Genomic DNA, 43,888 nt, shown 5'->3' on the forward strand with positions numbered 1-43,888 from the left:
GCGGGTGCCCTTGCGGGTGCCTTGGCGGGGTGCCTACACGGAAGATGCAATCGCCTTGGACATCGAAAGCCGATGCGATGAAGGCATCCTCCTTAGATCCGCTCAGCCCTTGGTATTGCTGGCAGGCACCACAATACGGATGATTCACCTGCTCGAAAGCGCCCGTTCCGCGCCAATGCCCTTTCACGCGCTGATGCCTCATCTCGCAAGCATGCTGAACGACCCTAGCATCCGTCCTTATTTACGGCTGTGGCTAGAACTGGCCGCCCTATCAGCGAACGAAGAACCTTATCGTTTGATTGCCCAACATATTAGTTGCTCCACGACCACGCAATGCCGGTGCGCCAGGCAGCCTGGTACACCAAAGCGCGGTCGACCTTCAGCGATACGATCAATTCCCATGCGTACAGCCGCATGCTATACTAACATCCAGTACAGCAAAAAGCCCGCCCTCGCTGGCAAGCATTGAGTGGGTTCTGTTCTAAAAAATCTCGTTTGCGCTGATCTGTTATTGTAGCATCCCTGCGAACCCCTCGCCAGGTGCTGCAGTGTCCAGCGCAGCGCTGCATACTCGCCCGACAGTGCTAGCGCTATTGCAGTCAGAGGCACCGATGTCTACACCTCCTGAGCGACCGCTGCCACCATCATCCTTTTCCGGCATCCGCGACAACCACCAGCGCGGCAGCGTCGCGAGTTTCCTCCAAGCGCACCTCGCCCCCGCTGCCGACGTCGCTATCGTCTCGGCCTACTTCACCATTTATGCCTACGAGGCGTTGCAGGCGCAGCTCGATCAGATCGGCCGTCTACGCTTCCTCTTCGGTGAGCCGCGTTTTATCGCCTCGCTTGACCCCGACCGCACCGCCAAGAAGGCCTTTGCGCTTGAAGACGATGGCCTCGCGCTGCGCAATCGGCTCACCCAGCGCGCCACCGCCCGCGCATGCCACCGCTGGATCGCTGAGAAAGTTGAGATCCGCTCGATTAAGCGAGCGAACCTGCTCCACGGCAAGCTCTATCACCTCACCACGGCCCACGAGCCCCAGGCTATCCTTGGGAGTTCAAACTTCACCGTGCGCGGCCTCGGTCTGGCTGCCAACGGACAGAACAATATCGAGCTGAATATGGTCGTCAACGACCGCCGCGACCTCGCCGATCTCCACGACTGGTTCAATGAACTGTGGGACGACCAGAACCTGGTGGAGGATGTGCGCGACCAGGTGCTGCACTACCTCGATCAGCTCTACGCCAACCACGCCCCGCAGTTCATCTACTTCAAGACCCTCTTCCACCTCTTCGAGCAGTTCCTCGCTGACCAGCAACGTACGAGTTTGCTCACCGAGCAGCACCAACTCGTGGATACGGCGATCTGGCAGGCACTCTTCTCCTTCCAGCAGGATGGGGTCAAGGGCGTGATTGCCAAAATCCTCGAGCATAATGGCTGCATCCTCGCTGATAGCGTCGGCCTCGGCAAGACCTACGAGGCTCTAGCGGTGATCAAGTACTTCGAGCTGCGCAACGAGCGGGTGCTGGTGCTCTGCCCCAAGAAGCTGCGTGAGAACTGGACGCTCTATCGCCAGAATGCGACGATTAACCCGCTGATCGCCGATCGCTTTCGCTACGATGTGCTCGCGCATACCGACCTGAGCCGCGAGCGCGGCATGAGCGGCGACCTCGACCTGGAGACGTTGAACTGGGGCAACTACGATCTGGTCGTGATTGATGAGTCGCACAACTTCCGTAACAATACCCGCGGCCGCCGCGATGAGAGCGGCGAGCGGGTCAGTCGCTCGCGCTACGAGCGTCTCATGGAAGACATCATCCGCAGCGGGGTGAAGACCAAGGTGCTGCTGCTCTCAGCGACGCCGGTCAACAACGACCTGCGCGACCTGCGCAATCAGTTGCTCTTCCTCACGGCCGGCGATGATGCGGGCTTTCAGGCGAAGCTTGGCATCACCAGTCTGGAGGGCACGCTCGGCACGGCCCAGCGCAGCTTCAACGCCTGGGCCCAGAACCAGCAGCACAACCCCCAGGCACTGATGGAACAACTCGACGGCGAACTCTTCCGGTTACTCGACGCCCTGACCATCGCCCGTTCACGCAAGCACATCCAGACCTACTACGCCGCGTCGCTCGCCGCCCTGGGCGGCTTTCCGACGCGTGCCAAGCCGCTGGCACTCGCCCCATCGCTTGATCTGCGCGGGCGCTTCATGTCCTACGACCGCGTGAACGAGGAGATCCTGCGCTACAAGCTGGCGCTCTACAACCCCTCGAAGTATGTGCTGCCCGCGTTTGCCACCAAGTATACCCAGAGCCGCATCGCCAACTTTAGCCAGGCCAATCGCGAGCATTACCTGATCGGCATGATGAAGGTCAACTTCCTCAAGCGCCTGGAGAGCTCGGTAGCCTCGTTTGCGGCGACCATGCAGCGCACAATTGAGAAGATCGAGTCCCTGGAGGAGCGCATCGCGCACTTCAAGCAGGTGCGCGCCGACAATTCGACACTTGACCTGGCGGAGTATGTGGCCGCAGAGCTAGAGGATGAAGACCTGCGCGCCGCGCTGTCGATCGGCAGCGGGATGACCTTCCACTTCGCCCACCTGGACGTAGATGCCTGGCTGGCCGACCTGCGTGCCGATAAGCAGCAGATCGACATTCTGCTCAGCTCAGCCTCGCAGGTGACAACCGAGCGCGACGCAAAACTGGCCGCGCTGCGCGAGTTGATTGCAGCCCGCGTCGCCACCCCCACGCTGCTGAAGGACGGGCGGACGAGCCGGAAAGTGCTGGTCTTCACCGCCTTCGCCGATACCGCGGCCTACCTCTACCAGGCCCTGAAGCCCTGGGCTCACGGCAAACTGGGCTTGCACATGGCCCTGGTCACCGGCGGCGCGGTCGAGAACCTGACGACACTGGGGCGCAACGAGTTCGGCCACATCCTGACCAACTTCTCCCCACGCGCCAAGCGCCGCAGCCAGCTCCCAAGCATGCCCCAGGATGCAGAGATCGACCTGCTCATCGCCACGGATTGCATCTCTGAGGGCCAGAACCTGCAGGACTGCGATTACCTGGTCAACTACGACATCCACTGGAATCCGGTGCGCATCATTCAGCGTTTCGGGCGCATTGACCGTATCGGCAGCCAGAGCCCGGTCGTGCAAATGGTCAACTTCTGGCCGACCGACGACCTGAACAAGTACCTGAGCCTGCGCGAGCGCGTCGAGGCGCGCATGGCGCTGGTCGATCTAACCGCAGCCGGCGACGACAACCTGCTCGCGCAGGGCAAGCTCGATGAACTGCTCGCGACCGACCTGAGCTACCGCGATAAGCAGTTGCTGGCGCTGAAAGACCAGGTGCTCGACCTGGAGGATTTCAGCGAGAGCATCGCCCTGACCGAGTTCACGCTCGATGACTTCCGCCTGGAGCTGCTGCGCTACATCGAGGCAAACCGCCAGTTGCTGCGCGAGGCACCGCAGGGGCTCTACGCGGTGGTACCGCCCGACCCAACCTATGCGGTCATTCAGCCGGGGGTGATCTTCTGCCTACGCCAGCAGGCCGACGCGACGGGCACCGAGCGCATCAACCCGCTGCAGCCCTACTTCCTGGTCTACATCCGCGACGACGGCGTGGTGCGCTTCGGCTTCAGCCAGCCCAAGCAGATCCTCGAGATCTTCCGCACGCTCTGCGCCGAGCGTACGACGCCCTACCAGGCGCTCTGCGACCTCTTCGACGCGCAGACCCAGGACGGCAGCGACATGCGCATCTACAGCAAGCTGCTTGACCAGGCCGTGGCCGCGATCACCGGCAGCTTCCGGCGGCGCATGGGCGCGCAACTCACACTGGGCCGGGGCGGGGTGCTGCCGGAGCAGCAGAAGCAGGTAACCCAGGCGGAGGATTTTGAATTGGTGACGTGGTTGGTGATTCAGGGTTAACTTCCCGGATCAATGACTAGACACATGCAAAGCATGTATCGCACGAATCCAGTAATAGCAGTTACGATTAGAAGCAATGCATTACTCGGTATCATCTCCAAACCTCCACAGCGCAGTCGTGGAAAGATGTGGAAGTGTGGAGCACAATTAACGATAATTGGTATTGCACGCCTAACTTCGTAATTTAATATCATCTTACCATTCTTAGGAGAATAGTATGGACATCACGACAAGTGGGTTTCAAGCTAATATCGAACTATTTCGCGTACATGCGTTGCCAATCCTTATGCGAAGCAACGAGTACAAGATATCACCCGAAAGGCTTCCTGAATTTCTTCTGCTCGCTGATAGAATTTTAACTGCTTTTAATGGTGACTTGGAGTTCGGTCGAGTTGACCGAGTTTACATGCACCTAAGAAAACTCAACCAGAACACGGTAAATACATCTTCAGAAGAAGTAGAAGCTTTAGTTCTAGCGACAGAGCAATGGATGAAGACCATTCTTTGGTTGGTGTACCCCGAGAAGTGGACGATATTAAATCAAAACAAGAAAAGTTTCACTCTATTTCCGACAATTCGCGATTTAGAATTACTCACACAACATGAGATCGACAAGGATATCAGAAACCAGCACGAGATCACGGATGAAGCAAAGAGGCAAGTGTTCTTAGTTTGTAGACGGGATAGGAATTTTATTACACATGAAACAGCAGAGCAGTTACCTCATATCGAGGCTCAATATATACATGTGGCACTTGTAGCACTTCTTGTTCCTGTAATCAAACACTACGCCCTTCTTCGCGATAATCTTAAAGGTTTGTTTACTCGTTCTATTGATGACCCTCAAGTGCTGGCGTTGCTTCCTTTAATTCAAAGCGAGCAACGCCAGCACGTTGAAAGGTTTAAAGGCCGAGAAAAGTGGATTAATGAACTAAGAGATCGACTATTAATTTCGGAGAGCACACCAGGCCAATACTTGTTGATTGCAGGTTATGAAGGAATAGGGAAGTCAGCATTGTGTGCGAAATTAGCAGAAGTCTTGGCGCAAAGTGTTTATCTGGGGCAAGATTCATCTATTGCCAGAAAGAATGCTCCTTGGCTCCCTAATGTTATTCTTCACTCTGGGAAGCAATCGTATCGTCCTGAGGAAATCGTTCGCTCTTTAATATCTCAGCTTAATACGCTTCTGCTTAATCCTGTTGAAATTGCCAACTTGGAGGATTACTCAGAGCATATTTACTTGCCACCTACTCATAGTGGTTCCAGTGTGCAACTTTCTCTCTCAGATGTTGATTTACATAGTAGAAAAACTCGGAACCAAGCAATTTTTCAAAGCCGTATTGCCGATGATGATAGTAAAGCTCTCACCTACTCTCAAGGCATAGTAAATTCTTCTCGAATGCAGTTTGTAGATTTGGAAGTGTTACGTCGTCAATTAACTATAGCCCTAGGCAAAGTTGTTGTCGAGCGAGGTTCAATTGTTGTGATCATTGACGCTCTCGATGAAATATCTGCAGATGGGAAGAACCTCTACTTTCTTCCTACTCATTTGCCATCTGGTGTTTCTGTACTCCTTTCTGCAAGACAAAACAAAAAAGTGGTTGATTGGGTTCGGAATAATCTTAATGCAGAGGTTATTCCTTTAAAAGGTTTGGAACTACATGAGATACCCCTTTTTACTGGCATAGAGGAGGGTGAAAGACTGCGTTTTAATGACACCTTGCATCGTGCAAGCCAGGGTTGGCCAGTACTTGTAGTCGCAACTGCAAAGCAGATTATTGAAGATAGCGTAGATATTAGTGAAATTGACATGTACAGGAGCGTCGAGAATCTTTTTGAACGCCAAGCAAAGGAGTGGGTTAGTGCATTGGGCTCCGAAGCACAGAACATCATGAGAGAATTCTTGATACTTCTTGCAATTTTTGAACCTATTGCACCGCTTGATATAGATTTACTCCAATCCTTTCTTTCCCACAAGGGCTTGAATGTTTCATTAAGTGACACACGAGATATTCTAGGAATTGTGGGAGCAAAATTAGAAGGTCTAGAAATTGGAAAAGTAAAACTAGGACTGCGTGCATTTGCTGATTATATTAGAAATAGATATTGCAGTCGAAAAGACTTGCGTGAGAATCTTGAAATAATAACTAAGTGGATGGCTGATGAGGAGCTACTTGATGCTAAGATCGTGTCTCTGTTCCTCCAGTACTGGCTGGTGTCAGGAGAAATTACCGACGATAGCATGCGAAAAACTGTCGGTGCATTTTTGATAAAGCTAGTATCTCAGCGAAACGCGGATTATTTATACCACGTTTACAGAAATTCCTTGAATGATGTTACACCGATTAGTAAGATCCCAAATTTTGCCGTAGATTGTCTGAGAGCATCTGCCGATCAAGGTCATTCACGTGCTAGCCTGGTTCTCGGGCGTCGCCTTATAGATGGAGCAAGTATTATCCAAGACAAAGAGTGTGGTTATGAAATACTTAGGAGATCAGCAGATACAGGATATGTTAATTCAATGATAGAACTCGGAATCAGGTTAACTAAAGGAATAGGATTAGATAAAGATACCATCCTAGGTGAGGATTGGCTTAGGCGTGCTGCTGAAAAAGAAAACCCTGATGCAAGAGGTTTCCTGGCTACATTCCTTATTAATAATGGCAGCGAACTACAGATCTCAGAAGGTGAAGGTCTATTGAGAGAATTGGCTGACGAAGGTATTCACAAGGCATCCTACTTACTTGCTGTATACTTGATAACTTCCAAGAAAGGAGAGGAGCAAAGGTCTGAGGGAGAATTCTTGTTACGTCAATTGGCAATTGAAGGTTATGATAACGCGATAGGTTATCTAGCAGATCAGTTATTTAATGGGGATAAGATTGCCGCGAATACCGACGAGGCATACCAACTGTACATGCAACTCATTAATAAAGGTAATGTGAAGGCAATGACAGCTCTCAGCGCCAAATTATTCAGTGGGGCAGGGATTGAAAAAGATGCAGTTACAGGGGAGCACTGGCTACGCAAGGCCATACAGGCTGGAAGTACTGATGCAATGTATGTATTGGGAATGCGTCTGATTCACGGAGACGGGCTGAAGAAGGACTTATATGAGGGGCGAAGACTCCTGGAAAATGCGGCTAAAAGTGATGATTTTTCCGCAATGATTACTCTAGCAAGGTATATATTGGATGGAATATTGGAGCCTCAACATAAGGGAGAAGGAGAGACATGGCTACGAAAAGCTGCGGTCGCGGGAAAAGTTGAGGCCATGGCTCGTTTAGGAACCTACCTAATGGATGAGGATGGTTCATCGCAGAGGAAGAAAGAAGGTGAAAAATGGCTACGAAAAGCATCTGACTTGAACTATCCCTCAGCAATGAGAGCACTTGGCAATCGCCTGCTACACGGCAAAAATATTAAAAGGTCAATCGAAGAGGGGATAAAATGGCTCGAAAAAGCAGTAGATTCTGGCGAACGTAAAGCCATTCTCACTTTTGCGATTCGGTTAATAAAAGGGGATATGATTCCTCAAGACATTCCAAGAGGCTATAATTTGCTTATCGAGTTGGCTCAAGGAGATGACGTACATGCAATGATTAAACTAGGCGTGTTGCTATTAGATGGGGATTTTATGCCTCAGAACACAGAAGAAGGCTTGACGTGGATAAATAAAGCCGTAGATTTAGGCTCTCCCCACGCAATGGACACACTTAGCTCTAGGTATTTTAAAGGGGATACTGTACCATTTGACATTGCAAATGGATGTGAATTATTAAGAAAGTCTGCCAGTTTGGAAAATCTACGTGCAATGAGGATACTTGGGTTAAGATTGATAGATGGCAATATTTTCACGAAAGACGTAATAGAAGGCGAGAATTTGCTACGAAAATGCGTAGAGGATGGTGATGCAGATGCTGTATGTGCGTTGGGTGAGGCTATATTAGATAGCAAACTTCCTCATTGTGATTTTGCAGAAGGTGAGTCTTTACTACGGAAGGCGGCAGACTCAGGCGATCCTGATGTGTTGGCTGCACTAGGTATGAGGCTAAAGCTTGGTGTGGGTATTAAGCAAGATGTAACCGAGGGGAAGAGGCTGCTACATAGAGCAGTCAAAGAAGTTCACGACAGTTACAATTCTTCAATGATCGGTAGCTATTGCTATATGGCTGACGAGTACTTATTGGCGTCGAAAGCTTTATATCACGCTTTTCAACATAATCATCATGAAGCCGCAGTGTCTCTTGTCTTTATGGCTCGTCGTGGTGAACTGGCACCAGGCTTTAAACTTCCGCCAACACCGTCACTACTTGAAAGAACCCTGCGCCATATGGACGCTGTCGCTGTTGTTAACGAAATTCTTTGCATTGCGAAGGGTTATGATTATCCCAAAGATTGGAATAAAGCTGATAGACGCATGGAAGAATTGGTAAAATCTGGCAAGCCTTTGTTTGAAGCAATTTACTGGTGGCATGATATTTTGGCTAAACGAGGAGATCCAGAAGGCTATCTCATAGTCGGGTGGCTAATGAGATATGGAGTAATAAATGTCCCGAATGAATCGGCTCTGTCAATAACCATGGGATTGGCAATAACTGGAGGATGGGATGTGCCCGATTGGCTTATCACTCAGAAGGTGTAATACCAATTGGAATTGAGCATGGCGCATTGTCACCCTGAGCGAAGCGAAGGGTCTCCCGCATCAGAACGCCGAGATGCTTCGCTGCGCTCAGCATGACGGCAATGCGGTACCTTCAAGCGTAATTGGTATAACATCTATCGGCTCTCGAGGATCTTTCGGAGTCGACCCTGGATCTCGCAGGCCAAGGCAGTTCAGGCCCTTGACAAATCCGCTGGTCTGGTGCTTGCGGAAGCAGTTGGCAATACTGTCCAGTCAGGCATTCCAAAGCTTCAGGAGGTCGTCAAAGCAGATAATGCCACGAACCAGCGGCTTGTGACGCCATACCATCAACCTTGGTTGAATTATTAATACATTCGAGCTGTTGCGAGCGTAGATTTCAAGAGGATCTTCCAATGACCGACACCGCCCTACGCCACACCATCACCGCCGCCCTGGCCCGCTTCACGGCCCCGTCGCTGCTTGGCCCGGCGGTGGAGTTGTTCGCTGCGTTGGGCTACCAGAGCAAGCGGCGCTTCGATGTGGAGCCGCACGGCGGGCACGAACTCATAGACGCGCTCGGCCTCACCGGGAAACTCAACGCTGAGCGGGCTTTGCTTGAGCAATGGCATGCGGCGGAGTTGGTCTTTCAGTTGACCGCTGATGAAGTCAATGCCAGCGGTCAGTTGCCGCTTTTCGATACGCGCCAGGTCGAGCAGACCCGTATCGAGTCGTACCTGTTCATCGTGGTTGATCTGCTCGGCGCGAGCTACACCCGTACCCAACTGGCGATGATTACGCGCGAAGTCAATCGCTACCTGCCCATGCCGGTGTTTGTGCTTTTCCGTCACGGGGCCGCCCTCACCTTTGCCGTGATTGACCGGCGTCTACACCAGCGCGACGCCAATCGTGATGTGCTCGAAAAGATCACGCTGATCAAGGATATCGTCTTTGCCCAGCCCCACCGCGCCCACGTCGAGATCCTGGCCGACCTGGCCCTGTCGCAACTGGTGCACGAGCATAGCGTGAGCAACTTCGTCGAACTGCACCGCGCCTGGCGCAGCGTGCTCGACAGCAGCGCACTGAACCGGCGCTTCTACCGCGAGATCGCCAACTGGTATTTCTGGGCCGTCGAGCGAGTCGAGTTCCCTGCCGGCGCTCAGGCTGACCGTGCGCTGCGCAATGCGACCAGCCTGATCCGCCTGATTACGCGCCTGATCTTCGTCTGGTTCCTTAAAGAGAAGGGCCTGGTGCCCGGCGAGTTGTTCAATCCGCGGGTGCTGCGTGAGACCCTGACCAGCTTTGGTAACGACGAGAGCAGTTACTACCAGGCGATCTTGCAGAACCTCTTCTTCGCCACGCTCAACCAGGAGATGAATACCGCGCAGCGGCCCGACAACCGCAAGTTTCGCGGTGCAGGGCGCCAGCACTACAACATCACCAATCTCTACCGCTATCGGGCGCTCTTCCGCGACCCCGGCGCGGCCCTCCAACTCTTTGGCAGCATCCCCTTCCTCAACGGCGGGCTCTTCGAGTGCCTGGATAAGCCGGGGGCTGATGGCAGTGTTATGCGCATAGACGGCTTCTCGGATCGCAACGACGTGCCGCTCGACGTTCCCAACGAGCTCTTCTTTGGGGCCGAGCACGAGGTAGACCTGAACGCGAGCTACGGCACCAGAGGCAAGCGCTACCAGGCCACTGGCCTGATCACCATCCTCCAACGCTACAAGTTCACCGTCGCCGAGAATACCCCGATTGAAGAGGAAGTCGCGCTCGACCCCGAGCTGCTCGGCCAGGTCTTCGAGAACCTGCTGGCTGCCTACAACCCCGAGACCCAGACCACCGCGCGCAAGCAGACCGGCTCCTTTTATACGCCGCGCCCGATCGTTAACTACATGGTGGACGAGGCCCTGGTGGCCTATCTCGACGAGCACGTGCGCCAGGCGACGCGCCTGAGCCTCGCGCTTGATGCCAACCAACTGGTGAGCCTGAATAGCCGTCTCCGCGCCCTGCTGAGCTACAGCGAGGCCGCGCACGGCTTCAGCGAGGACGAGGTGCGCCATCTGATTATCGCCATTGATAGCCTGAAGATCCTCGACCCGGCCTGCGGCTCGGGGGCTTTCCCGATGGGCGTGCTCCAAAAGCTCGTGCATATCCTGGGCCGCCTTGACCCCGGCAACGCTCGCTGGAAGGAGCGTCAGATCGATCGTGTGCGCGAGACGATGCGTAGCGCCGAACGGATTGACGACGCTGATATTCGCGACCGCACCATCGCTGACCTAGAGCAGCAGATCGAGGCGATTAACGAGGCCTTTGAGCGCAATGAGCTTGACTACGGGCGCAAGCTCTTTCTGATCGAAAATTGCATCTACGGGGTGGATATTCAGCCGATTGCGGTGCAGATCGCCAAGCTGCGCTGCTTCATCGCCCTGATCGTTGACCAGCGTCTTGACGACAGCCGCACAAACCGCGGCATTCGCCCGCTGCCCAACCTAGAGACCAAGTTCGTCGCGGCCAACGCGCTGATTGGCATTCCGCGCCCGGCCCAGTTGAGCCTACGCGACCCGGCGCTTGACCAGGTGGAGCAGCGGCTACGCGAGGTGCGGGCGCGCCACTTCAGCGCCCGCACGCCCAAGACCAAGGCCAAGTACCGCGAGCAGGATCGCGAACTGCGCAGTCAACTGGCCGGCCTGCTGCGCCGCGACGGCTTCTCCGGCGACACGGCGGCGCTGCTCTCGGCCTGGGATCCCTACGACCAGAACGCCTTCGCGCCCTTCTTCGACCGCGAGTGGATGTTTGGCATGCGTGATGGGTTTGATATCATCATCGCCAACCCGCCTTACGTGCGTCAGGAGCAGATCAGCGCCCTGAAGCCCTACTTCAAGGAGGCCTACGCCGAGACGTATAGCGGCACCGCCGACCTGTTCGTCTACTTCTTCCACCAGGGAATCAACCTGCTGCGCAACGGCGGCCGGCTGGTGTATATCACCAATAACAAGTGGTTGCGCGCCGGCTATGGTGAGAACCTGCGCGGCTTTCTGGCGGCGCAGACGGTGGTCGAGCAGCTGGTGGACTTCGGCCACTCGCCGATCTTCGATGGCGCCGATGTCTTCCCGGCGATTGTGGTGCTGGAAAAGCCGACCAACGGCGTGCCGACCAATCGGCAGGTGTGTGTGGCCGACTTCCCGCGCGAGGCGCTGGGCGGAGACGCCCTGGATGTGTACATCAGCGAGCATAGCCGCGCCGTGCCCCAAGCTCGCCTTTCGCGCAGCACATGGAGCCTTGCGAACGCAAGTATCGATGATCTAATGTTGAAAATTCGAGATGCAGGCGAAATACTATCGAGATTTGCAGGAATAAAGCCACTCTCTGGCGTCAAAACAGGTTTTAATGAAGCCTTTCTGCTTGATACTGTGACCAAAGAGCGAATAGTCCGCGAGGATATGCGTTCGTCTAAGATCATTAAACCGTATTTACGAGGAAGAGACATTAAGCGATGGATGCCGGAGTGGGATGATCGCTGGATGATTACTGCTTATCCTGACATAAATATCACAGACTATCCATCTGTCCTTGCACATCTTGAGCAATATCGAAAAGAGCTATCCACAAGGGCAGGGTCTCAAGAATGGTGGCATCTTCAATCTGGTAGACAAACAATGCAAATATTTGAAGGTGCTAACATCTTTTATCAGGACTTGGCTTTTCATTCAAGATTTGGTATTGGGCAGATAGGCTTTATTCCTGAAATGACTTGCTTCTGCCTGCCCTCTACAGACTTTTGGTTGTTAGCTGTGCTGAATTCTCCGTTGATGTGGGCATACATGTGGCGGAACGTCATTCATGGCAAGGACGAGGTACTTCGGCTCAAAAATATTTATATGGAGCAACTCCCCATCGCCCCGCCCACCGACGCCACCCGCGCCGAGGTCGAGCCAGCGGTAGCGCGGCTGATCGCCATCACCCAGGCCGACCAGCAGGCCCGGCGCGAGTTACGCCAGTGGCTCGGCAACGAGTTCGAGATCACGAAACTGGGACGAAAACTCGAAGCCTTTGAGGAACTTGACGCCGCAGCCTTCGCGGACGAAGTCGCGAAGCGACGCCCGAAGGGCAGCACAGCGCTCAGCGCAGCGGCGCAGCAGGCGCTGCACACGGCCCACGCCGAATACGCCACGCCGCTGCAAGCACGGGCACACGAGGCGCTGACGCTAGAGCGGCGCCTCGCCGAACTGGTCAACGCGGCCTACGGCCTCACCCCGGAGGACGTGGAGTTGCTCTGGGCGACCGCACCGCCGCGCATGCCGGTGGGGCGGGGGGATGCAATTGAAGACGTGAGGGAATAGATCGATGCAGAAAGACCAATTCACCAACGATGCTCCGGGGCGTCTCGTGGCAGCCAGACACGCGGCTACGCTGCAATACCCTGCATCAGACTATCTCGCCTTCATTCCAGACCCACTACCCCCAACACTAGCGATGAACGAGGCGCTGACGCGAGAGCGGCGCCTCGCCGAACTGGTCAACGCGGCCTACGGCCTCACCCCGGAGGACGTGGAGTTGCTCTGGGCGACCGCACCGCCGCGCATGCCGGTGGGGCGGGGGGATGCAATTGAAGACGTGAGGGAATAGATCGATGCAGAAAGACCAATTCACCAACGATGCTCCGGGGCGTCTCGTGGCAGCCAGACACGCGGCTACGCTGCAATACCCTGCATCAGACTATCTCGCCTTCATTCCAGACCCACTACCCCCAACACTAGCGATGAACACGGAGCTCGTTCGTGCCCTCTCCGACGCAGATCGCGCACTGGGAGAACTGGCAGGGCTCGGCCGCGCCGTACCCAGCCCAAGCCTGCTGATCGGTCCTTTCGTCAGGCGTGAGGCAGTGCTGTCTTCCAAAATTGAGGGCACACAGACTGAAATCGCAGACCTGTATGCTTATGAGGCTGGGCAAACGTACCTACCAGGCTTACGGCCAACCCCACCCCAAGACGATATTCAGGAAGTGCTGAACTATGTTCAGGCGCTTGACTACGGCATTAGACGGCTCGAAACCCTCCCAATTGGCCTGCGCCTGATCCGCGAGCTACACGAAAAACTGATGGACGGTGTGCGCGGGAAAGATGCGACACCAGGAGAGTTCCGACAAAGCCAGAACTGGATCGGTGCGCCAGGTTCGGCCGTTCGTGAAGCACGGTTTGTCCCGGCGCCGCCATATGAACTGTCCAGCGTACTCGACGCCTTAGAGAAATACATCCACACTGATCCTGATAAAGACTATGCCCCACTGCTGCGGCTTGGGCTTATTCACTATCAGTTCGAGACTATTCACCCCTTCATTGATGGCAACGGGCGGATTGGCCGACTACTCATCTCCCTGCTCCTTCACGCCTGGGATCTCCTCCCAGAGCCGCTGCTCTACCTCAGCGCCTACTTCGAGCACCACCGCACCACCTACTATGACTTACTGCTGAGTGTAAGCACCAGGGGTGCTTGGAACGAGTGGCTTACCTTCTTTCTACGCGGCATCACCGAGCAATCGCGGGACGCGGCACGGCGCGCCAAGCAGCTCCAGGATCTCCAGAGCACCTGGCGCGAGCAGGTCGCAACAGTAACTGACTCGGGTCTCCCGCTGAGGGTGATCGACCACCTGTTCCAGCGACCCATCCTCACTGTGCGTGATGTCCAGGATGTCCTCGGCGTGAAGTCATACCACACCGCACAGAAATATGTCCAGGTGCTGAGCGATGTCGGCATCCTCACGCTCCGCGCCGAGCATCCGGTGAAACGCTATGAGGCCACGGCGATCCTGGATTGCCTGATCTAGGCGATTGCAATTTTCTGGCGATTCGTGCAATAGAGCCGATAAGCATTGCACGATCGTGCAATGACGCGCCCCCAAGAGCTAGCGCGATTGTAGATTGCAGATTTGTGATTGTCGATTGGGCGCAGCGCATCTAGAAGCAGGTTGGGCCCGCACGGTTGCACCCACGCTGATGCTGGAACAGCACGGCATGCCGTGCTGTTCCAGCATGGCGTGTACAAACGCACAATCCAAGCCCAGATTTTTCGGGCGCTACGTCCTAAATCCCGCCCGGCAAGTGTGGTATCATTGACCTCATCTGCATTCGCTGCCATGTATATGCTAGATCCAATACCTTGCAAAAAACAGGTTGTGTGACGCAAAGGTACAGAGGCGCGAAGGTTTGATGTATCTGGATGCGCAGCTTTGCGCCTTTGCGTCAACATTATGTACAAGGTATTGGCGCTAGATCGATCCTATGAGTCGTATTCGTGAGACATTTGCTCGCCTGCAAGCCGAGGGCCGGGTAGCCTTGATGCCCTACCTCACGGTGGGCTTCCCCGAGCGTGAAAGCACCCTTGAGCTGGTGCCGGCCCTTGAAGCTGCCGGGGCAAGCCTCTTTGAACTGGGGGTGCCCTTTTCTGACCCGCTCGCCGACGGGGCGACGATCCAGCGCTCGACCCAGCGTGCCTTGCAAAATGGCATTACCCTGGCCGATTGCCTTGACACCACGGCCCGCCTCCGCGAGCGCGGCGTTCGTGCGCCGTTGCTCTTGATGGGCTATTTCAATCCGTTGCTCCGCTTTGGCGTTGAACGGGCTTGCCGCGAACTGGCCGCCGCAGGCGGGGATGGCTGGATCATTCCCGATATGCCTCCCGAAGAGTCTGCTGAATTGCAGGCAGCCGCCACAAACCACGGTCTCGATATGATCATGTTTGTGGCCCCAACCACCCCCGAACAACGCATTGCCGAGATTGCCGCCCGCGCCAGCGGCTTCATCTATGTCGTCTCCCTCACTGGCGTCACCGGCGAACGCCAGAGTATGGCCGCCAACCTCGGCGAGGTGCTGCAACGCGTACGCCGCCATACCGACCTGCCCCTCGTCGTTGGCTTTGGAATCAGCCGCCCTGAACACGTTGCCGAAGTCGCCCGCCTTGCCGATGGGGCCATTGTCGGCAGTGCCCTGCTCGCCCATCTTGAACAGTTACCACCTGATCGCCTTGTCCCCGGTGCCGCCGCCTTTGTCCAACATCTGCTCGGCACCTGAACCTTGTCTGCTCCTCGCCTCAGATACGGTTTCTTCTGGCAACCGATGCCAGCTTTGCTGGCATCAGTCGCCAGAAGAAACCTGGTTTTGCAGGGCGTCAGCCCTAACATTCGATCCGCCTGGGACGTACCCCCCAGGCAGTACTCCAGAACCGCCAGGTTAAAAAGGAGAACCACCATGGAGGCCAAAGCCTATGTGTTGATCGAAGCTGAGTCGGGACGGGTCGCCGAAGTCCTTGCCGCCCTTCGCGCTATCCCCGATATGACTGCCGCCGATGGCGTGACCGGGCCATATGATATCATCGCGACCGTCGAAACGGCGGATCCGCGCAATATCGGGCATCTGGTGATGAGCGAAATCCAGGGGGTCGAAGGCATCAAACGCACGGTTACTTGCATTGTCATTGGTTGATGAGACTGCATAAGGAGTGACCATGACTCAGTCTTCCAAAGGCCTTGAGGGCATTATCGCGGCGCAAACAGGGATTAGCTATATCGACGGTGAACATGGGCGTCTCTTGTATCGTGGCCTTGATATCAATGTGCTGGCCGAACATTCAACGTTTGAAGAGACAACATCATTGCTCTGGTATGGCAAGTTACCCAATCATAAGCAGTACGAGAGTTTTCGCCGCAAAATGATCGAGAATCGCCTCGTTCCCAATGAGATCATTGCGCTCTTGCTGCTCTTGCCCAAGAAAACGACCGTCATGGGCGTCTTGCGGACTGCTGTCTCAGCCCTCGCGCCGTTTGACCCCGAAACTGGCGATAATTCCCTTGATGCCAATGTCAACAAGTCGATCCGCCTGACCGCTGCTATGCCAACGATTGTGGCAGCCTGGGAACGCATCCGTAACGGGCTCTGGCCGGTCACACCCAGCACCGAACTCGATCATGCGGCCAATTTCCTCTATATGCTCACCGGCAAAGAGCCCGATCCCGCCGCCGCTCGCGTGCTCGATCAGTGCCTCATCCTTCACGCCGACCACGGCTTGAATGCCAGTACCTTCGCCGCCCGCATTACGGCCTCGACTCTCTCGAATCTCCACAGTGCGATTACGTCGGCGATCGGTACCCTCCGCGGCCCTCTTCACGGTGGGGCCAACGAGCAGGTGATGCGGATGCTGCTGGAGATCGGTGATGTCGATCGCGTCGATCACTATATGCGCGGCGCCCTTGCCGCCCGCAAAAAGATCATGGGCTTTGGTCATCGGGTCTACAAGGCCGATGACCCACGCGCCGCATGGCTACGCAGTCTCGCCGAAGAGCTTGCCGAAACAACCGGCAATCAGCGCTGGTATCTCATGAGTGAACGCATCCGCGAGATCGTGCAGTCCGAACGATCCCTACCCGTCAATGTGGATTTCTACTCGGCTCCGGTCTACTATACGCTCGGTATTCCGATTGATCTTTTCACACCAATCTTTGCCATTAGCCGTGTCGCTGGCTGGACAGCCCACGTCTACGAGCAGTATGCCGATAACCGCCTCATCCGTCCTGAGTCCGAATACGTCGGCCCTGTGGATGTCCCCTATCTCCTGCTTGACCAGCGCCCGTAAAAGTGGGCCTCTCAAGCTCTGCTTCACGCAAAAACGCCAGCTAAGCTGGCGTTTTTGCGTGAAGCAAAAGATGAACCGCCCTAAAAATCAATCTCGCAACTTCCCGACATACAGGCGAGTTCCTGCGCCGCGTTCGTCAGATCTTCCTCTTCATAGCGGTAGACCTTCGAGAAATCAATCTCGGGGAAGGAAGCCGCCAGCCGCTCGTACTCTTCGCGGGTGATTTCAACATAGGGCATGTTGTCGTACTTGGCATCAAACGCCGGCAAGAACGAGAGCCCACCAATCAGGTCGCGATGCTCCCAGACCCATTTCATCAGATCAAGCACTTCGTCGGGACGGTAGGTGATCGTACATGACGGATTGTGCTCGGTCCAGTAGGTCTTGTTCTGCAACCAGAATTCACACTGCGCAATCGCCGAGCGATCTTTCCGCGTAATCGCCCCATCCGGGGATTTGACCGGGAAGTGGATCACCCAGGTATTGGCGTTGGCTGGGGTCTGCCCATTTTCGGGATCCATCGGCACACCGGCATCACGCAAGACTTTGAAGATCGGTGAATGCGCGGCCACCCGTACGTTGCGAATATAGTAGGGAGCCCAGCGGGCGTGCAAGCCCGATGAACAGTTGACCAGTTGCGACGAGTTCCCCGACGGCTTGACACAACTGATCGACGCCGACTGGTTGATCCCAAGGCTAAGCGCGACCTGACGATTCGTCTCGACGGCAACATGGCGCAGGCGCTCTTTCACCCCCGCATCTTGCGCAATCGGGCTATCCATCTGGCCGGTGATATCGACCCCAAGCAGGCGCTCGTCTTCACAATTGCGCTGCCACTGCGTCCGCAAGCCGGGGAAGTGGGTCGCCAGCGACTGAATGGTGCCAATGATCGTCGCCACCTCGACCTTCTCACGCAGGGTCTCAAAGGTATCCTCGTGGCGAGCCACCGCTGCACTGAGATTGCAGAACTGCCATGGGCGCAAAACAATCTCGCCACAGGGGTTCGTGCCAAATTCGGCGGCCTGGCGGCGGGCCGGCTTGAGCAGATTCGCTGCCTGACGATTGAAAATCCCCGGCTCGCCACGCCCCGACTCAACCATCCCAAGGAACTGCGCAATAAACTCGGTCTGCGTCAGACTGCCCTGCGGCCAGACCGCCGAATTATTCGCATTCCAGCGCTGACTATTCTCGCGCTCGAAATCACCATTCTTGCAGAGACGCATCTCATCATCGTCATAGTCAAAGAGGCTGATCATTGCGGTGCGCCTCACCCCACCGCTGACAGCAGCATTGCCAACCGAACACATCATATCGTGGGCATCAATGGGGCGCAGGAAGCTGCCCTGCCGCGCCAGAATGCGCGAGCGCACAAAATCGAGCATGATCCGCAGCGGCTCGGGGCCCGAGGCACGACCACCCTTGGTGCGCAACGGGGCACCGGCTGGACGCAAATACGACAGATCGAAATGAATATCGCCACCCTCAAACCAGGTTTCAAGACCCGCTCGCAAGGCATCGGCCCAACCCTCAGCCGAGTCTTCCACGACCATCCTGCGCGGGGCCGAGCCCGTCTGACGCCGAATCCGTGGGAAATTCTCCACATAACGCCCCTCGACCGAGAAGCCCACCCCACAACCACTCATCGAGATAATCAACGCCTCAACAAACGAGTCAATGCTCTCAACCGGCTGATACGAGCAGTTATAAATGGCAATATTATTACGCCGGGCCGCCGGGCCAGCCATCGCCAGCAGGCGCATCGAAGGCATCGAGCGCATCTCGAGGATGGCCTGGCGGATGCGCGCATAGGTTTCGGCGGGCAGCCGCGCACCAGCGAGTTCGTAGAGATAGTCAACCGAACGATCGACGGTTTCAATCCAGGTCTCACGACGCCCAAGATCGTAATTAAAACGTGAATATTTATCAAAAAACTGGAAACGCTGCAACGGCGTTGGGAAGTACTGATCCGACTCCGCAAACGCCTGCCGCACCTCCTCGGGAATGGGCCGCTCAACTCGCTTCTTGGCATGCTCAGCACGGTAGAGAATATAATGCTTGGCCGCTTCGAACTCACCCGCAGCCTGCAACACCATTTCCACAATGTCCTGCACCCCTTCGACCGTTGGTGACTCACCATGCGCCTGGGCAGCCAGAATATTGACGACCCGCTCGGAAAGCTCAGTGATCGCCACCCGCGGCGTGCGACTCAGGCTGGCAAAACAGCGCGTGAGGGCATTCTCAATTCGCTCAATGTCAAACGGTACCACCCGCCCATCACGCTTCACGATCGTCGTCGGAATAACCATCCCGGCCTGATCAAGTGCCTGAAACCCGCCTGCGATATGGCTCACACCATTCGTCCCACTTGCCATACAACCTGCTCCTCTATCTTCACCTGCTGTGACTAAACAATGGCAACACGCTTAACCTGTACATAAGGCACCCGACCGTGCCAGAACAACCTAAGAGTGTAAATAATTAAATCGTCGTTAAAGAAATCTGCGTTGAGCGACTGAGTGACTTCTTCAGGGAACCACTACATATAGTACAGATTTATTATGTAGACCTCTACATCTAGGGGTCACAACGATGCCGCGCCAGTGTAGCACACAGGTGCGTGGTATGTCAAGGCAAGAAAAAGTTTAACACTCAGCGGCGTTACAATGCAACCGCAGAAAGCCGCGTTCCAGCAGGTCGCTCATCCTGAACGCATCAAGATCAAGGATAACCCGTGCATTCAAGGGTGCCCGCGCAGCCGCTTCACGCAATGACCCTTCGTAGTCAAACCCCGGCATACCAACATAACTCGCCAGTTGCTCAAACCCGCTTGCCCCGAGGGCTACCGTGGCACGCTGACGCTCGGTCAGCGCAATAATCGTCTGCCCGCGGATCAACTCACCTTCCGCGACCACACGTACCACGGCGAGATGCCCCTTGCCTAGTTGAGGATGCAGGGCGTACACCGTTGCTGCCACCGCAGGCAAGGGCATCGCCAGCGCCTGGTGACTTCCCGCCTGTAGGTATCCCTCCAGCAGGCGCGCGAGCAATGCCCCGGACTGACCACATCGTTCTTCCAGCAACCGCACCGCCGCCGCACCAAGCCGCAGCTTCTCGAACGCATCGCGGGTCACCAGTTCAACATGCATCCCACTCTCAAGCACCACCGCAAGCGCATGCGGATCAGCAAACGCATTAAATTCAGCTGCGGGAGTCAGCGAACCCGCCCCATGCGCCCCAGCTACCGCGACGAGCCGCACCCCGGCCAGATCAGTCGGGTACGCCTGCACCGCCCGCGCAACGTTGGTCAACGGCCCTAACGCAAGAATGGTCAGATCTGCATACAGCCGCGCCGCCGCGGCAATAGCTCCTGGCGCACCCACCGGTAGATTCGCCAGGTTGTGCGGCTGCTGATGCCCCCAGAATGCATCACGCCCATGCGTGATGACGCCAGTATTCGTACGCAAATGGATCAGCGGAGCCGAAGCGCCCATCGTTACAGGAACGTCACGTTGCAACGTAGCGAGCAACGTCAAGACATTCGCCGTCGTATGCTGTAATGTCCCACTCCCAAAGACCGTACTTACCCCCACTACCTCTACCGACGGCGCAGCGAGCAACCATGCCAGCGCAAGCGCATCATCACAACCTGGATCGGTATCAACAAAAATCGGTTGAGGCTTGACACTGATTGGCAAACCATCAATCATCACGGTCTCGTTTCATTGAGTGAGGAAGGCACCAACTCTTCGAGCGCATAGTCAGCCCGTGCCGCCTGAAGCGCTTCGACAAAAGCCCGAGGACGCTCAGGGCTCAGAATCATCGTTGTCCGTTGATCACGGGCCACCGCCACCAGTCGCTCACGATTCGTCGCAAGAAAGAAGACTTCACCATACGGCGCAAGGCGAAACGGCCCCTGGTAGCCAAAAATACCCGCATTAAAGGCAAAACGCAACCCCCGACGTGGCACATCGGCCAGATCCGATGCGAGTGACACCCCGATCACCAGCTTCAAGGGAATGCGTAAGGCCGGCATCAACCGCCGCCGCACAACCAGTTCCGTCGCCGTGATCTCATACCGACGAGGCTGCACTGCATAGGTCAACAACAAAAAGACGGCGATCGCCAGGGCCAAGGCCACCGGTATGAGCAAGCCATCCCAGCGCATGTTCGCCAGATACGCAAAAAGCAACGGCAAGACAAGCAAGCCCCCGAGATACGCAAGGCCGGTTGTTACCCGCAACGCATACGCATCCAGTGGGGCCACGAGAAAAATCTGTGTCGGTGTTGGAACCTGTTTCGTTTGACGTTTCACAGAGTCATTATATACTGATCTTAGTGCATTGTTTACCAGGTTGCCATCCATGCAACTCTTTCGCTGGCCCTGCCAGCCCAACCAAAGAAATCCATGAACCAAACCACACTGAATCTTCTGCCGGTCGCCCCAACCTATTTCGACTGGCGAGGCCATCGCATCGCCCACTATCACGCCGGTGAAGGGGAACCGGTGCTTCTCATCCACAGTATCAACGCCGCCGCCTCAGCCTTCGAGATGCGCGGCCCGTTTACCGGGCTCGGCGAGGGCTTTGCCGTGCATGCCATCGACCTACTTGGCTATGGCAATAGTGACCGCCCAACCCGCACCTATCAGGCCGAAGACTACATTGACCAGATCGGGGTCGCGCTCGAGCGGGTCGGCCAACCCGTGACGCTCATTGCCAGTTCACTCAGTTCAGCCTATGCCGTAACCGCCGCCGCCCGTTGGCCCGACCGCGTCAAGGCCCTCGTGCTCGCCTGTCCCACCGGCATGGGGCAACTCTCTGATCCGGCTGGCCCCATCGCCAGACGCATCCATCAGTCCCTCCGTGGCTCAGCCGGGCGTGCCATTTTTGACCGCCTGACCAGTCGCAAGGGTACCGCTTACTTCTTGCGTTCACAGGCCTACCACGATCCCGCTACGGTTACCAGCGCCACGCACGACGGCTTCTACCTCACCAGTCGTCGCCCAGGGGCACACTATGCGCCAATCTGCTTTCTTACTGGTCTGCTCAACTGCGACGTACGCGCAATCTTACCAACGCTTCGCCAGCCAACCCTGCTGATCTGGGGGCGTCAGGCCACCACCACCCCCGTCAAGCGGGCCGATGCCTTCCTCGCCGCGAATCCTCGCGTTCGCCTCGAGGTTATCGATCAAGCGTCGATGTTAGTGCAGGATGAAAAACCCGCCGAGTTCAATGCCCTCGTGCGTACCTTCCTGGCGTCAACCGTCAATGCAATGCCATCTCACGCAGAGCCGGTGCTATCGTAGGTGAGGTGCGCTGACGCGACCGCTCTACAGGGCCGCGTCAGCGCCTCTCACCCCAACTCCGGCATCTCAACCGGCTCATCACGCGGCTCACACACCCCACAAAAGAGCGCCCGCGCCGTGACCATCGCCTGGTGCCTACCTCTACCTCGTTGATCTTTATACAGCGCCACAATATATGGTCTTACGGCACAAGAATGGTGCCAACCACAACAGGCTCGATCCCTGGTGGCAATGCTTCCCCATCAGAAAAGGCTGCTTCAGGATGCGTTGCATCATACCACGCAACCTGCCATTCGTAGCGTCCGGCAGGGATATCATCCGGAACCTCAAACACAAAGCGCTCATAGATCAGTTGGTCAGCAGGCCAGGTTGTGATTGGCTGCACCACATACGTCGGCAGATGCACAAGCCGTGTGTCGCTCGCTACGCCGAGTTGACTGATCGCAACCCACGGTGTTGCCGGCGGCGACCCGTTCAACTCCCAGACAAACGTTGCCTCGAAACGCCGTCCTTCCCCCTCATTCACCGCAAAACCACGCAGCGTTGCCGGGCCAAGATCAAGACTCTTGGCCGAAAACTCCACCGTCGACGTCAGCGTAATTGTGTTGCTCAAGACCCGCGCTGCCGGCGCGTCGCGCTGAAAAAGCAACAGACCATCGCGGGCAGCAACCAGGCCAAACGCGGGATCGGCGAGCAAAGCACGGATCTCCGCCTCTTCATACGCCACCGTCGGCAAAATACCCGCGTCGGTCAGCGTACGCCAGTCAAAAAGCGCATCGGCCAGCACATACTCCACCTCGGGCAAGAGTGACGGCAAACGCTCGCCCCCGGGATCATCAGGGTAACGCACAAGATAGAGCTTCTCACGATCCACCAGGCGGGGGGCAAGGAACATTGAAGCCGCCAGTGGCACCGTATCAGGCAACTCTGCGGCCAGAAAGCGATCCTTCACCTCATCACGCGCCACGCGCCCATAACGCGCATGATCCAACCCCTGCCCCGGTAACGCCAGCCAGAAACGCGGATTCAACGGCTGATCAACCATCAAAAGGCTAACCACAGCCACAATCACAGTGGTAAAGATCAGATCCGGCTTCCACTGCCGCACACGCTCATCCGGCGCAGCCTCGGCAGCCTGCTGGCGCAAGCGCACCGCCCCATCAATCACCGCCATCACCACAAAAGGCACCACCAGCGCATAATGGTGATAGGCATAGTGATAGACCGCACCAGGGCCAGTACTGAGCAGCACAGCCAGCGTCAACGGGGCCGCAGGCAACAACCAGCGCCAGCCACGCCAACCTAAAAAGAGCACCGGACCAAAGACCAGCAACGCACTCACCAGGCGTGGCAGCAACGTGCCCCAGACCTGCTGCAGATCGCCATAATAGTGGTTCACATACCCTGACGTGACCGCGAGACCCGTTGCCGAAGGAACAAAGAGCCCACGCACCCCAAAGAAGACCACACTCCCGTAGAGTGCCGCGGCAAGCATCGTCCACGTCCCGGCGCGGCGACGCTCGGCCCAAAACCAGAGAAACGCCCCGATCCCAAAGACCGGCGCCGCCACATACACCTTGCTCAACAAGCTCAACGCAATCCAGAAGGCATACCAACGCCAGGCCTGGCGATCGGCAGCATCGAGGGCAAAGAGTAGCAGCGGCATCGCCAGCGTATCGCCGTGAAAATCAAAGAGCACCGCCGTCAACGCCACCGGATAGAGCAAATAGATCAGAGCCACACTCCGGGCTGCGGCAACATCCTCCAGATGGCGCAGCGCCATCCGATAAGCCGGCAGCGCCCCGGCAACCATCAGCAGCGCCTGCCCAATCAACAACGGCTGAGGATTGGGCCAGAGCGCCAGCAGCGGCACAAAAGCGAGATAGATCACCTCGACATGCCCAGCCAGGCGACTCACATTGCCCCCCGGCCCCGTCGTCACCAGAGGTTGCCCACGCAACACCGACAAAATCGCCTGCGTCATATTGCCCAGATCGAGCATCCCGGCATTATAGCCCCAATAACGCGCCAGACTCAACCCAACCAGCACCACAGCGACCACCAGCATCGCCACCCAGAGGAACCGATCACGGGGGAGAGAGGGCGTACGATCCTCTGTAAACGTAGTATCCATAGATTTAGCTTATCTTGGGCGTTGCGCAATAATGCGGATAACCCCACTTGACTTCATGACAGCAGAAATTAACCCAAAGGGCAGAAAGAACAGAATCGCGAACGGATTTTGATAACGAACAAAACGCGCTAACTTCCCAAAACCCAGTGCTTGCAACCAGAAACGTGTACTCCCGATCCAAAAATTGGGCGTTGAAATATGCATAATTGAACAGATACGCAATGACACTAAACGAAACAAAAGTGCAAGTGTGGTGGAAGGAAAGAGCGAAAGATGACGAGGAACATCATATCCATACCAATGAGACTTGAAAATACGAGCCGTATGCGAGTCAAGATTTGGAATCGTAACAATGCAATAGCCCCCAGGACGCAGGATATACTCAATATACTTCAGTAGGGCTAATGGATCAGCAACATGTTCCAGCACATGTCTCATCACAATAAGATCAACACTACCCGGTGGAAGATCAACATCAGCTAATTGGCCGGTACGCACATCCAGATCATAGCGATCGCGTGCAAGCTGTGCTGCCACACCACTTATCTCAACGCCTATGAGATGAGGCCGTCCACGACGACGTAATTCGTTGAGAAACTCACCTGTCGCTGAACCAAGTTCAAGAATACGGCTTGCTGGCGTTGTCAGGGCAAGAATTTCACCAATCTCAGCACGCCAGGCCATACGACGCATCAACATCAAGAGTGACTGGGGGCGCTGCATATAACTCTCATATGAAGCCGGATAGATCGCCGCTAGTTCTTCATCCGTGGTGGGGCGTGGCGTCAGCGTAACCAGACCACACTCTCGACACTGAAGCAATGTGTAGATGGCCCTATTCGTCAAAATCGTGCGATCGTAGCCTCTGCCAAGCGTATGAAAGGTTTCATTTCCACAGAGATTGCAACGCTGCACATGCACAACTCGCTCCTTTAACCTGAGGTCACAGGCCTTGCTTAAACACCGTGTCGGGAATCGATTGACGACGGCGACCAATCGCAAAGACTAATCCACCAATCAAACCTGTGCCATTACTTAAAACATGCATAAAGAGCGATAACGCAAGAGCCTCGGCCGGGCTCACTCCAACAAAACCCAGTAGCAACACAAGGGCATTATCTTGTAAACCCAGTCCATTAATTGCGATTGGGAGAACCGTAATCGCCTGACTGAAGGGGATCATAGCAAAATAGGCGACCGGACTTGCCATAATCCCAAACGATCTACCCGCAAAATAGACTGCCAAGCAGATCGTTAGTTGCCGTAATGCCGAAACAAGAGCACTGCCAAACAGGATATCGGGACGCCTCCGCAAGGCCATGAGACTCGCATGTGCTTTCACAAGTGAAGCACCTATTCGCTGCCACATCCGCCTGGGGAGCATGCGTTCAATGACTTTTAACAATGTATTGTTAAAAAGGAGACCAACTACACCTACAAAGAGACCCGTGATCACGGCCAGTGCCATTATCAGCGTCGTATTGATCCAGACTTCAGGCAAAAAAAGCAATGCCACGAGTCCAACCGCAATTGTAACACCCATCCCAATAATGCGATCCATCAGCACTGACGAGACGGCAGCCTCACGTTGCTCGGTGTCTGGAGCAATCAGCACCATCTTCACGAGATCGCCTCCAATGGATGAAGGCAAAAACATGCTAAAAAAAGTGCCGATCAACAAAATACGTAGCAAATTCAAGAATGGTTGCCGAACCCCCATTCCATACAACAATAACTGCCAGCGTAATACACCCAAAAAGAGCGCAAAAAGATTTGCAAGGATGCCGGCCATGAGCCACCAGGGATCAGCCCCCCTCAAGATCGCTCCCACGCTGGTGAGTTCTACCTGCGTCAGTAACCATCCAACCAGAAACAGGGTTAGCACGATGCGCAAGATAGTCTTGCCCATCAGTTCCACCCCCCAGAGGAGCTATCACGAGCAACCGAATGAGCAGACGGTGAAGAAATGGCGATACCTCGTCGGGCAAGCACGGTATCATACATGGCATTGATCTGCGCCCCAATCGCATGCCAGCTATATAGATCTTCGCAGCGCCTGCGCAATTCCTGACCTCGACGCTTACGCTCCAATGGATCACGCAATAAGGTAACGATGCGTTCAGCCAGGGCAAGCCCGTCTCCAACCGGAGCATAACATCCAACCTCACCAAGCGTAGCCACATTCCCTGGGAGATCAAATGCAACCGTCGGCAAACCACAGGCCATGTAATTGAGGAGTTTGCCATTGCCTTCCATACTGGTCAATTTCGCCGATACAGCAACATCACCTAGCGCGAGATACCGGGCAGCTTGCTGATACGCAATACGTCCTGGCAATGTTACGTGATCAGCAATGCCAAGAGCATGAGCTTGCGCATGGTATTGCTCTTCGTCAGGATAGCCCATGAGGAGAAAGTGTGTATCAGGACAAGACGCCAGAATGCGAGGTATGACGTCTAACAAAAGATCAATTCCTTGATAGGCGCTTAGTACGCCCAGATACACAACAACCTGACGCTCACGCGGTAAGCCGAGTTCCTCATAGAGATCTTGCAGATCCTCTTTTGCATATGGGCGAAATCGCTCTAGATCAACTCCATAATCTACCTCAAAGACACGATCAGGTGGAAAATCAAAACGCCTCTGCAACGACTCACGAATGTAAGACCACATAAGCATTGCATCAACATGGCGTATGATCGTCCGCTCAGTGAGTTCAGCCAGACGATAGAGCCTTGCACCCTCTCGAATGAAGTTGTGGTTGACCATCTCTCCAGCCATGCTCCCCTGCAAATCAAGCACAAGTGGCACATTCAGCAAACGTGCCACAGGAAGAGCAATCGCAGCTCCTTCATGCAAATGCGCATGCAAAAGATGCGGTCGATAGCGTCGGGCAATTTGCAGAGTACGCCCGAGAAGAAGCAGATCCAGATAGAGTTTATGCCAGGAAGGGCCGGCTGAGCGCTTGTGATACCAGGGGATCTGAGGAATGCGATAGATTGGAATATGACCGGGATCATTGCCAAGGTGGTAGGTCACAATCGCAACATGGTTCCCTTGAAGTTGTTGTGACCGTGCTACTTCATAAATTTGCACATGGCAACCACGATCCGAAAAGTATGGTGTCGGTGCAATCATTAACACACGCTTGGCGCTCGTCATCCCCTCACTCTCCATTCAATTCCTCGCGTACCGCATAGATGGGCCGGTTGCTGCCTTCGTAATAGACCCGCGTGATCAACTCCCCTAGCAAGCCCATGCCAACCAGTTGCACCCCCAGCACAACCAGCAGCACCGCAAGCAGTAATAACGGTCGGTCACTCAATGGGCTGCCCAAAAAGAGCCGAATGTACCCCAGATAGGCCAACAAGATGCTGCCCAGCGTGCCCAAGATGAGCCCGACGCTCCCAAAGACTTGCATTGGTCGCGTTGAGTACGAGAGCAGAAAGCGTACGGTGATCAGGTCGAGCAAGACCCTCGTCGTTCGGCTGATCCCGTATTTTGAGGTGCCGTAACGCCGTGGCGCATGGTGAACCGGTAATTCAGCCACCGCGACCCCCTGCCACGAGGCAATCGCCGGAATAAAACGGTGCAGTTCTCCGTATAACGAGATGTGCTTGACAATGTCGGTACGGTAGACTTTCAACGAGCATCCATAGTCATGCAACCTCACTCCTGTCGCCCACGAAATCATGCGGTTGGCAATGATCGAAGGAAGCCGTCGGTTCAGAAAGGGTTCCTGTCGGTGTGCCCGCCATCCGCTGACGACATCAAACCCCTCGGCGGCTTTGTCTAGCAACATTGCGATATCATCCGGATTGTTCTGGAGATCGGCATCAATTGTGACCAGCCATTCGCCCCGCGCCCGGTCAAAACCCGCCGCAAACGCCGCTGTCTGCCCAAAGTTGCGCCGAAAACGTACGACTCGCACACGTGCATCCCGCTCGGCTAGTTCATGCAGTAACGCAAAACTGCCATCCCGTGAACCGTCATCAACACAGATGATCTCATACGGCTTGTCGATCTGCGCTAGCGCTGCCGTGAGATGCGTGTAGAGATGCGGGATGCTCTCTTCTTCGTTGTAGATCGGTACGACCACCGAAAGCCAGGGCGCAACCTGTGTGCTAGCCATCGCCTCCTCAATCACCGGATCTTATGTCTCTTCTCCCACCCCTATTGTAGCGTATCAACCATACCACAAACCCTGGTGCGTAGCGGGCCAAACATGCCAGCTTTGCTGGCATGTTTGGCCCGCTACGCACCAGAAGAAAAAATTCCCTGATGCACTGCGGCATGAAGTGGTGTATACTAGAGTCACATAGATCAGAGGTCGGTCGCCGAACATTCCTGCGATAGCTGCATCCGACCTTTCCCCCCCTTCACGGTTGTCCCGCTGGACAACCGTTTTTGGTATGGAGAAGGCTCGTGGTTCGTGTGCTGTTTGAGGTGCTGCTGCCGGTCGCGCTGGTGGCAATCATCGGGATGTTGTTGCGCCGGCAAATGCCCCTTGACCAGGTAACCCTCAATCGGGTGGTGATCTATGGGATGAGCCCGGCTCTGATCTTTACGTCCCTGGTACGCGCTGATCTCAGTGGCAGTGGCGCACTGGGGATGGTTACGCTGGCCGTTGGCACAGTTGTGGTGATGGGTGCGTTGACCCTTGCCGTTGCTTTGCCCTTTGGCGTACGTGGCCGTGATTTGAGTGGTCTGTTGCTCGTGACCCTCTTTATGAACTCGGGCAACTACGGCTTGCCGGCTTCCCGTTTTGCCTTTGGCGAGGCCGGGTTTACGCTAGCGATCTTCTATTTCATTGTGCAGTCTGTGCTCTCACAAACGCTCGGGGTCGCCGTGGCCGCCGCCGGCGCTGCGCAGGCCGGCCCGGGCCTCCTCCGTGAGGTGGCAACACGGGTGTTGCGTATGCCCCAGATCTATGCGACCGTCGCTGCCTTTGCGGTACGCGCAACCGGCTTTGACCCGGTTCTTGCCCAGGGGCTCTTCGCTGGTCTGTTTCGTGGCCTCGCCCTGCTTGGCGATGCCACGCTGCCCATGATGCTCGTGGTGCTCGGTACCCAACTCGCCGGTGGCCTGCATATCCAGGAACCTGGCCTGGTCACAATGGCAACGATCTTGCGCCTGCTCGTCTCACCCCTCGCCGCCTATGGCCTCGGTCTCGCCCTCGGCCTCGCCCCGCTGAGCATCGCGGTGGGCGTGATGCTCGCCGGTATGCCAGCCGCAGTCAATACAACCATCCTCGCCCTCGAGTTCGACAGCCGTCCCAGCCTCGTCGTGAGCACGGTGATCGTCTCTTCAGTGTTGAGTATCGTAACGTTGTCTGTGTTGTTGACGTTGCTCGGCGTATAGCGGCGCAAGCTACGTGCCCTCAAAGATCGCGCTAGGCCCAATCCTTTGCAAAGAAGCTCACGCGAAGGCGCGAAGGGTTAGTTCACTTCAGCCGTACTGAAAACGGTGCTGAAGGCACGGCAGTAGATGACAACTGACAGAAAACCGTCGAGATCCAGATCCGCAGGGATGGCGTAGTTCTGATTGCCTTCGTTGGCCGTCAGACGCTCAAACTCAATGTAGCCAGGCCCGGTATCATGCAGTTCCGCACTGCTACGTGGCATGGGGTGGCCGGCAATGCCAATGCGCAGATCCGGGCCATTCTGTGCTTTGAAGTTTTCGAGCCGTAAAATACGGCTACCATCGGGTAGCTGGTAGATGGTTGCCTCGCCCTCTGCCCAGTGCAACTGGTCAATAAAGGTAAACGTGCCAGTGGCCAGGGCAATTGGCTCAGTTGGCACCTCAGCAACCGTTGGTTCCACACTTGGCGTAGGCTCCTCAGCCGCCCCTGGCGTAGGCTGCTCAGGCGTCGCCGTCACTGTGACAGGGCTGGCGTCAGGCGTAGCAGTTGCTAATGGCACTGCCACAACTTCAGGCGCTGCGGTTGGATCCGGGATTGCTGAGGCACCGGCAACCGGGAAGGCTTCATCAACGCGCGTGCTGAAAAAAAGCGGACTGATCGCCCACCAGGCAAAAGCCGCCCCGAAAAGCAAAACAGGGAGGCCGAGCCACAGTACCAGTGTTGGTACACGACGCTTTGTATGTGGAGATGACATGGACAAGATCCTTTCGCTGAATTCCTGAGGTATAGCGTACAATAGCTTCAAAGAGACAACTGTGAGCTACCATACATAACACCAGATCCATCGTCAAGGTCGCGTCACCAGTCACGCTACTCGTGCATTGAAAGGACATTTATGTCGCTTACAGCAACGTTGCTCGTGCGCAATGCCCGCATTGCCACCCTTGATCCAGCCCGGCCTCACGCCGAAGCCCTGGCCGTCGTTGGTGATCGCATTGCCTGGCTCGGGAGTGACGCCGATGCCGACGCCTGGCGTGGCCCTGCCACCAGGGTGCTCGATGCCGAGGGACGCCGCATCCTCCCTGGCCTGATTGATACCCATTTCCATCTGCTCTCTGGTGCCCTTAGCCTCGGTCAGCTTGCCCTCGAAGATGCCACCGATCTTGCTGAGGTGCAAGCTCGCCTCCGCACGGCTGCAACGACGCTCCCTCAAGATGCCTGGCTGATCGGAAGGGGCTGGAAATATCGCCTCTTTGCTGGCGGCGAAACGATCCATCGCCACCTCCTCGATGCCGTGGTTCCTGATCGTCCGGTCTTTTTGACGGCCTTTGATGGTCATACCGCCTGGGTCAATACGAGGGCCCTCCAGATGGCAGGTATGCTGCATGGTGCCGAGACAGGCAGTGCCTTCAGTACGGTGGTGCTCGACGACGCTGGCTTCGCCACCGGCGAGTTGCGCGAGAACGAGGCGATGACGCTGGTGAGCCGCCTTCTGCCTCCTGTCACCGATGCAACCCGGCTCACCTTGCTTCGTCAGGCGTTACGTCACCTCGCTGCCCTCGGCTTGACCAGTGTTCACAATATGGATGGTGACGAGCACCAGGTCAAACTGCTGCAGCACTTGATTGCCAATGACGAGTTGTCTTTGCGGGTTCTCTTGCCACTTTCACTCTCACCAGGTGACGATCCTGACCGCATCAAACAATGGGCGGCAACAACCAGGCAACTTCACGGGCCATATCTGCGCACCGGTGCGGTGAAACTCTTTATGGACGGGGTCGTCGAGTCAAAAACCGCTCTGTTGCTCACACCATACGCCGATGGCAGCGGCGATCTGGGCGTCGCCAACTATGGCTTCGAAGAATTTGTGCATCTGGCAAGCACAGCCGATGCGTTGGGGTTACAGGTCTTTGTGCATGCCATTGGTGACGCAGCCGTACGCCAGACGCTCGACGGGTTTGCGGCCATTCAGCAGATCAACGGTACACGTAATGCGCGCTATCGCATCGAGCACGTCGAGTTGCTTGACCCTGCTGACGCCCCACGCTTTGCCAAACTGGGCGTCATTGCCGCTGTGCAGCCCATTCATGCCAACTTTGGCCTCGATCTGCAGAACACCTGGCGACGCATGAGCGGGCCGACCCGCTGGCCCTGGGGCTTTGCCTGGCGACGCCTACGCGACGCCGGTGCGCGTCTCGCCCTGGGCAGTGACTGGCCCGTCGCCGACGCCAACCCACTCAAAGGCATTCACGTCGCGCTCAACCGGCAACCCCTCGATCATGGCCTGCCCGATCAACGGCTCACGCTTGACGAGGCGCTTGCCGGTTACACCACCTGGGCCGCCTACGCCGGCCACCGCGACGATGATCTGGGGCAACTGACACCAGGCTACCTCGCCGACTTCATCATCCTTGACCGCGACCCCTACGCCCTCCCTACCGAGGAACTTGCCACCGTCCGCGTCATCCTCACCATCGTCGGCGGCAAAATCATCTTCGCCGCCTCCTGATCACCCTCTGCGCCTCTGCACCTCCCCGCCTCTGCGTTAAACCCTCCCACCACCGCAAACAAAAACCAGGGGAGGCACCCGCGCCACCCCTGGTTCAGATGAAACTCTACGCTCAACCTCAATCAGCGCTTGCCGGAGCCTTCGTCACCTCACTGATCTGTTCCGTCTCACGCTTGCTTTGCCAGATCGCCCAGACCAGCAGGGCAAAACAGAAGATCATCCCAATGATCACCCCGGGGCTACCTGGAGTAATCGTGACCACAACCGGAGCAATAATCAGCGCCACCAGGTTGATCACCTTGATCATCGGATTGAGCGCCGGGCCTGCCGTATCCTTGAGGGGATCGCCAACGGTATCACCAACCACAGCGGCTTTATGGGGATCGCTATGCTTGCCGCCAAAGTTGCCCTCTTCGATATACTTCTTGGCATTATCCCAGGCCCCGCCAGCATTCGACTGGAAGACCGCCATCAACTGACCCGAGAGAATAATACCGGCCAGGAAACCACCGAGTGCTTCAACACCAAGCAAGAAGCCCACCAGGATCGGCACCATCACCGCGATAATCCCGAGGCTGATCAACTCCTTCTGGGCAGCCGTCGTAGAAATCAGTACCGCACGGGTATAATCCGGCTGAACCTTGCCCTCCATCAGACCGGGGATACGGAACTGACGACGCACCTCTGTCACGATTTGCGAAGCGGCACGCGACACTGCACGGATCGTCAGGGCCGAGAAGAGGAAGGGCACTGCCCCGCCAATCAACAACCCGATAAAGACCGTTGGCTGCGCCACATTGATCCCCGTCAGCAACTGAACGCCCTGCTCGCCCGCATCAATCAGTTGCTGTTGCACTTTATTGACATCCGTGAGGTACGAACCAAAGAGGGCCACAGCCGCAATGACTGCCGAGCCAATCGCAATGCCTTTGGTAACAGCCTTGGTCGTATTGCCAACGGCATCAAGGTCATCCATCACATTACGGGCATTCTTATCGAGGCCGGCCATCTCACCGATGCCATTGGCATTATCCGAGATCGGCCCAAAGCTATCCATCGAAATCGTATTGCCCGTCAGCAACAGCATCCCGATGCCGGTCAGCGACACACCATAGAGTACCGCCGTGAACGAGACAAAGGGATCAGGCGAAAAGCCACTGAAGATCAGCACCGAGCTAAAGATCGATACACAGATCACCATTACCGCCCAGACGCTCGACTCCATACCGAGGGCCAGACCAGAAAGAATATTGGTGGCCGCCCCGGTCTGCGAAGAGCGTGCCGTCTCTTTCACTGGGCTGTAGTGAGTGCTCGTAAAGTACTCGGTGAGTTTATCGAGCCCAATCGCAAGGGCAAGACCGGCCAGCGTCGCGAGCAGCGGACGCCAATCAATCGAGCCATCGGGATTGCGCATAAAGAAGAAACTGGCAACAACGCCACCGAGGGCACCAATGACCGCAGCAACATAGAAGCCCCGATTCATCGCCGCCATCGCATTGCGACGACGCTCATCGGTGCGCACCAGACTATTGCCAATCACCGAGGCAATGACACCAATCGCCCGCAGGATCAACGGGAAAAGAATAAAGCGCAGATCATACTGACCATCGCCAATCGTCCCCGAGACAGCATCACCAAGCACCAGGCCCAAGATGAGTGCTGAAACCAATGTCACTTCAAAGCTCTCAAAGACATCCGAGGCCATCCCGGCACAGTCACCGACATTGTCGCCGACTAGGTCAGCGATGACCGCCGCATTGCGCGGATCATCCTCGGGAATCCCCGCCTCAACCTTGCCCACCAGGTCTGCCCCAACGTCAGCCGCTTTGGTGTAGATTCCACCACCGACCCGCATAAAGAGCGCAATCAGTGAACCACCAAAACCAAAACCAAGCAAGGCATCAGGTGCGGCAATGCCAAAAACGATGAAGATGAGCGTCCCACCAAACAGGCCGAGGCCCACCGTGAGCATACCCGTCACCGACCCCGATTTGTAGGCAATCTGGAGGGCTGGGTTGTAGCCTTTGCGTGCCGCCGCTGCAACCCGCACATTGCCTTCAACCGCAACACTCATGCCAACAAAACCAACCGCATACGAAAAGAGCGAGCCCATCAAAAAGGCGACGGCCCGCCCAATTGACACCCAGAGCACCGCAGCCTCTTCTGAACCAAAACGCTCAACTGCCTCAAACGTAGGCGGGACAACCAATACGCTTGCAGCAAGGACAAACGTCAGAATGACAATCAAAATCGCAATCGTCCGAAATTGCTGACTCAGATACGCATTCGCCCCTTCCTTGATAAAACCCCAGACCTCTTGCATCTTTGCCGTGCCCTTATCCTCGGCCAGGATTTGGGCCCTCAGAACAAAAGCATAGACAATACCCAAGACCGAAATGGCGAGCACAGACCATACAGCCGCCTGCTGTAATGCATCCAGTCCTTCCAGCATCGCACAACTCCTTCGTTGCAGTGGGGGACTACATCAGCTTCAAGAACATGACGGGTAGCAAATAATATATGCCTGAGGCATCAGCATATGTAACAATGCGACAACGTAGCCCCATGACGGGGCATTTCGATGTACGCTGTTAGGGGAGATCCGGGCCCGGTGCCTGTCTATCAAGGCACCTACGGCGGACTTATTCTAGCACATGAAGGATTGAATTGTAAAGATTGCAAAGTGAACAAATGAGAACTGAAGGCCTCGTGCCAGAGCAGCCAAGTTGCCTCGGCACGAGGCCTTCAGCTTCAGCTTCAAGACCGTTGCAAACTAGGCAGGAAGACCTGATAGCGCTCAAATGAGAGCGGCGTAAAGGAGCCCTTGAACGTGAAATGACTCGTATTGCCTGCCCGATCAGTCGCCCGTGCGATGATCCGCAAGTCACCCGGAGCTATCGGTGCAATGCTTTGATATATACCTGAGCCAGGAGCGGTTTGTTCAAGCGCACGGTTTTCCCAGGTTCGCCCATCAGGGCCAATGTAGATCATGCTGACATTGGCAATGCCACTTCGCCCAAACTCTGTGTTGAGCGAGACATCACGCACCTGTATTTCTACAAGCGCCTCTGTCGCCTGTGCGAGTTGAATGTTGACATCAGGTGAACGGACAGCTACCGACTCGATGATGGGTGGCAGCATATCGCTCCGCAGCGCGAGGATCTCTCCGGTGAGAAGCCTCGGATCGGGATCTTCGTAGAAGACCTGGAAGACAAGCTGGCGGTATGGGCGTAAGGTGCCAATTTTGCCACTGGGATCCGTGCGGAACTGTGCGATCGCGGTCGCCAGTTGATCACGCTGCAATTCCCCTTCGCCAACCGTGCTGTACGCAAACATTTTGTCGGGGAACCAGATCCCAATCCCCGCCGGAAACTCCGGTTCAATGTCGGTCTCGATAATCGGGCTCGATGTCTCTGTCACAACCTGGGTGATCTGCGGATCAAAGCCCTCCCGTTCATCGTAGATGCCCCCAATCATCACTACATCCCGCACCCGCAAGCGTTCCGTACTGCCGTTGCTGAGGGCACTGATATCGTAGGCAAGATTGGGCAACACTGGTACGGCAACCTGGTTATTCTCAAAAAGCCGCGGCGGTCGGATAAATGCCTCGCCAAAGCTGTCCTCCACCTTGATGCTCTCTGGCCCCAGGCGCAGGATCGTACTCCCCGTACGAGGAACCGGGACAAAATTCTCGCGTGCGAGATCAAACGTGAAGGTGATGGTACGGGTAAGCCGGCCCAGACGATCAGGTTGAATCGGTGTATTGAGTTCGAGCGGCGCTGTCTGGGTTGGTGATGGATCTTCCAGTGGCGGTGGCAAGGGTTTTTCCATTTGCACCCGAATAAAGGGCAGGCCATAGAGCGTCATAATGCTGATCGCTTTGTAGTCGTATGCACTCAGGGTCGTCGAGTTGCGCACATAACGCTGCTTGGCCTTCACCAGCGCATCGCCAATCGTTGGCCCGATTGGGAAGAGACTCTGCGCAGGTGAGCGACCGAACGCTTCCACCACCACTTCACGCGCCAGTTCCTCGGTGAGCAACACCGATAGCCGCTCAGAATAGTCAATGCCATCCGTTGTCCCATACCCATAGCCGGTATTGCCAATCCAGTTGCCGCCGTGACGGTTCAGCGCTTCGGCGAAGTCGGCCCGGTAAAGCAAGGGCATCCCTTCGGCAAGCGCCCCGGTATGCACGTTGTAGCCACTGTGACACCCGACCGAATAGCCGAGCGTCCCCATGAAGTAACCCCCAAACCACGAAAATTCATACTCGGGCACCAGCAAGCGCTCTGCCGGGAAGTTGCCCGTGCGATCTTCAATCGCAGGCAATAATTGCCAGTGGTCAAAGTGGGCATTTACCGAGTTGAGCACGAGCGGAAGCGATGATTGCAGATTGACAAAGCCATCTTGGGGCAATGGGAAGTCAATATCAAGTCGCCCATCAAACCAGGTACGCTCAAGATCAGGTCGCGTCCATCGATCATTGATCAAAGAGTTGACTTCCTGGGCAAATGACCTGGTCCTCGTTAAAATACTGGTAACGGTCTGAGCTTGATCAGTCAAAAAGTCGTATCCCGTCACTGAAGCACGGGCAGGCCCCGGTTGACCGTCACCCTGCGAGGTGACATCAATGTGGGAGGGCCTGTTGGTATATTCGCTACCATAGAGCTGTGCATTGAGATAGTTGGCAATGTCGTCAGGCGTCTCAACAATCCGCCCAACCGCCAGTTGCGGCAAATGGAAGGGATACCCATAAAAACGATACGGTCGCCCTGCGCCATACGGGCTATCCGTCAAGAGCATCCGATAACGCAAGGCGGCCCCAAGCGCACTATCGGGGATGATCATATCACGTCCGCCCACGATGTTACGGGTGTACGCCAGATAATCAGCCTCGTTGGCAATCGTGGTGAGATCCGGAGCACGAAAGAACGGGACAATATTGTCACCACCAATTAAGACAATGTTACGGACATTCGGGAACGTGATCCGCTCATCTTCAGCCGCATTCCCATAATAAAAGGCGGCATTCGTCTTGGTCACTGGTTCCGTTTGCGTCGCTGCCTCGATCAGGTTGTCGATCAGGCCCGCAACATAGTTGGCATAGAGGGGGTTCGCTTGATTGGCATCCCAAAGATCATACACATCCGTGATCGCAGCCGTCGACGCTCTGCCAGGCATCATTGGCTCTAAGCGGCCCAGATCGAGTACGATGCCATATTCAGGTGGAGCACCGTTGCTCTGCGGCGGACTCGCCGCAAATTGATCAAGCGCATACCCTATCGAGGTAATATTGGTCATCTGGGGGTTTTCATCAGGCCCGTAGATCTGCTCCAAACGTTGCGGGTGATGAATATATAATGTCGTGATCTGCTCAGGACCAATACCAAACTCGCCACCACCAGGCAAGCTTGAAAAATCAAGCCGTAGTTCTACCTCTGGTGCCGATGGTGGTACCGTCAACTCACTCCCATCGAGACGTACACCGAGACGGTACGGCAACGTATTCGTATCACCGATAGGGTATGCGCCGTTGTGCGGCACGACGACGACATAGTAGACCCCCGGCACCCAGATCAGCGTGTCAATCGTTTCGGGCGTGCGCCCACTATTGATGCTGATCGCCCCGATGCTCCCACCGATCGCCCCGATGCTCCCACCGATCGCCCCGATGCTCCCACCGATCGCCCCGATGCTTCCACCGATCGCCCCGATGCTTCCACCGATCGCCCCGATGCTTCCACCAACCTGGGTAATGCCTTCGAGTCCAGGGACACCCGGATCAAACGTGAGATCAATCCCAACTTCAGGATCAGGCCCCCCACCGAACACCAGATCATAATCGGCAGGTAAACCATCCAGCACAATCTGGATGCGCGAGGCAGGTCGCGGCACCACCATGCGAAAGAAATCAACATCGGTCGAACGATCAATAACGCCAGTTATCGTCTGCTCCCAACTCTGGATGGTGCGATCACCGATCCACTCGGCATCTTGCGGTCGATCATTTGAACTGCTACCAGGCGCTTCTTGTTCGATGTACGGAGGAAGTTTAGTGACGTCACTCAAGGTAGACGCAGGAACCTCAACCGGCTCGGCCAGAGCAGTGGCAGTAGGCTGCATCCCTAATGGCGTCACAAGGAGGGCCATCAAGAGCAGCACAATAAGTTGACGTGGCATGCATACGCTCCGATCTTAGGTAACAGAAGCAACCGACTCAGCGTGGTTGCTCAAGCGAGCTTATAACGACTGAACCAGCGCGAGATCACGTTGTGCATCAAGTTCAGCAAAGATGGCCTGGGCTTCGGCCCGTGCCTGCGCAGCAGCCTCACGATCGCCCATCGCCAGCGCAAGGCGCGCTTGCTGATAACGCGTTTTCCCCAGTTCATAGCGATTATCAAGTTTGCTCAACCCGGCATAACTTGTCTCCAGACAAGCCTGTGCTTTCGCAAAATCGCCAGTTACCAGGGCCACCTGCGCACTGACGCGATGCGCGGTAGCCTCTTCAACCCTCATTGCCAGTTCGGCAGCTAACGTGAAAGCTCGCTCGGCATGAAGTTGAGCAACGGCGAGATCGCCCAGAGCCAACGCCGCTTCAGCCGTTAAACGCAACACCTCGGGCAAAAAGTTGCGTGCGTTGATCTGCTGCAAGGTCTCAAGCGCCTCTAGGAAGAGCGGCAGCGCATCAGCCGGACGCCCCTGCAACAACAAGACTTCGCCACGATTGTAGGTTGTGACCGCGACCCCCAGCGTCGAGCCGATCCGCGCAAACATCGCATTGCTCAATTTATAGAGTTCGCCGGCACGTTCAAGTTGATTGCGCCCCACCAGCACAACCGCAAGATTATTCGAGGTACGCGCAATGGCCTGTACATCACCAATATTCTCACTGATCGCCAGGCTCTGTTCATAACAGGCGATCGTATCGGCCCACTGGCCCATATTCAGATAGACCATACCAAGATTATTGAGCGTATCGCTCAAACCATCCAGCACATTCAGTTGCGCAAAGAGCGCACGCGCCTGATCGAGGGCCGCGATCGCTTGATCGAGGATGCTTTGATCTCGATAGATCAGGCCCAGGAGTTTGAAGGTATGGGCCTGATCTGACAGATTGCCCGCCTGTTCGGCCAACTCTTTGCCCTTCGAAGCCCATTCAATCGACTCGGCATACTTGCTCTGCCGAAAAAAGAGCCCGGCCCCAAGCAAATAACAACGCGCAAGCTCCTCCCCTCTTTCGAGCGACATTCCTTCCATTCCAGTACGTAACCAGGTAAACGCCTGTTCATAGTGCGAACGACGCTCCTCGACACTTGCCAGCAGACGATACATCCGCAGCCAGTTTTCTTCGCCAGGGGCTGTCAGTTTGAGCGCTTCCCGAAAATGAACTTCAGCATCGTCATACTCACCGAGCAATAACCTCAAATCGCCACTCTGCTCATGGATCAAGATGAGTTGTTGCTTCAACGACGGAGTACTCTGCACCTCTTGCAGCCGCTGGGCGACAGTCAATGCAATCCCATAGAGGGCCAGCGCATCACGATTCGCAAAACGCTGCGTTGCCTGTTCTGCGGCACGGATGTGATATGCGAGCGCCTGATCCCACGCTTCAGCCTGCAAATAGTGCCAGGCCAGCACGGGCAGGTGAGGTTCAAGCTGGCTACCTGCCAACGACTCGATCCGGTGGGCCACCTGCCCATGCAAGACCCGCCGCCGAGCATAGAGAATAGCCTCATACGCTACATCACGTAACAGGGCATGCCGGAAAAGGTAGCTGAGAATCTGATCAAGTTGCTCGGCCTGGATCAACTCAAAACCCACCAGATACATAAGCCCTTCATCAAGTGGAGACTGGCTCGCATAGACACCTTCAATGATCGGACGTTGAAAACGGCGCCCGATCACCGAGGCAACCTGGAGCAACGCCTGACGCGGTTCATCCAGGCGATCGAGACGAGCCAGCAAGAGGCCTTCGATACTCCCCGGCAATTGAACCTCGTCGAGCGTACGCTCAAGCCGCCACTCACCCTTTTCCGTACGGCAAAGCACCTGTTCAGCGACCAGGGCATGGAACAACTCTTCAATAAAGAAGGGGTTGCCCTGCGTGCGCTCAAGCAGCGGCAAGATTTCGGCGGGTGGTTCAGTGCCCCCCAGCAATTCACGCAAGAGAGCCACGCAATCTTCACTCGTAAGTTCACCTAACGGAATCTTGACCGTCGTCGGCTTCTCAATCCAAAGGGCAGTGATCGGCGTATCAGGCCGATAGGTCACCAGCAATAAGAGCGGCAAGTCAACGGCAGCAAGGGCGAGTTGACTCAATAGCTCATGTGAAGGTAGATCCGCCCAGTGGACATCTTCAATCAGGATCAGCATGCGATCTTGCATGGTGGCCCCAGCGAAGAGCGCCACGATCAGTTCCTGAAGACGGTCGTGCCGTTGTTCAGGTGACAGCGAAGTGGTTAGCGGGCTCTCTTCCAGCGCAACGCCAAGCGCATCACCAAGCAGAGGCGTAAACCGCTCGAGCTCAGGGGCAAGCTGACGTACACGAATAGCAAGCCGTGCTGTCAACTCAGGTTCGTGCAAATAGCGCACCGACAGGCTCAACAACGTACGCAAAGGCCCCCGCACAGCAGCGTACGGTGTCCGCTGATCATAGCTTTGGCACTCACCCAGATAGATCGAAAACGACGGCATCGCCCGCCCATCAGGTGCCATGCTCGCAATCACCAGACGTTGCAACAACTCTTCGGCAAGCCGGGTCTTGCCGGCACCAGCATCACCCACTAACGCCAGCATCCGACCATGCCCCAGCAACGCATCGCTCGCCAGATCGAACAAGGTTGCCAACTCGTGATCACGCCCGATCAAGGGCGTTGGCCCTGTCCGTTGCTCAGACGCACCACCGCGTAACGGTATCGCAACGTCGGCAACCCGAACGACCCGTGACGGAATGACCGGTGCACGAATGCCCTTGAGTTGCAACGGTGAACTATCAACCAGGTCAAACTGACCCGCCACAATGAGCCGGGTCGCCGGAGAGATGAGCACTTCGTGATCAGCGGCCGCTGACATCAACCGTGCCGCCAGGTTCACATTCGAGCCCATCACGGTATATTCGTAGCGGGTCGAGCCACCCACCCGCCCTGCAAAGACCGTCCCCGTATTGATCCCCATCTTATGCACAAACTGGAATGGCATGGGCAAGACCGGGGCCAGCAAGGCTGCCACTTCAGCATTCGCTTCGTCGAGCGTTGTCGCAAGATCGAGCGCACAACGAATAGCGCGCACCGAAGCATCCTCGTGCGCAACAGGAGCCCCAAAGAGCACCATCAACTTGTCGCCGTGCGTATACATATCAACTTTATTCACAATGCCATCATAACGATGGACAACCGTCTGTGCCCGACGATAATAGGCATTAAAGACCGCTGCGGCCAGATCCGGCGCATGCTGCAGATGGGCAAGGATGGCGCTAAAATCGTGAATGTTGATAAAAAGCACCGTAACCGGTCGAAACTCGCCAAGCCCGACTTCCGAGACCTCGAGAAACCGTCGTGGCAGCCCACGCACCAGGTATGGTTCAAGTGCCGCGAGTTGGTGCGCCAGTCGTTCGAGGGTTTGCAGATCATCAAGCCCACTGTGAGCAAAGAGATCGGTATGAGGCGGAGGTAACACAGGTTCAGGCAGATCGGTCAGGCGATGAAAGCCACGGCCAACCCCTTGCACCGTAACACCAGGAATATGTTCAATTGCCTCACTTGAGATCACCACCTGTCCTGGCACAGCCAGTTCCTGCGCCATCGCCACCCGGTTCACCACCGGGCCAGTCACCACAAGCTCGACATGGCTCTGATCACCAACACTTGCCGCAAAGACACGACCACTATGCACCCCAACGCGCAACCGCAAGGCAAAAGTACCAACGCGTGTTGCCAAATCAGCAAAGGCATCCATGCGCCGTTGCATCGCGAGCGCGGCTGCGGCCGCAGCAGCCACATGCTGCTCACCCAGGCTGGCAGCATCAAAAAAGGCGGTGAGCGCATCACCGCCAAATTTCAACAATGAACCCTGGCGAGCATGGATCTCGGCAATCAAGACATCAAAGAGGTGACTCACGATTGCCGTCACCTCTTCAGAACCCTGGCGCCCAAGACTACTGAGTTGCTCAGAGAGCGCAGTAAAGCCGGAGAGATCGGCAAAGAGCAGACTGCCATTCCAGAAGGCCCCGGAAATCTGCCCCGGTCGTGGCTGACGCAACTGATCCTGAACAAGGCGGGCAGGCATAAACGCCGCGCACGCCGCAAGACGCGTACGTAAGACAACCGCCAGTTGCACCCGCTCATTAGCGGGCAGATTACCTGTTTGCGACAGTTGTGATGCCAACTCAGGATAATCCTGAGCGAGGAACCTGGCAAGATAAGAGACCTGAGTGTCCATAGAAACAACCATTTTATTGCGCTTCAATTGACAGCACTACATGAACGTCACTCAGGGGAGGGTTTCGATGATATGATTATGCACGATAATGACCGGTTCTGTCTAGCATCTACCATAGAGCTTGAGAAGTGTCGCCTCCGATGGCGCAACAAGGGTTGTCTGATGTTTTTGGTAGAAAAACACCAGACAACACGTACGAGGCATGGCTATGCTATAATCCGAGGCGTAGGCGTTACCCAGGCAAGTTGCCATTGACAGGACATATCTTATGCGCGCCAGTTTGCGCAGTCTGCCCAATCTGCTTGGTCTTTTTCGGATTGTCGCGACCCCGTTCCTCTTCTGGCTTGTTGTGATCAGTGATCCTGTTGCTGACCTGTGGGCTGTGGCCCTGTTGATCATCATGGCTCTCAGCGATATGGCCGATGGTAAAATCGCCCGTCACCTCAATGTTGTTTCCCCTCTCGGCATCTTCCTTGATACCATCAGCGACAAGATTTTTGTTGCGGGCGTGCTGATCCCTATGGTGCAGACGGGACTTCTCTCTGGATGGGTTGTCTTTGCAATTATTGTTCGCGAGTTTATTGTTTCAGGGCTACGTTCCTTTGCCGCAGCTGAAGGGATAGTCATCTCGGCAGGACAACTGGGCAAACAAAAACTCGTCATTACGGTCATCGCCCTGGTGTGGCGCTTGCTCGCCGCCCATGCCGAACGCGGGGGCATCCTGGGCACTGTTTTTGACGGCCTATTGCAGAATCTCTTCGGACTCTGGCCTATCGCGATGGGGCTTGCCCTGCTTTTGACCATTGTCTCGGGCCTTGAGTACCTCTGGAATGCCTTCCCCCTCTTGAAGCAAAGTTGGGCTCCTCGCACCAAAGAATAAGCAAACAATCACGCTGTTCATTCATCTTCAAACCGAAAACCCCACCGCCCGCCTGCAAGAACTGCAGGCGGGCGGTGGGGTTGGTTGCA

Annotated in this window: 24 protein-coding genes; 12 read left to right on the forward strand and 12 right to left on the reverse strand. The window is 55.9% G+C overall.

Features of this window, described 5'->3' with window-relative positions; translation table 11 throughout:
- Positions 1 to 611: 611 nt before the first annotated feature.
- The 8 genes from EYB53_RS18465 to EYB53_RS18500 all read left to right on the forward strand — a co-directional run bounded on the left by EYB53_RS18465 (position 612) and on the right by EYB53_RS18500 (position 17,172).
- Positions 612 to 3,923, forward strand: coding sequence for a helicase-related protein (locus EYB53_RS18465; RefSeq protein ID WP_135479873.1), 3,312 nt, complete (start codon positions 612 to 614; stop codon positions 3,921 to 3,923).
- Between the two features lie 217 nt (positions 3,924 to 4,140).
- Positions 4,141 to 8,568 (forward strand): SEL1-like repeat protein, encoded by a 4,428-nt coding sequence (locus EYB53_RS18470; RefSeq protein WP_135479874.1) that lies wholly within the window; start codon positions 4,141 to 4,143, stop codon positions 8,566 to 8,568.
- A gap of 392 nt (positions 8,569 to 8,960) precedes the next feature.
- Positions 8,961 to 12,887 carry an Eco57I restriction-modification methylase domain-containing protein gene (locus tag EYB53_RS18475; RefSeq protein WP_135479875.1) on the forward strand — a complete coding sequence of 1,309 codons (3,927 nt, stop codon included), beginning with the start codon at positions 8,961 to 8,963 and terminating at the stop codon, positions 12,885 to 12,887.
- A 4-nt stretch (positions 12,888 to 12,891) separates the two neighbouring features.
- Positions 12,892 to 13,173 (forward strand): hypothetical protein, encoded by a 282-nt coding sequence (locus EYB53_RS18480; protein ID WP_135479876.1) that lies wholly within the window; start codon positions 12,892 to 12,894, stop codon positions 13,171 to 13,173.
- Positions 13,174 to 13,306: 133 nt separating this feature from the next.
- Positions 13,307 to 14,371: a Fic family protein gene (locus tag EYB53_RS18485; RefSeq protein WP_254151132.1), complete on the forward strand. Its 1,065-nt coding sequence runs from the start codon at positions 13,307 to 13,309 to the stop codon at positions 14,369 to 14,371.
- A 454-nt stretch (positions 14,372 to 14,825) separates the two neighbouring features.
- Positions 14,826 to 15,614 carry a tryptophan synthase subunit alpha gene (trpA, locus tag EYB53_RS18490; protein WP_135479878.1) on the forward strand — a complete coding sequence of 263 codons (789 nt, stop codon included), beginning with the start codon at positions 14,826 to 14,828 and terminating at the stop codon, positions 15,612 to 15,614.
- Positions 15,615 to 15,791: 177 nt separating this feature from the next.
- Entirely contained in the window at positions 15,792 to 16,025 is a 234-nt protein-coding gene (locus tag EYB53_RS18495) for an Lrp/AsnC ligand binding domain-containing protein (protein WP_097653405.1), read from the forward strand.
- Positions 16,026 to 16,047: 22 nt separating this feature from the next.
- Positions 16,048 to 17,172 (forward strand): citrate synthase, encoded by a 1,125-nt coding sequence (locus EYB53_RS18500; protein WP_135479879.1) that lies wholly within the window; start codon positions 16,048 to 16,050, stop codon positions 17,170 to 17,172.
- 80 nt (positions 17,173 to 17,252) lie between these two features.
- Here EYB53_RS18500 and EYB53_RS18505 read toward each other — a convergent pair whose 3' ends face one another.
- The 3 genes from EYB53_RS18505 to EYB53_RS18515 all read right to left on the reverse strand — a co-directional run bounded on the left by EYB53_RS18505 (position 17,253) and on the right by EYB53_RS18515 (position 21,484).
- A complete protein-coding gene (locus EYB53_RS18505; RefSeq protein ID WP_135479880.1) occupies positions 17,253 to 19,544 on the reverse strand; it encodes an ATP cone domain-containing protein in 2,292 nt (763 codons plus the stop codon).
- Between the two features lie 270 nt (positions 19,545 to 19,814).
- On the reverse strand, positions 19,815 to 20,879 hold the full coding sequence (locus tag EYB53_RS18510; protein WP_135479881.1) for a nucleoside hydrolase: 1,065 nt from the start codon (positions 20,877 to 20,879) through the stop codon (positions 19,815 to 19,817).
- Positions 20,879 to 21,484 (reverse strand): PH domain-containing protein, encoded by a 606-nt coding sequence (locus tag EYB53_RS18515; protein ID WP_371879133.1) that lies wholly within the window; start codon positions 21,482 to 21,484, stop codon positions 20,879 to 20,881. Before EYB53_RS18515 ends, EYB53_RS18510 begins: the two co-directional genes overlap by 1 nt.
- A 93-nt stretch (positions 21,485 to 21,577) precedes the next feature.
- Here EYB53_RS18515 and EYB53_RS18520 point away from each other — a divergent pair, with 93 nt between their 5' ends.
- Positions 21,578 to 22,477 carry an alpha/beta fold hydrolase gene (locus EYB53_RS18520; protein WP_135479883.1) on the forward strand — a complete coding sequence of 300 codons (900 nt, stop codon included), beginning with the start codon at positions 21,578 to 21,580 and terminating at the stop codon, positions 22,475 to 22,477.
- Between the two features lie 181 nt (positions 22,478 to 22,658).
- On the opposite strand, the gene EYB53_RS18525 is transcribed toward EYB53_RS18520, so the two are convergent.
- Genes EYB53_RS18525 through EYB53_RS18545 form a run of 5 tightly spaced genes read right to left on the reverse strand, consistent with a single transcriptional unit; the run spans position 22,659 to position 28,743 of the window.
- Entirely contained in the window at positions 22,659 to 24,611 is a 1,953-nt protein-coding gene (locus EYB53_RS18525; protein WP_135479884.1) for a DUF2079 domain-containing protein, read from the reverse strand.
- Between the two features lie 9 nt (positions 24,612 to 24,620).
- A complete protein-coding gene (locus EYB53_RS18530) occupies positions 24,621 to 25,532 on the reverse strand; it encodes a class I SAM-dependent methyltransferase (protein WP_135479885.1) in 912 nt (303 codons plus the stop codon).
- A gap of 22 nt (positions 25,533 to 25,554) precedes the next feature.
- The gene (locus EYB53_RS18535; RefSeq protein WP_135479886.1) at positions 25,555 to 26,520 is read right to left on the reverse strand and encodes a lysylphosphatidylglycerol synthase transmembrane domain-containing protein; all 966 of its coding nucleotides are present in this window, start codon (positions 26,518 to 26,520) and stop codon (positions 25,555 to 25,557) included.
- On the reverse strand, positions 26,520 to 27,773 hold the full coding sequence (locus EYB53_RS18540) for a glycosyltransferase family 4 protein (protein ID WP_167857473.1): 1,254 nt from the start codon (positions 27,771 to 27,773) through the stop codon (positions 26,520 to 26,522). The genes EYB53_RS18535 and EYB53_RS18540 overlap by 1 nt, the downstream gene beginning before the upstream one ends.
- 4 nt (positions 27,774 to 27,777) lie before the next feature.
- The gene (locus tag EYB53_RS18545) at positions 27,778 to 28,743 is read right to left on the reverse strand and encodes a glycosyltransferase family 2 protein (RefSeq protein ID WP_135479888.1); all 966 of its coding nucleotides are present in this window, start codon (positions 28,741 to 28,743) and stop codon (positions 27,778 to 27,780) included.
- A gap of 293 nt (positions 28,744 to 29,036) precedes the next feature.
- Between EYB53_RS18545 and EYB53_RS18550 the strand changes: the two genes are divergently transcribed.
- Positions 29,037 to 29,972: an AEC family transporter gene (locus tag EYB53_RS18550; RefSeq protein WP_135479889.1), complete on the forward strand. Its 936-nt coding sequence runs from the start codon at positions 29,037 to 29,039 to the stop codon at positions 29,970 to 29,972.
- A gap of 77 nt (positions 29,973 to 30,049) precedes the next feature.
- Here the strand turns inward: EYB53_RS18550 and EYB53_RS18555 are convergent, their stop codons facing one another.
- The gene (locus tag EYB53_RS18555; RefSeq protein WP_135479890.1) at positions 30,050 to 30,727 is read right to left on the reverse strand and encodes a DM13 domain-containing protein; all 678 of its coding nucleotides are present in this window, start codon (positions 30,725 to 30,727) and stop codon (positions 30,050 to 30,052) included.
- A 141-nt stretch (positions 30,728 to 30,868) separates the two neighbouring features.
- Here EYB53_RS18555 and EYB53_RS18560 point away from each other — a divergent pair, with 141 nt between their 5' ends.
- On the forward strand, positions 30,869 to 32,482 hold the full coding sequence (locus EYB53_RS18560; RefSeq protein WP_135479891.1) for an amidohydrolase: 1,614 nt from the start codon (positions 30,869 to 30,871) through the stop codon (positions 32,480 to 32,482).
- Between the two features lie 118 nt (positions 32,483 to 32,600).
- Here EYB53_RS18560 and EYB53_RS18565 read toward each other — a convergent pair whose 3' ends face one another.
- The 3 genes from EYB53_RS18565 to EYB53_RS18575 form a co-directional block, all read right to left on the reverse strand.
- Entirely contained in the window at positions 32,601 to 34,934 is a 2,334-nt protein-coding gene (locus EYB53_RS18565) for a sodium-translocating pyrophosphatase (RefSeq protein WP_254151131.1), read from the reverse strand.
- A gap of 305 nt (positions 34,935 to 35,239) precedes the next feature.
- On the reverse strand, positions 35,240 to 38,662 hold the full coding sequence (locus tag EYB53_RS18570; RefSeq protein WP_135479892.1) for a peptidase: 3,423 nt from the start codon (positions 38,660 to 38,662) through the stop codon (positions 35,240 to 35,242).
- Between the two features lie 60 nt (positions 38,663 to 38,722).
- Positions 38,723 to 42,919 carry an adenylate/guanylate cyclase domain-containing protein gene (locus EYB53_RS18575; RefSeq protein WP_167857474.1) on the reverse strand — a complete coding sequence of 1,399 codons (4,197 nt, stop codon included), beginning with the start codon at positions 42,917 to 42,919 and terminating at the stop codon, positions 38,723 to 38,725.
- 268 nt (positions 42,920 to 43,187) lie between these two features.
- On the opposite strand from EYB53_RS18575, the gene pgsA reads away from it, so the two are divergent.
- Positions 43,188 to 43,799 carry a CDP-diacylglycerol--glycerol-3-phosphate 3-phosphatidyltransferase gene (gene pgsA / locus EYB53_RS18580; RefSeq protein WP_205712685.1) on the forward strand — a complete coding sequence of 204 codons (612 nt, stop codon included), beginning with the start codon at positions 43,188 to 43,190 and terminating at the stop codon, positions 43,797 to 43,799.
- Positions 43,800 to 43,888 lie beyond the last annotated feature (89 nt).

This window comes from Candidatus Chloroploca mongolica, from assembly GCF_004762035.2.
Lineage (GTDB): Bacteria > Chloroflexota > Chloroflexia > Chloroflexales > Chloroflexaceae > Chloroploca > Chloroploca mongolica.

What these genes read in the sequence shown, in the direction of transcription:
- EYB53_RS18465 (WP_135479873.1), top strand. Translation starts at nt 612, where the DNA reads ATGTCTACACCTCCTGAGCGACCGCTGCCACCATCATCCTTTTCCGGC.
- EYB53_RS18470 (WP_135479874.1), top strand. Translation starts at nt 4,141, where the DNA reads ATGGACATCACGACAAGTGGGTTTCAAGCTAATATCGAACTATTTCGC.
- EYB53_RS18475 (WP_135479875.1), top strand. Translation starts at nt 8,961, where the DNA reads ATGACCGACACCGCCCTACGCCACACCATCACCGCCGCCCTGGCCCGC.
- EYB53_RS18480 (WP_135479876.1), top strand. Translation starts at nt 12,892, where the DNA reads ATGCAGAAAGACCAATTCACCAACGATGCTCCGGGGCGTCTCGTGGCA.
- EYB53_RS18485 (WP_254151132.1), top strand. Translation starts at nt 13,307, where the DNA reads ATGAACACGGAGCTCGTTCGTGCCCTCTCCGACGCAGATCGCGCACTG.
- trpA (WP_135479878.1), top strand. Translation starts at nt 14,826, where the DNA reads ATGAGTCGTATTCGTGAGACATTTGCTCGCCTGCAAGCCGAGGGCCGG.
- EYB53_RS18495 (WP_097653405.1), top strand. Translation starts at nt 15,792, where the DNA reads ATGGAGGCCAAAGCCTATGTGTTGATCGAAGCTGAGTCGGGACGGGTC.
- EYB53_RS18500 (WP_135479879.1), top strand. Translation starts at nt 16,048, where the DNA reads ATGACTCAGTCTTCCAAAGGCCTTGAGGGCATTATCGCGGCGCAAACA.
- EYB53_RS18505 (WP_135479880.1), bottom strand. Translation starts at nt 19,544, where the DNA reads ATGGCAAGTGGGACGAATGGTGTGAGCCATATCGCAGGCGGGTTTCAG.
- EYB53_RS18510 (WP_135479881.1), bottom strand. Translation starts at nt 20,879, where the DNA reads ATGATTGATGGTTTGCCAATCAGTGTCAAGCCTCAACCGATTTTTGTT.
- EYB53_RS18520 (WP_135479883.1), top strand. Translation starts at nt 21,578, where the DNA reads ATGAACCAAACCACACTGAATCTTCTGCCGGTCGCCCCAACCTATTTC.
- EYB53_RS18525 (WP_135479884.1), bottom strand. Translation starts at nt 24,611, where the DNA reads ATGGATACTACGTTTACAGAGGATCGTACGCCCTCTCTCCCCCGTGAT.
- EYB53_RS18535 (WP_135479886.1), bottom strand. Translation starts at nt 26,520, where the DNA reads ATGGGCAAGACTATCTTGCGCATCGTGCTAACCCTGTTTCTGGTTGGA.
- EYB53_RS18540 (WP_167857473.1), bottom strand. Translation starts at nt 27,773, where the DNA reads ATGACGAGCGCCAAGCGTGTGTTAATGATTGCACCGACACCATACTTT.
- EYB53_RS18545 (WP_135479888.1), bottom strand. Translation starts at nt 28,743, where the DNA reads ATGGCTAGCACACAGGTTGCGCCCTGGCTTTCGGTGGTCGTACCGATC.
- EYB53_RS18555 (WP_135479890.1), bottom strand. Translation starts at nt 30,727, where the DNA reads ATGTCATCTCCACATACAAAGCGTCGTGTACCAACACTGGTACTGTGG.
- EYB53_RS18560 (WP_135479891.1), top strand. Translation starts at nt 30,869, where the DNA reads ATGTCGCTTACAGCAACGTTGCTCGTGCGCAATGCCCGCATTGCCACC.
- EYB53_RS18565 (WP_254151131.1), bottom strand. Translation starts at nt 34,934, where the DNA reads ATGCTGGAAGGACTGGATGCATTACAGCAGGCGGCTGTATGGTCTGTG.
- EYB53_RS18570 (WP_135479892.1), bottom strand. Translation starts at nt 38,662, where the DNA reads ATGCCACGTCAACTTATTGTGCTGCTCTTGATGGCCCTCCTTGTGACG.
- EYB53_RS18575 (WP_167857474.1), bottom strand. Translation starts at nt 42,919, where the DNA reads ATGGACACTCAGGTCTCTTATCTTGCCAGGTTCCTCGCTCAGGATTAT.
- pgsA (WP_205712685.1), top strand. Translation starts at nt 43,188, where the DNA reads ATGCGCGCCAGTTTGCGCAGTCTGCCCAATCTGCTTGGTCTTTTTCGG.